Below are 54458 nucleotides of genomic sequence, written 5' to 3' on the forward strand. Positions count from 1 at the left end.
CACGTCAACCTGACGAAGCTTCGTGACAATCTCTTCTGCCTTATGTCTTTTCGCTGCCATTTCAATGTCCTTCTACGGCTCATAAGCCATACTTCATGAAGGATCACTTTTCAGGGGGCAGACCACAAACAGACCCAGGTCCACAAACGGAAGTGTCGTCCGCCTATGGCACGGCTTAAAAATTATCCTCGAGAGGGCCCAAACTGGGCCTCTCAAATAATAATTTTTTAAATCGTTATTTCACTGTAAAAACAATGGAAATATTAAGCGAGTTAAGAAGCTTTCTCCACTTTATTGCCCCATAATTTATTAATCGTTTGACAATTTTTATTTAACCATCTAAAAGACAATTATCGATATTTTCTTGCTGAGCTTTGCTTGCTGCGCGATTAGCACCGTGCGATGAACGAAAACTCCCTTTTAAAAATCGTTTCGTCTCTGCGTTTTTCTAAACGCGGTTTTTAATATACTATGAAAGGGGTTCAAATGAACACCGGCACAGTTAAATGGTTTAATGCAGCAAAAGGCTTTGGCTTTATCCAGCCTGAAAACGGCGGTTTGGATGCGTTTGTTCACATCTCCGCTGTTGAGCGAGCGGGTATGCATACGCTCAATGAAGGCCAGAAACTGACTTATGATCTGGAACAGGATCGCAAGTCGGGGAAAATGTCCGTTTGTAATTTGCAGGCGGCTTGAATGAAGTTTCTTCTTTCTCGTGACCACGGATGTACTGGCACAAAAGAAAGAAGTTGACTTTTGGGGTCGGGCTATTGCCCGACCTTTTTTGGTCGGCAAGGGGGCCAACACGAAAGAGAGATTAAAATGAATAACCATGAAGAGAATATCGGCCTTACCATTCCGAACACTAACTTTAGCGTGGCGAAACATGCTGTTGCTACGCAGCGCGATATTGAAGACGCGCACAAACAGATGTCATCACCCTCAGAGGATTGGTCAAAGCTTTCCAATATACTTAGACGGTCATGCGGAGGCTCATCGCGAAAACGTTCTTTTCGTAGATAGGCAATATTTGAGATAATGGCTTATGATGCCGTCCCTACTTCCGTGCGCGGTTCTCGTATCGGGGCTTTTCTAGACATGTCTCAAATTAATTTCAGCCCACCGCTGATAACGAATACTACAAACGCTGTTCCGATACCACTGATCACAATCCACATGATCCTGGAAAGCGTTGACTGGATGCTTTTGACCGAGCTTTCCAACCCGGAGAATCGCGTATCGATCCGCGCATCCATCGCCACCCACTTTTCATCATGGCGAGCGCTGTCTATGTCTCTCTGGCGCTGCCAAGCTTCCAGTGTCGTCAATCTCTGATTACTCGTTTGCGCCGCATGTTCCAGCCCCACGACGCGGGCGCGAAGATCGGTTTCATTGTCCGGCATGTCCATCACTTCCAGCAGCCCCGCCGTTTTCCGTTTTCATCGTTGCCTTCAACCCGTTCCGCTGCTGGCCGGTCCACTTTGGTCAGCGCGACCAGACCGGCAGGCGATAGGTTATTCTGTCTCCACCCCGCGCAGCTCGTCGCACTGGTCGACTGACAACCCGCGACGACGAAGGGCAAGAACACAAAAATCAAAATCCGTAAGCCCGCGTAATTTTTCATCGTCCTTGCCCCTTTCCTTTTCGGCTTTGACGGTTTCGCGCAATTGCTCAGAAACGGCTTGCTGACGACCTTCACGCTTTCCGGTGAGATATCCAGCCGCCACAAGCAGAAACGCCGCCAGAACGGCAGCGAGCGAGTATTTCAGCCATGACGGGACCAGTTTCCAAAGCGCCCCCATCAGCCGATTTCCGCCTGTAGGTCTTTCACGGCCTTGAACAGATCAGCACGGCGCTTGATGCCGTAGATCGCAAATCCGATGATGGCCGCACTGAAAAGAAGCTGGACGCGCCAATCGAGGCCACCAAGGAACGACCCCGCACCGCTGATTGCCGACATGATGCCAGCACCGGCCCATGTCCAGACTGTCTTGCTCTTGGATGGTTTTGTTCCAAGCTCGCCGGGATCGGCAACGACAGTCTTTTCGACCGTGACGACTTCGGGAACGGCAACGACCGGCTGAACGGCGCCAGCGGTTTTGACCTTATTCAGAACCGCTTCAACCTTGGCCGGGGAAACAAGCGACTTATTCAGCGCATCGCCAGAATAGTAGCTCTGGCCCCGCTTTAGATCGCGGTGAGCGCCCTTTGTCGCGGCAAGTACCGGGAGAGAAGCCCATTCCTGTGCAAGACGCTTGCCGAACTCCGTGCGGGTGATCTTTCCAGCCACATAGTCGTCGTATCCGCGCCGCTTCAACAGATGATAGGCGAGCCGGTCTTGCAAATTGGCGTCGAATATCTGTGTACCACGCAAGCCCAATTCACGAGAAAGGTCTTGCAATGTGTCGCGCATGAACTGGTATCGGCCCGACGCCGACGATTTGAAACGCTTGGTGAAAGACGCCTGCGCATCAACCAGTTCGCCAAGGGTCATCTGTGTGATTGGCTTCGGTAACTTGTCCTGATTGTTACCGTAAATCACGTCATAGCCGCGAGGGGCTTCTACCCCGCCAATAAAGTCGAGCAGAAGCGCCGCACCGGCTGGCACGGTTTTATCCATGGTCTTTCCTTTCGGCATAAAAAAAGCCGCTCGAAGGCGGCGTCTGGGTGGATTCCTACTGGTGATCTACAGTGAGGCGGCAGGTGGCCCGTAATCGCCAAGGTCGCGTTCCGGCGCGCTGCCGGCATCCTTCTTTTTGCGACGGTCCTTTCCGGCATCTCCTGCGGGTTGCTTGATCTGCAGGCTGGTTGTCGAGCCACCGTTGCGGCTGGCGCGGTGGCGTGCCGAACTGATGCGATATTGCCCGTCAACGCCAGCGCGTGCGCCAGACAGCACGAAAGTACATTCCGCCTGCGCTTCGACGGTCAGGTCCATCTCAACGCTGCCTTCGCCGCCTTCACGTTCAGCCTCGCGCTTGCGTGCATCGCCGATCTGTCCGGCCTGATCTTCATCTGCCGCCATTGAGCGCACAACGTTGGTGGATTCCGGCAAATCACGGTCGAGAGAAAATTCCACATCCTTGCTTTTGAAGGATGCGTCCTTGCGGTCGAAATATCGCACCTTGGCCTTGGTGAAGGTTTTCCGGCCCTTAAACGGGGCTATGTCCCACGAAATAATGTTTTGGCCGACAACACCCAGGATGACCGGCAACGCTGCCCCCGTGGCCGCTTTGCCTTCACCGCGGCGCGCCAAGACTGATTGGTCGCCTCTGATCTTGAACGTGCCGCCGAGTTCCCGCGCGATCCGCTCGCCAATGTGGATAAAGCTTTCTCCATCTGCCGCCCAATAATCCCGGTAGATTTTCGCGAATTCGGGGTCCAGTTTGATACTTGCGAGCCCGGCTCGCTTGGCGGCCACATCGAGAAATTCCTGCAAAGTCGCATCATCCTTATGGAAGGTGAGAGGTTGCTTTACCTTGCCACGACTATCGAACCCCTTGGCAGTGACTCTCAGAAGGCGCCCGCCGCCGCGCGAACCGGAGGAGCGCGCGCTGTCGAGCGTGCCGAGGAATTTGGAGACGCCTTGCAGAAACACTTCGATAGATGCCCCGTCGCGCGGTAATGCGATCTGGCCCCCGTTGTCATCGAAAGTGAGAGAGCAAGTGTCCGACGATTTTCCCTCATTGTCGGATATCTCGATATCGATCAGGTATGACTGCATGGCCGACGTCATATCGATGCCGTCGACCACCACTTTCCAGCTAACTTTCCAAGCCATGTTACTATCCGAACAGCGAGACAACTTCGCGGGTCTGGCCCACATTAACTGGGGGAAGGTCGGGCAGAATGATTTCTGTTCCCATCGGAATGACGGTGCCGAGGCGGGCCATACCCACATTCAGCGAAAGAGCCCTTTCAAGAAGGCCGCGTCCTCGCACGCCATATGTGCGCCATAACAGGAGGTCGAGGGTAATACCCTCGCCCTTGATGGTGACTGTTTGCATTTGGTTGCCCTTTAGAAAATGCCGAACAGCGAAAGCAGGCCAGAAATGATTTGCTGTCCAGCCCCGGCATCCGGCTGGACGCGCGTCATGGTGATGGTGTGTTTCACAACGAAGCCGACACCGCTGCGCGTGAGGTCGGAGTGATTTTCAGTCACGTTCGTAATAGCAAACCAGCCAAGCCGGGTGCCGTCACCACGGTGAAGCGGAAAGCGGGTGCCGTTGCGGCGCATTTCATGCACGATTTCCAGTTCTTCCAGACCGCCGATCTTGGCTGGCAAAATCTGCCCGGACAGGGTGATTTCGTCATCGCCCTCGCCGGTAAACTCCTTGCCCGGCGGGGCGTTGATAAGGGCCTTCGATGCGATCTCGGCAGATGCGCTGCGCTGCATTTCGTCAATACTGAAAGGCCGCGTATCGATGGTAAGAGTTCCAAGCATGTATAGCATCAGGACACCGCATATTCCATGTCCGCCTGGATGCCATCGCTTTCCATGCGGAACCGCCTTTCGATTTCAGATATGACTTTCTGGGCTAATGTCTGTTCGTCCATGCCCGGGGCACCATGCACGTGCAGTTGCCCGATCTGGAAGCCGCCGCCACTGCCGGCGATGGATGCGATGCCCTCGTTCGGGATGATCGTTCCGGATCGGTTTGCCGTAAAAAGCTCAGGGCCTTTTTCACCGACGAGATAAGTGCGCCCTCCAACAATCGGCCCGCCCGCTGCTCGCGCTCCTGACAATTTTGGGATTCCCTGCGCCCATGTGGGAAGGTTGGGGTCAGAAGGTAAATTGGCTCCGCCCAAAGCTGTCGTGCGGACTGCATCACTGTTTGTAAAGTTGGCAATTGCGTTCTTCAGCTGCACGGCTTTCTCATAGGCCGACTGGAATAGGCCGATGATAGTGCTCATGCCTGATGCAACGGAATTTACCCCAGACGCAACAGCACCGCCGATTACTTCGCCCCATGCGCGCCAGTCGGCGGTTGAAGCTTGCAAGGGACCGATCAACCCGGAAATGCTATCCCAGAGGCGCTTTGCCAAATCGACAATAGGCTGCAATATCGGCTGGACGGGCGCAAGTCCGGTCTGGAAGCCTTCCCCGATCCCGGTAATCAACTCCTTAATGCCCTGCCAGTTGTTATAAATCCAGGTGCCGGCCATGGCGATGCCCACCACAATTGCGCCGATGCCGCTGCCGATAAGCGCGATTTTCATTGCTCGGAAGGCGACCGAAACAAGACGCAAGGGATTGAGTAACCCCACCAGCGAGCGCCCCATGATCGACAGCGCCGCCCCGTTGCCAGCCATTGATGCGGCAGCGATGTAGCCGATCATTGCCGTGCGAACGGCGCGAAGAGCGGCAATCACTGGCACGAAGATTATCGACAGTCCGGTCAATCCGGCGCGCAGCGCCTTGAGCGACAGGATCGCGCCGGCAAGAAAGCCGCCGCGCATCCACAGCAGGCTGAATTGAGCGGCAATAGCCGCAATTCGCAACCCAACGAGCGCTGCGGATGTTGCAACGATAGCGACGGTCAATTGCGGGTGGGCCTCAGAAAATTCAGCCATCCTGTTCACGATCGGTACAATAATGTCAGCCAAGCTGTTCAGGGCTGGAAGTAGGGCCGAGCCAATAGCAAGAGCGATGTTCTCCATGGACAGTCGGAATCGTCTGGCTGCAATCGCACTGGTTTTGAGACGGCGCTCATAGTCCTGCTGTACAACGCCCTGTGCTTTCATCGCGCTCTCGCGAATGCGGCGGTATTCCTCCATATTCTGGATGAGTGGCCGTAGCCCCTGCTGCACCTGGGCATCCTGAAACAGATCGCCGAGTTTACCAAGGTCGCCCTTCAGGGTTCTGTTGGTGATTTCGGCGATGGCCTCAATTGGCGTAAGGCCGGCCTTAGCCGCTTTCTTCATCTCCTTCTCAAGGTTGACGCCCATTTTCTGGAACGCTTTTCGGGTCAGCGGGGCGTTGATCTTTTGAAGGACGTTCGAGAGGTTTGTTGCGGCAGATGCGCTGTCGCCCGTGCCTTTGCGGACAATCTGAAGTGCGGCTGACAAGTCCGCGACGGCGGGTACGCCCTGTTGTCCCAGCGCCTGATAACCCGCGCCGAGTTGCGGGAAATATTTCGCCATATCTTTCAATTCGAAAGCGCCGTCCTTGCCAGCCTGCGCCATGGCATCCAAAGCGCCGGAAAGCTGACTGGTGGGAACTTTCAGATTGCTTAGAGCGGCGTAGCCAGCCTGCGCAAGATCGGCAATCTCCGCATTATAGGCCGTAGCCGTTCTGCCGATTGATGGGAGCAGGCCGAGCGCATCTTCGCGGTTCGCGCCCATTCCAGCCAGCACATCCATACCGTCCGCCATGGCGGAAGCCGACTGATAGGTATCCCGTGCGACTTGTCTGATTTCCCGTCCGAGTTCGGGAAGGGTGGAAATTGGAGCTTCGATTTTCTGCGCGATATCTTCGAGCTTCGTCTCGAATTCGGTTGCCGCTTCGACAGGAGCTTTGAACGCACGATAAAGCGCATAAGCCACCGCCGTCGCTTCCACCATGCGCCCGCGCATGGCATCGAGGCGTTGATTATTTTGTGCCTGTATTTGCTGAAGCCGGGAAAGAGAGGCGGCGACGGCCTTCGATGGCCCTGAAATGCGATCCATCAGGCTGAGGATCAATGTCGAGGTAACGACAGCCATAGCAACCTCTTATCGTGCGGGAGACTTGTTTTCAGACCGAACGACGCGGGCGAGGCTGCCCGAATAGTCGAGCAGCTTGTCGATGTCCCATTCTTCGATCTGGTCAATCGGGGTGTGCAGGTTCCGGGCGACCGCCGTCAGGACGTCGCGCCAGGCGACGGTTCTGTCCCCGGCTTGGGTTTCCCGGCCCCGGACTTTCCCATGAGAGGGGCAATCCTTTCTCCGATCGTTTCCATATCTTCGATATCAAGTTCCTTGATCAGTTCGACATCAACATCAGCGAGCGCTGCAAAGAGCAGATAGCCGGCAAGGGCTTCGCTTTCGACACCTTCAGCTACCAGAGCATCCTTCGCTTTCATGCGGCGAAACGTTAGTTCCTTCACCTCGCCACTTGCATAGGGCACGGGGTATTCAAGGGGGACAGTTACGGAAGTTACCTTGGTCATTGTTCAATCCAATTCAACGTAGAGGTTACGCGCCAAGCGCGCGGCGAACATCGGAGAAGCGATCGACACCGCCGGTGCGCAGGATGCGCTCCCAGAAGTCGACGTAGAAAAGCTCTTCACCGTTGAGGGTGAATTCGTAGTGGGTCACTTCCTTGAACACGTGGTTGCAGCCCATGAAGTCTTCCGGCGAACCTTCATCAGGAGTCCATTCGGTGATGGCACCCTCAATAATGGCCCGGGACGGGACAAGCTTGCCGGTTTTCTTGTCCTTCACGGCACCTGCAAAGACCCATCGGCTGACTTCGCCAAGATCGCGGAAAATATCCGTGTCGAACCCTTTGACCTCCATGGCCGGTTCCGGCGCTTCAATGCGCGGCTGGGAGAAGTCGACGCTCATGACACCGCCGCCCGGATTGTGGGTCGAGGTAATGAACTTCAGTGACGGGATGGTGAGCTTGGAGACAAGATTGGCGCGTGAGGAACCGGCTTCTTCGGCGCGGCGAACGTCGACCGCCACCATCTGGTAAAGCGTTTGCATGAGATTCCCTTTCGGAATTCGAGACAGGATGAAGGTCAGGCGAGCGAATTGAGGCGGGCGACGATCTCGGCGACGAGACCTTCGACCGCAGGCCGGTAGCGGCTCACCTCATGATTTGCGACCTTGAAGGATGGCGCCGGCTCAATCCCGATATTGACAGTCAGATGACCGAGCCGGATTTTCTCCGGGCTGTTCTTTTCAGCAACGAACTTGACTTCGGAGCCGAGAATGTCGTCGTCAATCTTGTGATCGCGCAGCATGAATTTCAGCGAGTTTAGCCAAGCTTCCGCAGCGTCTGCTGTGATTTTCGGGCCGAGAAACTGCCGGGTGATCTGCGCCATCTTGACGGTCAGATAATCGGCACCGCGAACCTGGTGGATTTGCTTCCAGAGTTCACCCGTATCGGTGTTGTCCGTACCGATGAAAACGAAACCGCCATCGGCAATCGCTCCATCCACGCCGGTTTCGCCACGCGCCACGATGGAGACATTGCTTTCGAGCAGCATCTGCCCTTCTGACGAGCCGTCGAACAGAGAAAATGGGATGTTGCGGGAAAGCCCGGCCAGACCCTGAATAGGCTGGTTTGCAATCGGGTCGAATGGCCGGCCCCTGTGGGCATTGTCGACAGCCGCGAAAAGACCGGCAACGCGCGGCCCCATCGGGCGGGTTACCAGTTCAGTGCCTTCAAACACACGGGCGGCAACGCCGATTGGCATAAGGCGCTGAGAATTCATCGTCTCGCGCGCCGAGATCGCCGCTTCCTTGCTGGTGTCGTCAACATCGACAGGTGCAATAGCCAGCAGCCGTTCACAAGCTGCGGGCAAGGCGGCAACGACAGGGTTCACCGTGCTATCGTCCGGACGCCACGCAGTGCGGCCAGCCCAGACAATGCGCGGGGTTGCGTTCACCGCCGATGGAATATGTCCGACATTGCCGAGAGCTTCGGCAATCGCTGCGGCCGTCACCGCCGGAGTGGCGCCCTCAGTCACGCGGACCACGGTTACGTCGGCACCTGAGTTCAAGCGTGCAACCTGCGCATTGATGGCCTTGACCGCGTCGGCAAGATAACCCGTGCCGAGATCCGCAACCGCAGCGGGATCGCTTGTCGAGATGCGGACCGGGTCGCCGATAGGATACGATGATGCCGAAGCACCTTCGGATGTTTCGATGAGTAGAATTTTCGAGAAGTCCGCGCCGATTACCGGCAACGGCTCATCATTTGGACGCGTGAAAGTCATGCCGAAAGTCGGTGCCGACATCGGTTGTCTCCTGTCTTTGTCGCCCGCTCTTCGGGCAGACTGTTGGAAAAGAAAAAGCCCGGCGCGACGGCCGGGCTTTTGGGGCATAAAAAAAACGCCTCTAGGGCGGTTCTCGAAAACAGAAGCCGCCCGAAGGCGGCTGTTTTTCTACGTGCGGATCAAACCAAGAGCGTATCCCGTCAAAACAAGAGCGGAGGCCAGAACCCCACGCCCTTCCAGACGCAATCTCTCGCGAACATAGACTAGATTACGACGCTTCTTTTTTCCTTTTGCCGTCCAGACTGTCGCGCCGGGCTTGAAAGTCCAGTCGAGCCAACCTGTTTCGGCTATGTCAAAAATCCGTACATCGTCATTAGCCAAGAATGTGTGATAGAGCGCATGCTGATCGATGTAGTATAGCCGTAAATGGTTATCCAAATAGCTCACTACATCATCGAAAAAACTGGCTCCCTTCGGGTCGGCATAAACCATCGCGCCGAGAACCTGCATTCCTTCGCGCTCAAAAGCAGTTCTCCCGTTCTGATTGCCAAGGCGAAGGTACAAACCGACGTCCCCGTCAATGCGGGGCGGTATTGGCTTCATTACTAGGCTGTCAATGTCGAGAACGACCATTGGACGACGATACGACCGAAGCAACGAAGGTAGGTAGAAAAACCTAAGCGACTGATAGAACACTATCGCCTCGCGTCCTCCGATATCTGCCATGGCGCGAGGATCGGCGACAACTTCGACGCGCATTCGCTTTCGTTCTGGCGCGGCAAAGCCATTTAGGAAGGGAGCGACAAGCTCCACTTCCAGTTCTCGGGCACGTTGTGGAAGACCCGGGCCGGGTTTCGGCGAAATAACAATATGGACGTCGTGTCCAGCAGCTAGGGCCGATTTGGCAAACCCGACAGCATGTTTACGAAAGTAGCGCTCGTCTGACGCCGCCATAACAATAGGCAACGCTGTTGCGAAGTTTGACCCGTCCATGAAAGCCCCCAATAAGCAAAGCTTAAATAACTGCGGCCACGTCACATTTCAATCGAAAATAGAACGCATTCGGCTACAGCTTGGAAGCTTCCAGCCAAAAACTATCCCGCTGTTCCTCGGTCCACTGCATTGCCAGACGGACCGTTTCCGCGAGGGCATGCAAACGGTTGAAGGTATCCGCGCCTATAACAAGCATTTCGGCGGCAAACCGGTCTTGTTCGGTTGGCAACGCGTCTATGATCGCTTGCAACGCCTGCGGGACCGTCCCCGATTTCATGGCCGCGAGGGCTTCTGCGTTCGATATAATTCCAGCGACTGCTAGTTGCTGGAAAAATTGACGTCGGCTTATTTCGTCCGGCACGATATCCGAGGCCCCCGGTATGATTTCGGAGCCGGTCCAAATTGCCCCATAAACTGTTCCGCCGGGGCCAAACGTGAAACCGAAGTCGGTATCAATACCCACAAGCGTATAACCGGCAATTTGCGATTGCTGGAAATCGTCAGTCATCGAAACTACACGGCTATCATCATCGACAGCGATGTAATATGGATGGGGAAACAGTTTGACCAAGTCAAACCAATCGACGCCATCTTTGTTGCGAAATATCCGGACAGGGTATTCTTGTTCAGGTCCGAAGATTGGTTCGCCGTCGTCATTTACGCCGATTTGAATAGGTGGAATTTTGACCCGTTCTGGCGTTTCTATCATCTTCCCGAAGATTTTCATTACCAGCCTCCTAGTGCTCGCCATCCCGCATTAGGAATGTAGATTTGCGGCTGTCTGGCACCGAAATAATACTGATCGCCGCCTTTACGGTACGCGTAGGTGAAGACGTAACCGCTTGGTGCATGCCAGCCTGTGTCCCTCTCCATTGCATGTTCCACATAACCGGCGAAACGAGTATCTGTGACCCGCCAGTTGTCTTGATCCGCAATTGTTCCTTGCGACCAGCCGCCCACAGTATTTGCGTTGCCTGCACTTGCAGCGTAGCCAGCGTTGCCGGTGATATGCATCCAATAGGTTTGGCCATCGGCATAAGCAGCCGGAGAACCGCCACGATACACAGCGCCCGGCATTCGGAGGGTGCCATCAGCCCGAAACTCAAATGCGGCGTGTTCGTTGCCGGATGAATTTAGGTGATGGATTGCAAATCCTGCCGCCGCGCCATTGGAGTAGTTAAGAACACCTGCCGACCAGATACCGCCCCATCCGGGATTTCCGTATTTCTCGGCGATTACAGGCGCATATGATGAACCGGAGAGTGTGGCCGAAGAATAGAACGGTGCGCCTCGTGTCCACATTTGCGCGTATCCTCCGCCTTCGGCATTCGCCAAAAACGAAGAACGACTGCCGGAAACTGTAACGCCGCCAAGCGGCCCGGACAACGTGCCACCCACAAGAGGCAGATAGTCCATTGTTGGTAGCTGCGTTACTGGCACCTTGCCGGAACCGTCGAGGCTGGCGACCCCGTTCGCTTTCCCCTTATCGACAGTCCCGAGAGCATCAAGGTTCCCTCGACCCTGCGCCTTTTGCGCGAGCGAAAAGCTTTGTGCAGCATCGACCCGAACTCGCACTCCCAACGCGTTACTAACGGTGGTAGCGAATTGTGGGTCGTTTCCAAGGGCGTCCGCAAGCTCCTTCAACGTGTCAAGGGCAGCGCCAGAACCGTTTACCACCCCGTCGATTGCGGCCTTAATCGCGGCGGCAATTTCTGCGGCCGTCATGCCGTCAGTAATGCCGTAACCTTCAAGCGTCGTCGGCTTGTCCAGCAAATCAGCAAATGAATGCCTATGTGTGGAAAGCGCCGTCTCCGACGCCTTCAGCTTTGCATCAATCGCGATGATGCTATCCGCGACCTTCTGCATTTCGGCGATCTGGATGCCAACAGGGTTCGGCAAAGCGAACTGGTAGTTCGAGGTCTTATCCTGTGCCATCTATCACACCTTTGAAAGCAGCATACGAAGGTTGGAGATTTCGGGCCGGGCCGCAGGCGTCCCGGTCAGAACTATGCGCGTGCGCGCATCAAGGTTGGCCGCTGGATAGTCAGAACGGGTGAAGGACTGCTCGACAAGGCCGTCACCGAGCGGAGTTGCGCCCGACACGCTGACGGTCTCGTAATTGCCCGGAATGCCGATTTGCACCTGTGCCGATGAATTGGCCGGCAGCTTTGCATCGAACGTGACAAGCACCCGGTTGGCGTCCGTGGCATCCACGGCACGGGTGACGTAATCCGCTGTCGTCTGCAATTCGCCGTCAATGATCTGCACGTTCGGAAACACGAACGGCGTCACCCGTTCGGTTCCACGCAGCACCGCCGCAACCTGTATGGTTTCGTTCTGAATATACTGGTCGAAGCTGATGATCTGCCGGGGCGCGGCGTTGATGACCTCGCCATTGGGCCGGGTCAGCCGAATGACAACATCAACGGATGTATCAGGATATTCAACGCCAGCCCGGATAACCACATCTGACATCCGTGCCGGGGTGAATGCGCCAATAGGCACGATTTTTTCCTTTGGCTCAAACTGACAGCCGATCAGTTCAAACCAGAGGTCGGCCTCATTGTGCACGGTCCAGGTCGAGGCGTTCGAAGATGACAGCAGCACACCAACGGTAAAGGGTTGGCCCGTAATGATGGCGTTCGTGTCGAGGTCAATCTTGCCGATTGCGGCCACGAAAAGCTCGTGCTCTCCATCGTCGGTCAGAACGACAAACGCGAATTCGCGGCCACCGGGAATGAATACCGGATACTTGAAATGCGCCGTGAATATCTCGCCTTCGCGCAGAGCCGTGCCCGGCACGAACGCTTCCGCGATCACTTCCGAAGTCGGCAAGCCCACCTCCACCGTCCTGATCTGCACCAGAATGGAGTTTGAGGCCGAGCCGACCTTTGCGCACATCAGCCGAATGCCAGCCAGACACCAGGACTGCGCGAGCGTAAATGTCTGTGCCAGCGGATCATGTCCTTCGCCGCGCCCGCCACCGTCACCGCCACGACTGATCGGGGTCGAGCTATTGGCGTTGGTGACGTTAGTTACATTCGTGACATTGTTGATCACCGTGTTGTTGATGATCGGCTGCGGCATGCTTTCGGTGGAAGTTTCCAGCGAACTCGTCAGCCGATATTCCTCAACCGTAATCTCGCCACGCCCGATATAGGTGCAGCCTGCATCCGTCCCAACGCTGCCTTCAAAGAAGACAGATTTCGAGCCTGCGGGCACATTGGCGGGAATGGTAAATTCGCCGGTCATCACACCATCCGCATCAGCCGGGCCGGAAACGGTAAAGGCGACTTCGATATCGTCAAACCAGACCTTGGACAGCGCTTCGTTCTCAATAAAACCTTCCAGCCGGAACTTGACATTGCGCGGGCGGATGAACTCGGCGGATATGATCGTCTCGCGGACCTTTTCCACCTGCTGTTCAAGCGAAATCCCCGTGATGTATTCCCCGTCCGACGCTTCAAAGGCTTGCGTTTCCGGTGACGTCCACGTTGTGCGTTTTTCCGTCCAGAAGTCGGTTGACGGCTCAACGCTGGCGCGCCCGGGCATCGGCGTGAAGGTCTGGTATGGGTTGATCTTCATCGACCCACTGCGGCGATTCTGGCGGATAACAACCACTTCGCTATAATCCAGATGCTGGATTTCCATGAAGGCCGGGAACTCATGCAGCGTCGGCTTGATAGGCAGGCGAAGCTTGCCGCCAACGATAGCCGCCGTCTGCGCAATGCCCTGATCGCGCAAGTCATCGTCAATGAATGGATCGACAAACAACCCGCGCTTGGCAGCGACCTCGCGCGAAGAAATATCATTCTTCAGCCGCTCCTGCGCCACCAGATCGTAGACGTCGATCAACATCTTCTCCAGACGCGTGATGCGATCATAGGTGAAGTTGCGCACTTGGGTAATCTCGACGCGGGGCGCACGCCCCCAGTCATTATATATGCGCGCCAGCTCCAGCCGGTCGGAGGGCACTTCTGGCGGGCGGGGGCGCGAAACCGCCGAGACGCCAGTGAGGTACACCATGCCGCCTGAAGGATCGACCGCAATCACATCGATGCGCGGCAGCTTGTATCGATAGTCGAACAGGACATTCGTGCCATTGGCGGCACCCGTGACTGTAATGGTGTCGCGCCCCACCTGATCGGGCTGGATATTCTCGTTGTAACGGTACTTGACCGTATAGGAACTGCCAGGTGACGGTTCCTTGCCAGAAGGCGACCAGTCAATCTGCCCCTGCGAAAGCAGCCAGTCGGCAGGCGTCGTGTAGACGGTAGTGCCTGCCTTGATTTCGAGAATGGCCGTTACTGACGAATGCGGTAGCGGATCGGTCACACCGGCATAAGGGCCATGAACAATCGTATCCGTCGTTTCCTTTTCGACGGTGACACGACGCACCTCGGCTATCGGCGATTTGGAAACGGTGAATGTTTGCGTGCCGCCTGTCTCGGCGGTGAAAGGATGCGGCTCGGCATCGACGTCGCGCAGATCGGGTGTTTCTTCCACTTCGAAGCGGAATGACTGTCGGCGCACGACGCGCCGACCGTTCACATAGGCGGTGCCTTCCGAAACAGAAAATGCCTGCTTGCCTTCGCCGTTCGGACCAAGTTCCGTGACAAGAAACCCGTTATTGACGAAAGAGCCGTTGCTTTCGCGCGTGACGGTTTCCATCGCCTTGTAGATTTCAGAATAATCGACGTTTGTCGAAGTCGTCAGGATGACGCCGTCACGCACCTGGAACACGGAAAGCACCGGCTCCGGATCGCCATCGAGCGAATGCCCCCACCTCACTGTGATTTCGATGCGCGCCGGGCCGTCTTCGGCATAGGCTTCCGTGCCGTCGATATCGCCCTTGAGAGTGGCGTCCTCGATATCCGTCACCAACCGGTCGGAATGGCGAACGCCGATGATGATATCGCCTTTGTTCGGCAGGATGAAATCAGCCGCGGCAACATCGTGCACTATCCCGCCGAGATAGATGGCGCAGGCCGGTATCTGCACACGGATATGATCCTCATCGGGGCCTGCATCGCCTGCGGGAACCGTGACGATAGGATCGGTGCCGTCAACGATACGACCGTCCTGAATGATATATTCGGCCACGCGGCGGGTATGGTCGAGCGAAATATCCTGAATTTCGTTCAGGTCTTTCGATTGAAGATAAAGTGTGCGGTCGGGGAAAGCTATCGCATGACGCTTCTGGGAGCGGTCGTAACGGCTTCCAAAGCCATCACGCTTGATGATGCTGTTCATCACGCCTCACAATTCGAGATAGGGATTGATTGCCTGACTGATCGTGCCGTCGCGCACGATGGGCGGAAAACGATGCAACTGGAGCAGGGTGCCAAGGCTCGTGACATCCGCAAGCGGAATGAACATCTGCCCTGCTGGCACGCTTTCGCTGATTTTGGTGTCGAGGTAGACGCCCGTTTCACGCACGGATTCGCCGGTTGCGTCACCAATGTCGAGCTTGGCTTCTAGCCTGATGGTGTTCGTATCGGTTGCCGAAACAGACCAAGCCGATCCGTCACTGAGAATGATATCGCCATTCGGGTCCGCCTTCATGTAGGACCGGGCGCGAACACGGGTAACACCAATACAGTTGGTCAGCGCGCTTTCCTGAGACAGCGCTGCCAGTTGCTGGTATTCTTCTTCTGGCGTGGGGGCTGGCAAACTATCCCACGCCACATCGCCAGAGCCAACCGCGATGAAGAGCGGGGCTTGCATAAGATACCGCGCGAAGGCGATGCGGGACCCCGCGACGAAAACGGATAGAGACATTATGAAAACCCTATATGTGCTCTGGAAGATGGCTTCCCGAAGCGATCATGGACGAAAGGTGCATTCTGGAACGTTTGGATTGCCGGGTTCGAATAGCGCGATAGCACACCCGCCGATGCCACGAAGATCGCAATGCGCTGGCGCAATGGCACATGGTACGTGGTCCGGACAAAGGATTTAACAATCGTATGCGTTCGAACACGAACGAAAGGCACTGGCCAGAACTTTGTGCGGACGTTCTGGTTGACGCGCAGCGACAGCACCGGCTCATCCGAGGCCCGGCGAATGCCAGACCAATCGTTGAGAAAGGCATCGCCATTGAGCCGATGTTTGTTCAACTGGAAAGCGCGGACATCCCAACCGGCGGTGACACGGGCGAACTCTGAGCGCAGCGGCTTCGACGCTTTGACAAGCTGTGTCATCGGCCTGACGAAATCGGTGTTTCTCACCTCAAACGGCAAGTGAACCTGAAACCACCACCATTTGCGCTTCTTGGCCGGGAACTCCTCTATGTCACCATCATGGTTGATCCACCGCAGCGCCTTATGTACGGCGGCAGGCGTACCGATGAGGCGTTGCCAGCTTACCCCTTCACGCAGAACAGCACGAAGGTCGGGCAGATAATCCGCAATTTCATTCAGCCCATACTCAGCGACCAAATAGGGCACGATCTGGTCAGGCGGATTGAACTTGAAACCCCGCAGCGATTCCACGCCCGGCATCAATGACGGGAGCTTGTCGAGGGATTCCGACAGGACGCGCTCCAACGGCGTGGGCGCTGCATCGTCGCCGAGGAGGTGCTGCCGTTCCATTAAAAGTCGCGTCCCATATAGTTGAGCTTGATTGAACCGGGCGTCAGGGCGACCCCTTCGGATGCGATGACTGGCGCCGAAGGGCTGCGAAGGCGAACTCGCTTTACGCCAGCGACATGCAGGCGTGCTTCAATCCATGAAGGCTCAAGATCGAAGCCTATCGCGGCTTCGGCTTGCCAAGCCTGCCTCAAAATTTCCGGCAGAGCATCCATCAAACCAAAAGCCGCATCGGGCAGCAGCCAGATATCGGCTTCAATATCCGTGCCGGATGCGACCGCAGGTTCGATGACAATCGTGTCATTGAGGAGTCGGACCCGGTCACTCATGATTTCGGCAGTTACCGCGTCTAGCATGCGCTGATCCGGGATGCCGCCGTTCTCGCTCGATAACACCGCGATATGGATGATCGGCCAGAACTTTTCCCGATAAGGCTTGACGCTTCGAATGCGCACATCCGCGCGTTTTGCTGCTGCGGCATACCACCATTCCGAACCGCCCGGCGAGCGCGCCTTGATTGACAGCACGGTACGGTCGCGCAGCGCGTCGTCGGTCTCGCCGGCCAGTCTCTCTACATCATAGAAAAATGCGAGATGATCGAGGTCGCCGCCGAGTGCGAAAGCCAGAAGGTTCGCCATGGCGGCGTCATTGATAGCGGCGCGCAACGTTACTTCCCGCATACTGTCGCCAAGGTGCACGACTTTCAGGATATCGGTTTCAAGGTGGCCCACATCATAATCAATGCCAGCCGCCAACAAGCGTTGGCGGAGATCAGCCATCCGATCAGCGAGGATGGCTTCAAAATAGAAAGTCTTGATCACCTCTGGCGGTGGCAAGGTGGAAAAATCGAAAGTGCTCATAACGGTTTCACCACGACAGTGCCGGAGGAAATGCCAAGCCCGAAGGTGAGGACGCGCTCGACGGTCATATCGCCCAGGTGACCACGGGGACGGTAGTCCACCAAAATCCGGAAACCTGCATGCCCCAAACGAATCTGGTCAACGGTGCCGGTTACGATGATGCGACGGACCAGAAAGCGCGGCTCCCAAAGGTCGATCGCCGTGGCAATAAGCGATTGGAAGGCAGCAAACAGGTGCGGGGTCATTTTGCGGCCCAGCAATTCGACAATGCCGGCCCCGAACTCGCGGCGCCCGACAAGCGAACCGATGCGGCGCATCAGGATCACTTCCACAGACTGGTAAGCCGATTCCAGATTGGAGATTGGCAGGCCAGTGAAGCGGCTAATTCCCACCATCGTTTTCGGCCTCGCCGCGTTCTGTCGACCTGGGCTTGGGGGCAACCGGCTCGATCCGCCCATGGTCGAGATCAAACCGGGCTTCCGACGCCGAAAGGGACATCTTGCCGGAACTTGGCACACGTGCGCCATTCACCCAGCCCACGCCGGGCCGGACGCGATAGGTATTCTTGCTCATGATGGGTTCTTTCAGTTCGCAGGTTCGTCGGTTGTCGCGCCGCCACGATCGACGCCGCCATGAATGTGCGTGTCGCCGATATTGGCTTCATTGTGCTTGACGTGGCCGTCCTTGAAGTCGACGTTGCCTTTGACGACAAGATTGCCGTCGATTGTTACAGTTCCGTCCTTGACGGTCACCGTGACGCCGAATGCCTTCAGCACGCTGGCGAGCAGATCAGCACTCGGCGGCTGGTTGACGTCGGAAAAGCCGCCGCGCAGCAAAATGCCCTGCCGTGCATCGCCGGTCGGATTGATCATCCCGACAATCTGGCCCTTCGATAGCGGCGCCCATGTACTGGTTGCGCCGCCCGATTCTGGATGCGGGTACCATGGCGACAGAAACGGCTCGCCATTTTCGTCCTCGCCAAGTTTGATCCGGTAGCCCTTCTTCGCATCGACCTGTTCGATGGGGCCGACTTTCAGGGATTTGCCGAAGGCTGTCTTCAGCATCTCTATGTCGATCTTCATTGCGAGCAGGTCGCGATACATCATGGCACCTCTGCTGTTGGCGACAGGCCATCAATTTCGATTGTGCTGCCGGTCCATTCCGGTGTTACCCGATCCACGTCCGACGCATGCGGACCAAGGCCCAGCGCAAGCAGTTCCTGCGCGGTCATCCCGTGCACCTGCTGCAGTCGTTCCCAAGGCTCGCGGTTTCCGGTGATGATGGCCTCCATGAAGGTGCCCTTCTTTTGCAAGCTTTCATCCTCGCTTGCCAGCGCAAGGGCAATAAAGCGCGCGAATGGCGCTTCGGGATCAAGCGGACATTTGGGTTCCGGGTCATCGATCAGGTCGACGATGATTTTCGTTTGATGGGCCGCAAGGCGAATACCATCGGCAATATTGCCGACACGGGTTCGCTCTGTCGAAACGGTGCGGTAGATGAAACTAAGGAATAGCTGCCCCCAGGCATTGTCCGGATCGGTCAGTGCCTGCACGATTTCCCGTGAAATCAGGTCGAGCGTGAATTCAAAATTCCCGTCGGTGCCGGGAATGCCAATTTCAGGAAGTCTGTTCTCACCAGTTTCCGGATCGGTAACGCCCATACTGGCCGTTACCCCTGTTTCGAACATGATTTCCGTTCGCCCGTTCAACAGCAGGGAGCGCAATTCATTATCGCCCACCTCCGTTTTCCCGGCATCGGTATAGATCGCGATGAAATACTGATCGGATTCTATGGTAACAGTGCCGCCACTATCGCTGTCGATAATGCCGATTTCGCTGTCCAACACATTCTTCAAGGCGCGGGTGCGGCCCTTGAGCGCCTCGACCGCAGTAATGCGCAGTGCGATGCGGGCAAGACTCATGATTAGGCATCCTTTGGTTTCAACGACGCGGATTCGCCCAAAATCGCATAAAAGCGCCGATGTGAGCGGGCATCCACGAATTGCACCTCGAACATCGGCTGGCCTTTGCGAGTAAGTGCGCAGACGCGGAAGCCTTTGGCGAGTTCAAGTTCCGGATACGCGGCGCGGTCAATCGCCAGTGTCGCCTTGCCGGCGGCAAGCTTGATATTCCAATCGGCATTGTTGCCGCCATCGGGTTGGAACGCATCGCGGCCCGCCGTTCGCAGGACGGCATTAATGTCGGCTGGTTTGCGCCCCAAAATCGTCTGTCCCTTTTCGAGGAAGAAGATGCGCAGCGGTTCGGCGAACTCCGCATCCACTTCTTCGTATAGCGCGTCCCGGTGTTCTTCGAAGGGCGACGGGCTCATTTCGATTTGCCGCTGTCGCCGTCCATTTTCAGGGATTCTTGCGTCTGGGCGGGGGGCTTCGTGGCTTCGGCCAGTTGCTCGGTCAGCATGGCGACGTTATTGCGTTCCGCGTCCAGTTCCTTGCCGAGCCTGTCGCGTTCATCCGCAAGGGCCTTGTTTGCATCCGACAAATCGGCCTGCAGGGAGCCGATCTCGCCGGAAAGCTTGACCTTGTCCGATTCCAGTGCGGAAATCTTCTTGTCGGCCTCATCCCGATCGGCAATCAGCTTTTCGTTCTCGGAGGCGAGCCGGGCGATTTTCTCATTGAGCGCTTCCAACGTTTCCGCATCCGCCCGCGCGGTTTCGGCATCCTTTGCTGCCGATGCGGCGTCCGCCTTCTTCCGATTCTCTGCCTCGACAAAATCATAGGCGATGCGGTCGGAAATCAGATGCTCGCCGTAAAATTTCGGCACTTCGATCGGCTCATGAGGGAGAACGGAAACGTTTGCAGGCTTTTCCAGAACCCCGGCAGGTATAATGCCGCCGTGCGGAAATGCGACGACGATAGTGGATTTCTTCGACATGGGTGAACCTCATGCATGAACACTGCGGCCCGCTTCAACGGACGCGGGCCTGTGCTTCTGATGCTGGTTAGAGGGTGATCCTGCGCAGAGCGCCGGGCTTGGTGCAAAGCGAGATTGGATTCGATTGCACTTCGATATCGACACCTTTGTCGTTGCGCATCGGAATCTGTTTCATGTAGCGCGGCAGACCCTTGGTATTGACCGTCTCCATGTAATCGGCCGGAGCAAAGCGGGTGATAAAGAGGCCCGGCGCACCCATCGGTGTGACGCGACCCTCGTTATGGTCGATATAGGATATGCCCAGATTGGCCGTGGCGCGCGAGCCCGTCTTGTACCGTTCGAACACAAACTTGCCGACCGTGAACTTGTCGGGGATTGCTTCGCGAAGCTGACCCGCGCCATTGGTGGCGAGGAAGGTTTCGCGGATGCGCTTATGCCCCCAAAGCTTGAGGTGAAGATTGCGCCCGGTCCAAACATGGAAATGATCGTAGAAACCGTCGAGATCATCTTCGATAGACCAGGCAACGTCCTTTTCCAGAATCTCATCGACCTTGGCAGCTTCGTTCCCGAGATCAAGCGATACGGGAGCCGGAACAGCAATTCCGAAGCGGTTGTACAGATCGTGCAGCACGCGTCCCGATTTCGAGGTTACGATACCCTTGATCGCACCGACGCGCTGATGTTCGAGCGTCATGTCAAGGTCGAGCAGGTGCCTGTCGACCTTGCTCATGACCCGATCGGTGACCTGTTCGACTTCGTTTTCAGTGCCGAAAGCACGAATATTTTGAACTTCGTCCGCCTTAACAGAGTCGTTTCGCTCGTAGTGATCCACATTGAACGGGATCAGATTGCGGTTCTCGCCGGTGGCAGTTTCGCCGGGCCCGCCGCGTTCGGTCGGTTCGACGAGGCTGAGGGAGCCGTCACGCTCCTCGACAGACACGATGGTTGTGGTGACACCATCTTCCTCGAACATACCGGAGGCGCCGATCTGGCCGGGGCGGTAGGGCTGATTGTTGACGGCCGCAGTCAGCGTCTGCACTGAAAATGCGTCATCGTTGAAGATATCAAGGGTTGGCATGTGGGAATCTCCTTAGCGGGCCTTGATATGAACGGCGCGCAACTGTTCGAGTTTTGCCGCCTGCTTGGCAGCGTCGTTGACGGAAGCGTCGAACACCAGCAGCGACGTTTTCACCTCGGCGTGCACATTGATGATGACGGCTTCTTCGTCGTGGTCTGTGGCATCCACGGCATAGCAAAGGATCGCCTTTGCAGTTTCCGCGCCTTCCTTCCCGGCGACTTCGTCGGCAGGGGAGGGAATGAAGCTGCCCTTGGTCGCAGTCAGTTCACCGAGAACGGTGCCGGGCTTGAGCTTGCCGGTGCCAGCGGGGATTTTCGCAACATCGCGCGAGATATGACCGTCGCCTTCATGCAGGATGAATTCGAGCGGGCGCGGACCCATAACCTTGTTTCCCATGGGTGGTTTCTCCTACTTGGCCGCTTGACGCCGGGAGGCGTAAATCTCGCCGGTGTTGATCTTTGCGGTTGGTGTTCCGGGCTTGCGCGGTGGCTGGGGTTGCGATTGACCCGAAGCGCGCATCCGTCGCTGTTCATAATCCTGCGCCGGGTCCGGTTCGGGCTGGCCTGCTGCTTCTACCTTCGGTGCCACGGTCAACGCCTTGATGGCATCTTCTGCCGACATCGTGGTGTCGTAAGCAAAATGGCTGGCCAGTTGTTCGCGCCCCGACGCTTCGGGGCTGGTCATGATGGCCTTGATCCGCTCCTTGGCCGCCTTCTCCGCGCTGGCGGTTGCGGCTGCGATATCGACGGGAGGCTGTCCCGCCGGCTTTTTGTCAGTCATGTCGTCATCCTCTTGACTGGTTGGTGCGGCGGCGGGTGCGGCCGCGGTCATCTCACGGTCGATGGACCATGAATTCATCTGCGCCAGGCGCTTGAGCCTGTCGGGCGCGTTGGCGTAAACCCGGTAATCGAAGGCTGAAAATGCAACGGCCTTGGCTTGTTCAGTTCCCGTGGCAAAACCTCGCTTCACCGCTTCATCGCCGGTCAGCCAGATTTCTTCGCGCATGTCGGCACGGATGGTTTCGGCATCTTCGCCCGTATGGTCGGCGTAAATATCGGCCATCAAATCGCCGAGCTTATCGAGCCGGGCGCGGGCCGCTTCATGCTCGTCCGCATTGCCATAGGTCACGGAAGCCGGATCGTGGATCATCATGAGCGAACCGGTACGCATGATGCGCTCATCCCCGCCCATAGCGATGACCGAAGCGGCGGATGCGGCCAGCGCGTCGATGTAGACGGTGACCTTGCCCTTGTGGGCCTTCAGCGCGTTGTAAATGGCCACGCCGTCGTCGACGTACCCACCTGATGAGTTGATGCGCACGGGAATATCGGTGGTGTGGCCGACCTCGGCGAGGGCGTCGAGCACATCCCGTGCCGTGAAGCCTTCATCCCAAAAGTTATCGCCGACGAACCCATAAAGTATGAGTTCGCCGTTCTGGAGAACGGGCATGTTGGAATCTCCTGTTTGGTCAGCAGAAGCGCATGCGCTTCGCGAACCGCCGGCGAGGACCGCCGCTGATGTTTTGACATTCTGCCGTCAGGCGCTCGATTTCCTGATCGAGCGCCGCGATATTGGTCTTGCCATACCGCACTTCATCATCACCGAAGCGCACAACTTCGGTCTGCCCGCCGGCGGCGATCTGGATGCGGAGACCGCGAAGCTTCTTGGCCGCTGCACACGGATCATCAAGATCGATTTCCGTTTTTCTGATGCGGATCGTGTTCATGCCGCAGCTTTCTTCTTTTGGTTGTCATCCGGCGGCTCATCTACCGGAAGCGGAGGTTGGTTCGGGCGCTCGTAGGGCGAACGCATACCGGCCGCGACATAACGCTGATGCTCGCGTAGCTGCTGATTGAACAGTTCATCGGTATCGATGCCCTTCAGCCCGCCTTCTATCGCAATGCTTGATGTGCCGTTCGCCAGCCGCTCAGAAACGGCCCGCTCACTTTTGTAATCGTCTGCAGTCGGCGCCGCCGGCCCTTGCCACTGTGCCCATGTGAACTTTTCCCGGTTGGCAGCGAAAACCTCGTAAGAGACTTTGAGCTTGATCCGCCCTTCACCGACCATCTCATCAAACCAGCTTTCGTAAACTGCCTGCAACATCGGGGCAGCAAGACGCTCGCGGCGACGCACGGCAATCGGCCATATAGTGGCGTTTTCCATGCGAACGGACGAATAGGTTGCGTCCGAATGGTCCATGGCGTAGCTGCTGTACGTAATACCGATGGCGCGGGCGGTTTCGCGGTCAAGGCTGCTTGCGAAAGGCAGATATTCCTTGCCTGGCGTAGCAGATGTCCGGAACTGCAGATCTTCTCCCGGCCCCAGCTGCGCGACAGTGGGTGTGCCGTTGATGCCAATCGTGCTTTCCCGCGCCTTGTCCATCTTGGCTTGCAAAAAGCCTACGAACTCGTCCCGAAGTTCTCCATCCTCCAGCGCTTCCAGAGCCTCGAATGCGTCCTTCGACGGATTCTCGCTTGTCAGCACAGCCGCAAAGATTGTTTGCAGGATGGCGGTTTGCAGAGTCGCTTCGTCCAGAACCTCTTTCTGGGCGTGCTTTCGGATCGCAGACGAAAGAACGGAAATGCCGCGAACGTCTGTTGCGTCGGTTGGGTCGAACAGATGCAGGACGATCGGTCGCCCTTCCGCGTCAAAAGCTGGATAGCGAACTTTCTGGGTAACGCCGTTGACCTTTTCCTCAAACAGATAACCGATCGGACTTCCGTCCTCGTCATGGTAGACGCCCTGAAACAGGTTTTCGAACTCATTGGTGTCCTGCACCAGCTTGCTCGGCGGGGTCATGCAGACCTTCAGTCCGGTCCTGATCCCCTTCGCCCGGCGCTTGGCGCGAGGCATGTAATCCAGAATGCCGGTGATTTCGCCGTAGGCCATGTACCAACGCAGACCGATATCGACCAGCTGCGGCAGAGTGAACTTGCCCCGCATGTCGCATTCGCGTGGATTCCAAGCATAACGCTTCCATTCCCGCTTTATCTGCGCGACGAGGGCGGCAACTTCATCCGGCGAATAGCCGAGTTCGGCGAGTTCCGGCTGCGGCTGCAAGACAAGTTCGACGCCGACAGTATCGACGAGAACCTGATCACATGCCCCTTTGAGCTTGCCGGAATTCTGGATGAAATCCAGTGCATAGGCGGCGGCACGCCGCCAGCTTCGCCGGATTTCCTCGCGGTTGTCGACAATGGAAACCTGTTGTGCGGCCAGAACACCGCTCTTGGAATCACGCAACATGCGTGCGGTTGGTCGCGTCGAAACGCCCGACAGCACTGTGCCGGAGCGCAGCGCACGGCCTACCCCTTTAATGCGGTCGAGCAACTTCATCGATTTTTCCATGCATTGCGCCGCGCTTCGGTATCGCGTGGCTTTTTCGGTTTCTCAGGCTTGTCGAAGACAGATTGCTCGGCATGGCCGAACAAATCATTCTCGGCTGGCACGCCATGAACCTTGACCAGCAGGTCGGCCCACCGCTCGGCGGTCAGGCGGAGTTTGCGTTCAAGGTGCCAGCCGAGTGCGAAGGCGTAAACGGTGGCGTCAAACCAGTCGTTTTTGCGCCCTGCGATCTTTTTCCAGATGCGGCCCGCCTTTGACGGGATAAGCTTTCGCTTGCCCCGTGACGGCTTGGCCAGAGCTTCTTCATCCGGATCAACGAGACTTTCGGCGGTCAACTCCTTGGCGAAGTCTTCGTCGCAAATGTCGTTGGCGATGTGCAGCGTGTTACGCGGCCATTGCCCGCTCTCATCGGCACCCAGCACCAGATTGGCGAGAGAGGCGACGACAGCGGTTTTCACATCGAACAGGCCAACCGGATAGAGAAGAACCTTTGCAATGATGCGCCGGTGCTTGTCCTTGATGTCCCGCTTGACTGGTGTTCCAAGCCAGGGGAGCCCCTGCGGTGCGCGGCCATCGAGCGCATAAACGTTCGCGCGTGGTGCGCAAAAACGATAAACGCGGTCGGTCGCGAAACCGGAGTCGACGCCGGAAAGGTCAATACCTTTCATACCGCCGCCGGCGGTCGGATATTCTCGCCCGAAAGCATCGGACAATTTGATCCACGGCTCGTCGCTTTGGTCAGGGGCTCCCTCGAAAATCTCCCGGTCGATGATCTGGTATTGGCCGCGCGGTCCAATGGCTATGACCATCCACTTGATGCCATAGCCCTGAACGTCGGCAGCGGAAACTACGAGACCGGCCCACGACGGGATGACCCGTGAAGGCTGGAATTCCTTGCGCACCGCCTCGACGATTTTCTCATGCTCGACGGCCACGCCGGCAGGGTCATAAGGCAAAGCCAAGTCCTGCTGAAAGAAGGTGCGCAGCTTGGTGACGTTGCCTTGTGCGTCCGTCCACCGGGACCAGATATCGGCCCAACGCTCACGTGGGGCATATGCGGCCCATAGATGCCAGGACGGTTGCCAGTCCCTGCAACGACCTTCGCAGGGATTGCAGCGCCAAAGCTCGATATCGGCCTCCGGTATCGCAAGAGGAATAGACTGTTCGCCTTCGCAAACCCGGCGGGCAATCCATTTTCCTTGCGGCAGCATTTCATGTTTGTGCCCGTCAAGGATGACCTCGTTGCAGGAAATGCAGCGGAAGTGCACCGGCAGACCTCTTTCAGGGTCTGCTGGCGACATGTTGTCGAATTCCAGTGCCTGATAGGTGCGGCAGTGCGGGCAGGGCAGGTAATAGTATCGCTGATCCCCAGCCTCGAAATCGTCGGTGATCGCACATGCGCCTGCAATTCCGGGAGTCGATCCCTGCCATTCCTTAGCAGTGTCGCCATGCATTTTTTGGCGGGCGCGGGCCTGATCGCGAGGACTGCCGCGACCGTCAACATCGCTCTGGTAGCCGGTGATCTCGTCCATGGCGAGATACTTGATCGACACCATCTGCAGGCCCTTGGATGAACCTGCATTGACGATCTGGCAGAAGCCGCCGGCGAAACGTTTGAATGCCGTGGTCGAGCCTTGTTCATCGCGGCTGTTGACCGGAAGCACCTTGTGCTTGATGCGAGGTGTCGCCTCAATGGTCGGATGAAGTTTGATGCGGTTGAACTTCGTCGCTTCTTCCAAGGTCGGCAGCACGATCATCATCGAGCCAGGAGCCTGATCGACGATAAAGCAAAACCAGTTCTCGATTGCGGTCGACTTACCAAGCTGCGCGGCCCAGCGGGCAGTGCAACGGCGCGCCGGGTGATCTGGATGCAGGCAATCTTGCGGCTCGCGCAGATACGGCACGCGATCGGTGCGGAAGTCACCCGGCCAAGGCGAGCCGGATTCAGGCGAAACCTTACGATAGCGGTCCGCGTGCTCGGAAATGGTCAGATTCTCAATAGGGCGGCTGGCAGTTTCCAGCCCCCGGAACAACACCAGTTCGCCACGGGGCAATTCCATGAATTGCTCGCGCGGCTGCGGGGCGTTCATATCTGCTCGCTTTCCTCTTTTGGTTCGTCGGTCGTGTCGGCCTCATCCCGCTGGCGCATGGCATCGATCCGTCCGAGAATTGTCTGATTGAAAACTTCCAGTCCCTTGCGGACAAACGCCTTGAGGACCATACGCGTGGCGCGTTCGTCGAACCCGTATTTCACAGAGGCGTTTGCGGCCTCCGTTTCCAGTGCGCGTTCGAACGCACTCTGCATCAGTGCGACTGCATCCCGGCCCGCACGATCCACTTCCGACACTTTGGTCAGTGTCTTGCGGCGTTCCGCCAAGTCCATTTCGCGCAGTTCGGCGTCGGCCTGGGCCTTTCGCGCTGCGCCATCGGACTGACTTCCCGAAAAGCGCGGCGCAGGGTTGAAGTTTCCCTGCGCCGCAATGGTCCGCGTCGTGGGAGGAGCCACGCGGATACGGATATTCTCGTTTCGGTGGGCGACCAGAGTATTGAACTCGACCAGTCGCGCCTTTCCGTCGTCGCGAAGCTCAATCGCTTCCGAATGTTGCTTCAGGTATCGCGACAGGGTCGAGCGCTCGACCAGATCGCCCATCGCGGTCAGCCGCGAGGCGGCTTCCGAAATCGAAATCCAATCACCGTCCGACATGGCGTCCCGTTTTGCGTTGTGTGTATGCACACGTGCAAGCACGTGTATCTGTGTATCGCTTTCAAAACGACCTACTGGCGAAAACCGGCAGTCGAGCCCGCCCGTCCCTTGGGTTAAAGGCGGATACGGTCCCTAAAAGGGGGGGGGTCAGGTGAGGAGCTTGCGGATGACGGACTCGACCCGAGGGGGCATGATCACAGTCGCCTCGCGCTCGAATGCATCGCGGGTCTCGCCGCTCACCATCTCGTCGGGGATGCGAACGTCTGACTTCACCTGCGTAACGCGCCGTTGAGAGGCGCGCCCAATTCGTCGGTAAACATGCCCCTCCAAATTCCAGTGCTTCACGTGGCGGTAGGGGAACTGCCCGCCCATGATGAAGGTGCCGGGGAATACGCGACGCTTCCCAAATGGCTGTGCGGCTACACCCTGGCGGGTTTCCCTTGCCCTGAAATACTTGAGGCGGATGAACCCGCCACGGGATTGCAGCGAATAGAACAGTTTTCCCGGTTTCGCGGTATCAACGTTCTTGACTGCCCGAACGATGACCTGCCGTTCCAGTCCTGTTTGTTTCGTAAGGTTGCGCACCACGCGGGTGCGGGCACGCCGCCCAATCTGATTGACGATACGCGGCAGAACGTTCGGGAATTCTGTTTGCAGCCGCTTGATGCCGCCGGCGTATCGGCGCAGCCCTTCGATGTTTTCCCATCGATAGACAAGCATTTCGTCGCCTCACTTTGTCGGTGTGCATATCGATCTCCTCGGCAGATGAGGGGATTGAAATGGACACCACTGCTGCACCCGACAGGCCAGCAGTGGAATTTCAAGGCTTTCAACGGCAATTCATGCCGCGCTGATATGGGGGTCGATATGAACCCAGGCATCAACCGAAAGGCGGAAAGTCGAGAGAGGCTGGTTTTGGATCACGTAAATCCCGGCATGGGCATCGACTGTGTTGTTTGCGACGTCAACTTCGCCGGGGATAGCCGCGGGCAGAGCGAATATGTCCGGAACGTGCAGTGCAAGTTCGATGCTGGGTCCGGCATAGATTGCAGGATCATAATCATTTGCGACAGCGTGACCGCTGGCAAAGAATGAAGCTGCGAGCACGGCAATGCAGCCGAAGAACAGACTTCGGATCAGTTTCATGGGATCACCCTCTGATTTTGTTTGGAGAACCATAAAGCGGATATGAAAAAACCCCGGTCGCGGTGGCGCCGGGGCTATCCAATCTTTTTTAGCATCCAAGGTGTAAGTCAAGTTATGGTCGCACGTCAATAGACATTTTCGGGTTCTGCTTGCGGATGCCCCTCATGAGCCCGGAAAAGCTGGACGCCGACCATATCTCGATCTTCGATCCACGGCGTCGCCGAGCGATGGGAAAAGGACAACTTCCGGCCTATCAAGCGGTTAATGAGGACTGATTCTAGCTGTGCCAGCGCAGCAACCCAAATCTGGTAGTCAATTCTCCCGAGAATATCTGCCGTGGGGTCGGGAGACAGGACGAATTTATGGTATGCGCCTCGGTGCGGCCTGCGCGAACGGTAGTTGAAGCCGTCAGTTTCGATGGAATATTCACGACCGAATGCGTCAATCGATTGCCGCCGCACAAACCACGCGGGGTAACCACCACGTTCGACTATGACGCATTCCGGTTCTGGCGCAGTGTGGTCAGGCACACGACCCAATACCGCGCTGGAAATAACAAGCGATGCGATGCCGGCGCTGCGCGAGCGTGCCGGGCGCAGCATCAGGCGTTCGGTTGCCCGTGCCACCGCGTCAGCCGTCAACCCGTCGAAATCTTGCCAGTCGGCAACCGGGTTCCAGCCGTCCGGGAAGAAAACATCAAAGCGGGCAAGATCGGCAACCGCCTTACCCACCTCAAGTGCATCCTCGTGCGGCGCACCCTGTTCGACCCACATACCGGGTTCTGGACGGTCGCGGTCTACAAGCGTCATGAGTTCTGCATAGCCCAGAACTTTTCCCCAAGACGAAGCCTCCAGTTGCCGCCATGCAGAGTGAATGCTATCCAGACCATCAACGCCGCCACCTTTTGGCAGTTCGTGGACGAAAGCCCAGACGAGAAGTTCATCAATCGTTACGGTTTTCATATTTTACACCACTTGCGATAGTTTGCACCAGCTTGCACCACTTAGAGAACTGGAAATCGAATAACAAAATCAAATATTTGCACCAGTTTGCACCAGTTTTGGCTTGTGCATATAATAAGCTTTTTCCCCCCATCCCCCTTTTTCCCTTATGTATACACAAGGAAAACTGGTGCAAACTGGTGCAAGTTGTTGAAATCATTTCATTTATCCCGTTGTTTAAACTGGTGCAGAGTGGTGCAAACTGGTGCAAACTACTGCACAGCATAAGTTCAATCATATCAAAGGGTTGCCGGTTTTCAGGAACGAAAGCCGTGCCGAAGGCGGGGTTGCGGGGGCGGAGAGCGAGCATCATCGCATGTGCGCCTCGTAATCATCAGAGCCGGACGTGTGAGCGGGTTTCGGAACCTCAATGAGGCGCAAGCCGTGGTATTTGACGGTGCGTCCATCCTCCTTTCGATACTTCTTTTTCATGATCAGCCCGAATCTGGTCAGCGAGATAGGCTTGCCCCCCCTGATCGACCGTGAAGTCAACATAGGCTTGATAGAAGTCCTTGGCGGTCACCTCGCCATGTTCATCTGCCTGAATACACCGGGCGCAGAAAGCGGACGTGGGGTCCATTTCGTCGCGATATTCCTGTGTTTTCGCCTCGACTGACGCGGGTATGACCAGCCCCTCGCGCAGGAAGATCAGAACGCCCTCTATGAGCCAGTTCAAAATGCCCGGATATTCCGGTTGGAATTCGGAAACGACGTCCTCAAATTCGCGCTGTTCTTCCTTTTTCAGCGTCACGGGCCAGTGGACCACCACCATACGACGCCAGATGCCGTTATCCGTACCCGTGATGCGCGGATAGCCGTTGCCGGACATATGGCCGGTGAAGATGGGCTTGAAGTCGAAATAGCCTTGAAACAGGTCACGGACGGTAAAGTCTTCACCGCCGGTCAAATCCTTCACCAGATTTTCACGCAAGTCCTCGCCTTCGGGCAATTCCTTCACGCGCAGGAAGCGACGGCCATAGAGTCGCGCCATGTCGGGCGAGGCAGCGCCGCCGGAGTTGCCTTCGCCTATGAAGGATTCGGACGGGAGCGTTACGGAGACTTCACCAAGAAGGCGGCAGAGCGTTTCCATATAGACCGACTTGCCGTTCGCACCGAAACCATAATGGAAGAACAGTTTCTGCACCGTGATGCCTACCAAGCCCAACCCAGAGGCAACCTGCACCATTCGACGCACATCATCGCTTGGCAGCATTCGCTTTAGGAAAGCATCCCATTTCGGGCATTTGGCTTTCCGGTCATAGGCAACTGGCACAATCTGGGTAATCAGATCGCCGCGACGATGCCCCTTGATGGCCTGTACGCTCGCCGTTTTCTTTTCAACGGTGGCGGGGATATCCTCCCGGTTGTCATCGGGGTCATCATAGGCAGGGTTCCTCACTTCCTCGATCTTGCGAGAGAAAATCAGCGTATGGTCCAGCAAGGCCACCTTGAGCGGATCGGCGTTGAATTCGTCGGGCGAACGCATCACATGCGGCGCGAGACACGTTAGCATCGCTTCCAGCCGCGCGCGGTTCTTCGACGTGACTGCATGATCCATGCGCCGCTTTTTGCGCTTGGCTAGGTTGGCCTTTGCATTCAACGCGGCGTCGGCCAGTTTCTTTACGGGCCTTGATCGCTCATCTTCCGGTTTCTTCAGGGCTTCCTTGCCAAGTTTGACGGCTTCTTCTTCTGCCGGGGTGTATTGCAGAAATTCCGTCTCCATGGCGATGCGCCCGCCAAGCTGCTGCGCTATCGCAAGCGAGCGAGGGTCGCCCGTGTCGATATCCCAATGCGTGCCGTCCCAGATGGCATAAGTCGCCTTGCGGGCCTTGCTCTGGGCGAGCACCAGCATATCCTCGCCAAAATGACGCTGCAGGCGCTCCGCGTTGTCGGTGTCGGAGTGGTCGAGCGCAGCGCAGGCTCTCACCACTTCGCGGTCAACATGGCGATCTCCTCGCGCCGTGGCCATTGGCTCGCCATCCTCGGGGGAGTGGTGATCCGGCAGACCATCGGTAGCGGGGTTGCGGGGATCGATGTCGGCAGCTTCCGCCTGTCGTGAAGCTTCGGCCATGATTGCACGCACTGCGGCCGGTATATCTTGGGTATTCTTTGTCACGCGGCACCTGCCATCATTTCAGAAAAGTCCATGCCTGCCGGGGGCCATGCAATCGCAACACGCCGTCCCTGCTTGGCAATTCTCGCCTTCGCCCGCGCCATTGCGGCGGACGTCATCACGCGCTCGGAATCCCCATCGCCCAAAAGCACAATCTCGCGCACGTGGTCGCCGACCCAGAAACCATCTTCTGGCCCTTGGTCCGGGCGCGGGACCGGCCCTTGCACCATGACAGTGCGCAGACGGCCCTTGGCGTCCTCTTTCTTCAAGGTCGGGTGCGCGAAACGGGATGCCGGGTCGGCAGGGCCGGACAGATTACCCAGATCGCCTGCTGCGAAATAGAATGTGTCTGGGCGAAGGTTCTCTGCGCGGGCAACAGCCAGCGTGTTTTCAATACCTTCGCCACCGACCCAGCGCGCCCAACTTGGATGACCCACAAGCGGGATCAGTCCGCCTTTCTTGCTGCCGCGCATTTTTTTTGACGGCAGTAGTTCGCCTGTTGCAGGGTCTATGATCTCCGGCCTGCATTTTGGTCGTTTGTCGAGGTCGATCCAGGTGATATGGCAACCAATGACACCAAGATCAGGGCCGATAATAGGCGCGATCATGGCGGGCCCCTCATGCAGCAACTGGTCACCATGCCAATAGGGGACAGGCGCACCGACGCGCAGCCATTCGGATTCCGGGGCACAGGCACCCCGCGCCATTAGATAAAATCGGCCATGCGGTGCCGAGGCTGAATAGAGCGTGGAAGCACGACGATATATACCGCGCGCCTTGTTACGCTCGATCTCGCGATAATTCGCCTGGCTTTTGGCCTGCTCATCCTGCAATTTGGCATTGCGCCTGCGCTGTTCTTCCAGCCGCTCCATGCGCGAAGCCCGGTCTTCATCGGATTCCCGTTCGCCACCTTCTGGGATTGGTTGTCCGAGAAGAATTGAGCAGGCTTCGAGCAGCCCTTCGCGATTGCGAACATTGAGACCGTGCACGTGCGCAGCCATGCCAATGGCGTCATTTCCGCCGGTACCACCCTGCCGGCAGTTCCATTTATTCTTCTGGGTATTGAACGCGAATGTATCCTTGCCGCCGCAGGCGGGGCAGGGCTGCGGGTGTTCGCTTCCACGCGGGTTGCATTTCAGGTTGAGGCGATGCGCAGCATCTGCGATCGTGATGGCGCGTGCGTCCTCGACAAAGAGTTTCAGGGCCGTGCTCATTGAGAACCACCTGTTACCTTCCGGCGAGCGAGCGCATTTCGGCTCGTCACCATGGTGTAGCCATCGGGGAAGCGGACCAGAAAGGAGTTCATAACCTTGGCGCGCACGTCGACAGCGCATGGCTGGCCTTTACGGCCCTGCCGGTCCCAACGGTAAAGATAGGGGAACTGGACTGAGGAGGTCATTCCGCAGCCTCCATCCGTAGTGCCAGATGACTGCAATTGGCGGCAACGAGCGCGGCGGCGACCGGCGGCGAAACACTGTTGCCGCAACAGGAAACCTGCACCGATTTCGAGAATGTCTCGCCATTGACGCCGCGCTCGATCTCATAATCTGCCGGGAAACCTTGCGCGAGATAAAGCTCGCGAGGCACCAGCATGCGCATACCGATGTCCACGATGACATAAACAATGCCGCCTGCCTCAATGGTCACAAACTCGCGTTCATCCCAAAATCCATAGGCGCGCAGGAAGGCGGCAACCTCACGTGCCCGAGCGATCTGCGCAGAGGTGAATGGCGGTACATTAAGTGCGGCTTCGACATGCCCGTGCCGGTCTTTCGTCGTGACAGTCCTGACAGGCTGGTTTTCTTCTCCGCCATCGCCGGTGCCGTAATAGGCTTGCAGATATGGCGCCACGACGCTTTGCTGCGAGCCGGTTTGCGTGACGGTCGAAACCGGCTCGCCCATGGAACGGCCCGGATTGACACCGCCGTCTCGGCGGCTGTCATTGTTATGCTGTGCCATATAAGCGGTAATCAGGCGGGACTTGCCTTGGCCGTCAGGCATGACCGTGTGCGCCGGCTCATCAAGGCCGTGGCCGGTTGAAGTTCCGAAATCGCGTGCAATCAGTGCAGTAGCGAGCGCGTGTTTTGTGCCGCCCGCGACTACAGTGCCGAGTGGCCTATCGATATCCAATGACCTCGGTGCCTGAGCCGACCGCTCACCATAACCAACCTGAACGAGTGCCGGGGCGATAACGCTGTTCTGATCTTTCGTGCTGGCAGTGATGGTATGCGAGGGGCTTTCAATCGAGCGGGTCGAGCCGCCATGCTGCGCTGCTGTCAGCACCGGGGCGACGACAGTCAGGCCGACCCCGCCCGCCGTGATGGTATGTGTCGGCTCGTCGGCTCCATTGAAGGGCTTGCCCGCATTGCGCATTGTCATGAGGTGAGGGGCGATAACGCCTAATGGCGCAGCGCCGCCGGGCCGCTTGATATCACTGTTGGCCGTTACAGTAGAAAGCGGTTCGCGCGCATCCTGCCCTGTGGCTCCGGTGTTGAAACGGATAACGGACGGCGCAATCAGCGCATTGGAGATTCCGCCAGCGGTGACGACGCCATGCGGCTCTGACAGAGGATATTCCCTGCGCCCGCCACTATCGCCATGCGCAACAGATGCCAGATGCGGTGACACGACAGCCTTTTCCCCGCGATGCGCGCCGGTGATGGTCTTGAAGGGTTCGTCAACCGCTTCGACGCGCCCGCCGTGGGTCAAGTTGACAAGGAATGGGCGCTCTGCGTCGAGCACATAGCGTTTCATGCCGCGCGCGACACGGGCCATGGTGTTATTGGCAAGAGGTCGAACGGCACGAAGCCCATGTTGTTCCATGATCTGTTCGGACGTATCGAAGATGGAAGGGCAGGGCAAAGACCAGTCGATGATTTCCGCTGCGGTGCGCCACGCAAGCTTGCGATCGGCAATAACGTCCGGATCGCTTGGCGCACCGTGCGTTGGCTTTGGCCAGACGATGGGTTGACCGTCGAAGCGTATAACGGCGAAAAAGCGTTTGCGGATTGTCGGCGCACCGTAATCGCAGGCCCGCAATTCGCGCCATTCGATCTTGCCGCCGAGCGAGCGGATCTTGCGGCACCATTTTTTGAAGTATTCGCCCTTGCGCTCCGGGTCGGGCAGCAGGCCGCGCGCTGTTTCGATCAGCGGGCCGTAATCCTGAAATTCCTCGACGTTTTCGAGTATGACGACATCAACCTTGCCGCCGCTCTTCTGGATGCGCTCAATCCAGCCGGGGATGATCCAGGCGAGGTCGCGGATATTGCGCTCGACCGGCTTGCCGCCCTTGGCTTTCGAGAAGTGCTTGCAGTCCGGGGAAAACCAGCCCAGCCCGACATGCGCGCCGCGCAAATAGTCCAGCGGGTCGATCTTGTAGACGTTTTCGGAAAGGTGCAGCGTTTGCGGATGGTTCGCCCCATGCAGTGCGAGCGCGGCCGCATTGTGGTTTATGGCGATATCGGGCGAACGCCCCAACGCCATTTCGATGCCCGTTGAGGCACCGCCGCCGCCTGCAAAAGAGTCCACGATCAAGGGCAGGCTCATAGCGCACCCCCGATTTCTTCGCGGCCTCGCACGCCCCAGCACTGGTCGATGCTCCATGTGCGGCAAATGGTGTTGAGGTAGGAGCGGACCTTGTAAAGCGACATGCCCGACGCCTTGGCCATTTCGCTCTGGGTCATCCCCATTTCGCGAAGGAGCGTCAGCCCTTCGACAATCATGACTGTCGGCAGGTCAGGCGTGAAACTTTGAGGCGTGATGCTGCCGGGCTGGCCGAATGTGATCATGGATAAACCTCTCGTCTGGTGGCGAGTTCGTTGCTGTTAAAAAATGAAGGAGAGCGCTCCAGCCATTCGCAGAGCGCGAGAAAGGATTCCGTCGGTATGCTCTTGCCGTGGATCGCGCGGCGAACATCGTCCCTTGGGATATCGCAGAGCCGAGCAACGTCGATCTCCCGCAGATGCGAGCAGATGCGCTTGCGGTCGACGTACATGCCGAAAATCGTGAAGTCGGTGGAGAAGGCGGCGGTCATCGGCCCGCCCTGTCGATTATGAAATTCGGACAAAAATATCCGAACACTGTTGACATTCGGACAAAAATATCCGATATTGCTTTTGTCAGTACGGAGAACCCGATGGACAAGAGAGACCGCTTCATAGCCGAGCTAAGGGATGAAGCAAAAGCGCAAGGGCTGGCCTTCCGGGTTAGCAAGAGCAAAGGAAAAGGCGGGCACGCAACAGTATGGGTAGGAGATCGCTTCACCACACTGCCGAGCCGGGAAATCGATCCCAAGACCGCCGCAAAGATCAAGAAAGGGCTGGGGCTCATTTGAGCCCCTCCCGCCACACAAAGGAGCAAAGGACTGGACGAATGAGAACATACGCTTACGCAGCCGTGTTCGAGCCTACCGAGCGGGAAGGCGGCTTCGTTGTTACATTTCCGGACGTGCCGGAAGCCATCACCGAGGGTGATGATATGGCGGATGCCCGCGAACAGGCTGCTGACGCGCTTGGTGTGGCGCTGCTCACCTATCTGGAGATGGGACGAAGCCTGCCCGAAGCGAAGGCAAAGGGAGAATTGGTCTGGCCGGATGCGGAAGTCGCAACCAAGATTGCAGTGATCGAGACTTTCCGCGCTTCGGGCCTTTCCAGAACCGAACTCGCCCGCAGGCTTGGCAAGGACGAGAAGGAGGCGCGCCGCCTGCTTGATCCGGATACAGCGACCAAGCTTCCACTCATGACGGCAGCACTCGCGGCCATGGGGCAGAAGCTGGTTATCGGATTGGAGGCGGCTGAATAGACCAATCGTCATCATAACACCTCTGTACTGAACAAAGGGCCGTGATCGGTCGTTGTGGATGGCGCGTCATTGACGCGCCATTCTTTTTCTATGCGGCGCCTGGCAATCTCCGCATATTCGGGATTGAGTTCGATCAGGAGTGCGCGGCGGTTATGGCGCGCAGCCACAAGCCCCGTGGTTCCGGCCCCGCCGAATGGATCGAGGACAACGCCATCTTTCGGGCATCCGGCAAGAATGCAGCGTTCCGCCAATTCCGGCGGGAATGTCGCAAAATGCGCTTCGGAAAACGGCTTGGTGGCAATCGGCCAGACGGAAAGCGGCGCAGGCTCAAAATTGCGCAAATATCGCCGTGTCGGCGGAATAATCATGGCGTCGTTGAAACTAGTATTGTTTCGCGTTCCCGATCCTGCGGCTGCTTCCTTTTTTCCACCTCGGACAACGGCCTTCATCGGCCCGTTGGTTTTCGTGCCGCCGTTCGCACGATAACTTCCCACTTGATTGATAATGTCCTGCGATACCCGCGCGTTGGTGCTGGGGCTTGCCACGATGTTGACCGCTTCGGCGTCATAATAAGCGCCGATGCGTATCCAACGCGCACCTTCGCGTGACGGGTCAGTGATGAATGGGCAGCGTTGCGTCAGATCGGGAGCGAACGAAATTTCGCCCGTATCGCGCGCACGCCATACGTCGCCGTCGTCAGACTTGGTCAGCATGAAGATTTTTTCATGTGCTGCGGAAGGGCGATAGGCACCGGAGGAGTCCGGCATGGGATTGGATTTGCCCCAGATGATTTCCGAGCGCACCCACCAGCCTGCATCCTGCAGGGCGATGGCAAGCCGGTTTGGAATCATCAGCAAGTCTTTGGGTTTAATGCCGCCGCCGATGGTCGAGAAAGGCTTGTCGCGGAATGTCCGGTCATCTGTGCCGTCCGCCTTGTAATCGGCAGCGGACTTGCCGTTCGGCGTGGTGGCGTAACAGTCGCCGTAATTGATCCAGCACGTGCCGGTCGGCTTCAGCACACGGCGCACCTGCTCGAACACGGCTACCATCGTTTCCAGATGCGAAGCGAGCGTCGGTTCAAGGCCGATTTCCAGCGGCTTCAACGGGTCACCGTCAGCGATATAAGACCTCAAGCCCCAATATGGGGGCGAGGTCACAACGCAATCCACGCTGTCGGATGGCATTTGCGCGAGTGCGGCCATCACGTCGTCGACGATGATTTCCACGCGTCCGTCGAGCAGGCTGATAGTCATCGCGTCACCGCCCAATAGAGAAACGCAGCATAAGCGCCGCCGATGGTCACCCCGACGCAAAGTGAGGCGAGAAGAAGAACGATGTGACGAGGACGCTGTGCGGGAGAGGATCGGCGCACCATGATCAGTCATCCCCGATGACGCGCAAGGCAGGATCGCCGCGACGCGCATTGGCAATGTGGCCGGAAAGCTCGCGACGCAGGCCGGAAATATTGCGTTCGGCCTCGCTCGCCACCTTGTCGAGCTGCATGGCTTCGGTGCCGGTAACCTTGCCGTCTGCGAAAACACGGGCGCCGATGCTCATCACCTCGCCAACGCTGGCCACGACTTCGGAGTGGGCGGCGAGCAGGTTGCCCGCTGCGCGCACATCCTCATCCGGCTCGGCCAGTCTGCGGTTGTTGAGCGATGCCATCACCGACGTGACGCAAAGCACGCCGCATTCGTTTTCAAGCTTGTAGACCACATTGAGCGGCATCAGGTCGGTTTCGGTCGACAGGTTCCACCGTCCGACATGACTTTTGGAGAAGCCGGATAGCTCGACCACGCGCTCGATACCGCCGCAATATTTGATGAGGTCGCGCTGTGCCGACTTGATCCTTTGGAACCATGCGTCTGTCAGTTGCGTCATGGGGAAATCCTCAAAAGGCAAAGTTTTCCCGTGGCGGGAAAAGCCGCTGTTTTTTCCCGTTAAGGGAAAGGGTTTTTGGTGTCAGTTTGCCGGGGTCAGATCACTACGGCGGGCCGCTAACCTTCACACGCTGTAGGGGACGCACCAGCCACCGGAAAAACGGAGTAACAGCGCGATGCCAATGCCGAATGCGGAAACCGCCCTTGTCATGGAACGGATCAAAAATGCGGCGGTCACCAAGGCCCTCGAAGAGCTTGCCGTATTGTTGGCTGGCAGGATCGATTATCGGCATTACCGGGCAGTGAATGCGCGCCTTGTTGAAGTCGTCGAGCGAATGCCAGTAATCCCACTGAAATTTGCGGCGGGCGTGCAGGTTGACGCGCTCGATATGGAGATGATCCAGCAGAACTCGATAGGCATCACCATCAACGCGATTGACGACGCCTTCAAGGCGGCTCGCAAGCGACTGCGCTAGAGACCGGCAGAAGGTGGCACGAAATGAGAAATATTCATGTTCTCGCGCTTCACGCTCAAGCCGGACAATTTCCCGGCGGACAAGGATTTTCAGGCGGCGCAGGCGCACCCGGTCCAGATCGCGGCGCGAATGGCCGGTCAGCAGTGCACAGGCAGCATCATCGAGGCGGCGGAAGAAGTTCTGCATCATGCGGCCTCATCGCTCCTGTTTTGGCGGAGCCAGTCGAGGCGGGTGCGATGCATATCGAGAGGCGAAACTTCACCGTTTGTCAGAATCTCGATCCTGTCGATGATATCGGCGTCAGCGCGTGCTCGTCCGGTTTCCCAATTCCACACGCTGGAACCGCCGCGCGCTGCGGCGATTTCAAGTCTGCGCGCGACCTCGTCGCAGGAAAGCCCCTCTCGTTTACGCCAATCTGCAAGTTTCATAGCGTGCTCCTTTTTGTCTTTATATCGCACAAAATGCGATATGAATGTCAAGGGCTTTATCGCATATTTTTCGATAACGCAGATTTAGCGATACTGATAAGATGTGCGCCATGAAGAACAGGATCAGGGAAATTAGGGAAGCTAAGGGACTTTCGCAGGGAGCACTCGGCGAAAAGTTGGGCGTGCATTGGCAAACGGTTCATCGCGCGGAAAGCTCCAAAAGTGCGTTGTCCGAGCAGAAGCTGCAAGCCTATGCAAAGGCGTTGGGTGTATCGACAGCCGAACTCGTTGGCAGCGAGGGCGGTCGAACCGTAACCGTTAAAGGACAGATACAAGCTGGGGCTTGGGCGGAAACTTGGGAATGGCCGATCGAAGATCAGTACGAAGTTCCTGTGCCGGATGACCCGGCGCTGTCGAATTTCTCGCTGCATGCGGCCGAAACCAGGGGGCCATCAATGAATAAACGCTATCCGGATGGCACGGTTCTTGTGTTTACCGACGCACTGGAACGCCCGGAAGACCTGATTGCGGGCAAGCGTTATATCGTTGAACGTGAAAGAGCCGACGGGCTGCGCGAGGCAACTGTCAAAAAGCTTTGGCAAGACGAATACGGGGCAATGTGGCTTTTGCCTGAGTCTGACGATCCAAGATTTCAGGAAGCAATCCCGATTAGCGGCGAGGACGGCGACATAATCCGCATCCTTGGACGCGTGAGATTCTCGGTGACACGCGAATAGCCTTTTGGGATCAATAGTGAAATCAGCCCGGCCTTGTGCCGGGCTATTTGTTTGGTGATTCGCATATTTTGCGATGTTAAGTGTTTCATATTATTGCATATCGCAAAAAATGCGATAATCCCGATTGACAGAGTATCGCAAATTATTCGATATTAGCTCCATCCTAACCGATGGAGGCATCCATGAATTTCCCGAATGCACAATGCGCTCGGCCTATTTCCCGCCCGACTACGCCGATCCGCAACACCGACTCACGCGCACTGGAACGCACTCCGCATCTTCGCGCCATCGAAATGGCGAAGACGATGCAGGACATTGCAGCGTCATCAGGTGCGGCGACCTTCAAAGACCTGGTCCGGGCCGGGTTTACCTCTGCCGAAATCATCGAGTTTGGGACACAGGCCCAGCAGATGGCTGCGGAATGGAAATCGGAAAGCCGGAAAGCGGGTCACGATAACCTTGCTGACATGGTCATGAAGGTGAAACAGCCGGTTCCCAACCGTCCGCCCATGACTGTCGATCTGATCGCCTCAACGCCGTTTTTTGAGGCTTGGGGTCGGTATTGCGCCAGCCGCGCAGCCTTGATGTTGGACCCGTGGACACCGCAGCGCGAGCGCTGCATCTGTGTGCTGCAGGAGTTCTTGAACCTGCTACCCTTGCTGCCAGTCGAGCGCGCGAAGCTCACCATAGCAGCCGAGCAGACTTTGCCGAAAATCCCGGTGCGTAACGGGCGGACGCTGTCATGACCGCGACAGAGGCCATCGCCGCAAGCATCATCGCTTTTGCGCTCCCGTTTTTCTCGCTCGTAATCGGTATTCCGCTATGACATCCGTGATCCCATCTTTTCGCCCGGACGGTTCGGTCATGAACCTTGCTCAGCCACTGGATAGCGATATCCACTGGCCAACCATCGCCGGCGCCCTTTCGAAGCTTGCCCGCTTCAACGGCATCAATCGAGGTCCGATGCTTTCGGTTGCGCAGCATAGCGTCATGGGTGCCGACGCGCTGGCGAACGAAACAGGCAATATGACCTTTTCAGCCTTTTTCCTTCTGCACGACGCACATGAAGCCCTGATTGGTGAATGGCCGCGTCCGGCAGTTCTGTTTCTCGCCAATACGCTCCATAGCACGCACAATATTCCCATGCAGTGCGTCCGCGACGGAGTCAAAGAGGTCAAGGCGCGGCTTGACGAGGTGATATTTCGAAAGGCTGGCCTGCCACAAACTTTGCCGTTTGCGGTGAAGCAGATGGATGAACGCATGCTGCGCGCCGAGACGCTGGCACTGTTTGGCAAGAAAGCCCTCAAGAATCTGGCAGTTCCAGAATTACCGATGCCTAAGCTGACCGGTGCAATCAAGCCTTGGGCGCCGATGAAGGCCGAAGAAGCATGGCTTGACCGGCTGTCCCGCTATCTAGGCATCGACTGGAGGGCGGCGGCATGACGTATAATCGTCATGAAATTATCGGCCGTCTTGGTGCCGACCCGGAGGTTCGCCGTTCCAGCAGCGATGACCTCATTGTCACAATGCGCGTGGCCACATCAGACTTCTGGCGTGACAAGCAGACCGGCGAGCGGAAAGAAAAGACTGAGTGGCATACAGTTGTCATCTTCAATCAGGCGCTTGCCAAAACCGCGGAACAATATCTGTCCAAGGGAAACATCGTTTTCATCGCAGGTAAAAGTCGCACGCGAAAGTGGGAAGATCAGCAGGGTATCACTCGCTATTCCACGGAACTCGTGCTCGAAAGCTTTGGCGGCGAGTTGAAGCTCATGCCGCAGGGCAATGGCGGTGGGCGCGGCCCTTCCAGCCCGGACGATTACGGCGAGCAACGCTCCCGCGACCAGTCGAGCCAGACCGCGAACCAACAGGGCGGTGGCTACAACCCAGCTTTGGATGACGAAATCCCCTTCGCGCCCGAATGGCGCGGATAACGGGCGAATTGCGCCCATCAACCAGCAGAGGAAACCATGCAACGCATCCGCGATTCCAACACCATCATTGGCCTTCTGGAAAACGGCGAACTGGCGCAGCGCCTGACCAACGAAATGATGGACACACTTGCCGCCTTGCAGGAACACACCGGCGGACGCCCAAAGGTCAAGGCCAAAGGTTCCGTTACGCTGAAGCTCAATATCGAAGTGGTTGACGGCACCGTCACCATTGAAGCGGAAACCAGTTCCAAGCGTCCGAAACCGGTTCACGGTTCATCGTTCTACTGGCTTCTGGATGACGGCTCTCTTTCCACCCAGCACCCCAAGCAAATCGACATGTTCGGCGGTCCTCGCGATGCATCGCGCGGATTCACCGACGTGATCCACGGCTAAATCACTCCAACCAACAGGATCTATTATGTCCGAGAATACCGCAACTTCCGAACTTCTGCCGATTACTCCCAAGGGCTTCGATATTCGAGCCGCAGCCGAACTTGGCGCGCGCGCAGAAGGTGCCGAACTGGTCACTATCCAGACCAACGAGCAGATGGTCGGCCTGCCGAAATCAGTCCCGGCTTTATTGACGCGGGGTGAAGAGCCCGGCATCGAAAGCGTTTCCAAGCTGCTCGAAGAGCACCGTTTGCACCCGGTGCGCAAAAAGGGCACGGCCCACGCGCAGACGCTGGAATCGCTGATTGGTCTCTCCAATCGCCATAAGACCGAAAATTCCGTCGTGTTTGTCGATCTCAATTGGAAGAAGCCATCCATGACGACTGTCATCGACTATCACGAAGCCAAAAACGGCGGCATTGCTGACTTTCTATCCCATCGCATCCATTACGAGTTCCCGCTGTCCGAAGAGTGGAAAATCTGGCTCAGCAAGGATGGCGAGTTCATGGAGCAGGAGAAATTCGCCTACTTCCTTGAAGATCGTATTCCCGATCTGGCATCACCGTCCGACGCTGACGTTGCCAGTATCCAACGTGATTTCTCCTGCACCGTCGCCAACCCCAACCAGTTGGTCGAACTCTCGCGCAAGATGCAGATCAATGTGGAGTCCAAGGTCAAGGTCAACCACACCTTGCAATCTGGTGAGCGCCAGCTGCAATGGGAAGAAAACCACGTCGGTTCGGACGGTAAGGCCGTCACCGTGCCGGGCATGTTTATCCTGTCGATCCCCGTGTTCTTCATGGGCGATAAGGTGCGCATCCCGGTGCGCCTGCGTTATCGAGTCAGCGGCGGTAGCGTCTATTGGTGTTACCAGATTTACCGCCCAGACCAGATCATCACCGAGCACCTGGAGCAGTCGGTCACCGACATTAAAAAGGCAACCGAACTGCCGTGCTTTGCGGGCAAGCCGGAGGGTTCGGCGTGACGGCAGTTTCGTTCACCATAGAAAGGGGAGCTTTGCTCCCCGCACTGGCGGCGGTGAACCGCGCCGTCGAAAAGCGCAACACGATCCCGATTCTCGGCAACGTGTTGCTGAAGGTCGAGGACGGCCACCTGTGCGTCACCGGCACGAACCTTGATATCGAGGTCCAGGCGGTCGCAAAGCAGGAAGGCTTGCCCAACATCGCGCCATTCACCGTACAATCGGGCTTACTGCACGATGCGGTCAAGAAATTCCCTGATGGCAGCAAGGTCGAATTTGAAGGCGACCAGACCCATGTAAATATCAAGTCCGGACGCTCGCGCTTTCGTTTGCAGGTGCTGCCGGCTTCGGACTTCCCAGAAATGGCAGTGGACGATTTCACCCACGAGTTTTCCATCGCAGGCAGCACGCTCGCACGTGTCCTTGCCACGGTCGGCTTCGCAATCTCGACCGAGGAAACACGCTATTATCTCAACGGCGTGTTCATGCACCGCGACGGGCAACATCTGGCGTTCGTTGCGACGGATGGCCACCGGCTCGCGCTCATGAAACTGGAGGCCCCGGCGGGCAGCGATGGCATTCCCGGCATCATCATCCCGCGCCGCACCGTTGCCTTGCTTCAGCACTTCGCGGAAGGCGACGAGGAAATTGTCCTTAAACTATCCGATCGCAAGATGCGCCTCGTCCTGCCGGACGGCACCGCCATCACATCAAAGCTGATTGACGGCACCTATCCGGATTATCAGCGCGTGATTCCGGTCGACAATGACAAATCCTATACCGTCGATCGCGCTGGGCTTGCGGACGCAATCAATCGCGTCAGCACGGTTTCGAGCGAGCGCGGACGCGCCGTGAAATGCAGTTTCGGTCAGTCCGAGTTAAAGATGGAAGTCAACAATCCCGACAGCGGGCAGGCCGAAGACAGCGTCGTCGTGAACGACGGTCACGAGGATGAAGTGACCATCGGCTTCAATCACAAATACTGCCTCGACGTATTGGGCGCGGTTTCTGCCAAGGAAATGCGATTTGAACTTAGCGACCCCGGCGCACCCTGCAAGGTTTCGCCTGTTGGGTCCGAGGATGGCACAGCGCCACCGCTCTTCGTCATCATGCCGATGCGGGTTTAGGAGTGTTAGCCATGCAGGATGGTCGTTCCGTAACCACACGCGTCAACGAAATAGAAGATGCGCTCGCTAATGCACTCAGACGGGGAGACTTCGAAGTCATCGCAATCGACGGTGAGCGGTTCCTGCAACCGGTTATGCAGGAAAACGGAATCTACATCGGAGGGCGGAGTTACCCAATTTTGTCGCTGTACGATGTCGCTCGCGAAATGGAAAGGCTGCTTCATGGCTGATAAAACCCATATCGAATGGACCGATGCGACCTGGAATCCGATTACAGGCTGCAGCGTCGTCTCGCCGGGCTGCACGAATTGCTATGCGATGAAACTCGCCGGCACGCGCCTACAGCATCATCCTTCCCGTGCGGGGCTTACGGTTGCCTCGAAGGCGGGGCCGGTCTGGAATGGCAAGGTTCGGCTCAATCGCGAGTGGCTCACCCAGCCGCTTGAATGGAAAAAACCGCGCATGGTGTTCGTCTGCGCGCATGGCGACCTTTTCCACGAGGACGTGCCGGACGAATGGATTCTTGATGTTTTCACCATCATGGCGATCGCCAAACAGCACACATTCCAGGTGCTGACCAAGCGCGCCGACAGGATGCGCGAATTTCTATCGCGCCCCGATGAGGGCCTCCTTGAGGCAATTTATGCTAATTGGTACAGCTTCGATGGCGGCGCACGCGAGGTCTGGTCGTGGCCGTTGCCGAATGTATGGCTTGGCGTGTCGGTTGAGGATCAGAAGCGGGCCGACGAGCGAATTCCAGTACTGCTCGAAACGCCGGCAGCAATTCGCTGGGTTAGTGCTGAGCCATTACTCGGGCCACTCAACTTGAATTCAATGCGGGGTGGAACCCAATGGATCGGTGGTCAGCGTGGTTGCGGCGGCACGCATAAACATGGCGGTCGCGCGGGGGAAATCATTCACGGTGTGGTGCACAGGTTTGACCCGTCAGTCGCTCACCATCACCACGACGAACGTTGTGCGCCTGGACTGGATTGGGTTGTGGTTGGTGGAGAGAGTGGCAAGGACGCGCGTCCTATACATCCAGATTGGGCTCGCTCGTTGCGCGATCAATGCGCTGCGGCCGGCATTCCGTTTTTCTTTAAACAATGGGGCAACTGGAATCAGGTCTACGACCGCGATGCTGATGATCCGGACTGGCGCCGCTGTGGCAGTGTTGAGCAGAAGCATCCCAAAGGGCGCTGGCTAAACCTTGAAGGGGGCACGGGCTTTCACGGTGAGCGCGTGATCTATGTCAATAGTACGACAAAGGGCGCGTCAGGCCGAAGGCTGGATGATGTTGAGCACAACGCTATGCCTGGAGGGCCGGGGCATGGCTGATCGATCCCGTAAAATCAGACCCGGCAGTCGGCTGCAAAACCGTGAAACGAAACACCCTGCACGTGTGATGACGATAGCCGAGGGCTGGGCAATGGTGCGCCCAACGAGCGCACAGCCCATCCTTGTCAACATGCGTGAGATACTTCTGAAATATGAGGTGACGAAATGGTAGCGAACAACGCTCTCACCCGCTTTGAGGAACTGCTAACTGAAGGTGAAATTTGCAAACGGTTTTCTGCGCTGCTCGGTCTGCGAGAACTTCGTCGAGCCCGCCAGAACGGCGAAATCGCCTACGTTTCCGGCAAGAAGGGGGCCGTGCTTTATCATCCGTCCGCCGTTGCCGCCTATTTATCTCGTAAGGAAAAAGTATGTCAGAACGTCTCTGGGAGTATGGAGATTATTGGATCGGCACCGAGGGCAATTCCGACAACCTCTATGCCTACTGGTACAACAAGCGAAAGCGAAAAGTTGCTCGCCGATCACTTGGCACGAAAGTTCTCAGCGAAGCCCAAGACAAGCTCATCGAACTCGTCGGAACGCTCCAGGCAGATTCGGGACGCGCGCCCGAGCGCGTGATGATGCTGGCTGCGCTTGACCACTATTACGAAAATGACGTTAAGGCCAAGCCGTCCGGGGAACAAGCGTTTCGCGCTATTTCAATTATTCGGGAGTTCCTGTCAGAGAAAATGCTTCCGACCGCCAATGTCGCTTCTTTCGGGCCAATTCGTCAGCGAGAGTTCATGCAATGGAGTCAGGAGAAATTCGGCCACAGCCCTGCCTACATCGCTCGAAATCTGTCCGTGGTTTCCGCTGCATTTCAGATTGGGAAAAAGTTGCTCGTTGTCCGTGATGGCCTCGGCAACGAACACGAGGTTCAATTGCTCGACAGCGCGCCGGAGGTGATCACCCAGGCAAAACAGGTTGCCGAGCTTCTTAACGTGCCGGAACCGAAGCCGCGAGACTGGCTGCCTACCTTTGATGAGTTCGGCCACTTTATCGATATGATCGGCAAACGGCAGGAGAACCTCTTCCGGTTTGTCATCCTCTCGCTTAATACGTGGGCCCGTCCTGATACCATCATCGACTTTCGAGACACCAAAGATCAGGTTAATCGGAGATTTGGCGTCCTCGATCTAAATCCGACAGGTCGTCGACAGACGAATAAGTATAGGCCGAAAATCCGGCTGACCGAGAACCTGCTCGGGTGGTTGGATAGATGGAAAGCAGAGGAAGAGGCGGAAGAAGCCAAGAGAGCGGTCGATGCAATCGGCGCGCCGATGCTTTGGAATGGTCAGCCGGTCACCACTATGAAACGGACATTCAAACGCCATGCCGAGGAATGCGGGCTTCCGCAATTCACCCAAGGCACGATACGGCATTTCATGGCCACGATGGTCCGACGTGAAAAGCCTCGCGTCGATAAAGAGCAGCGCGACGTTTGGCTGGGGCACGATGAAGCCCGAACCGCAGACGCTTATGAAGCGTTTGATCCTGAGTATCTCTCTGACGCGATGCACGCCACCGATTCAGTTATCGAGAAACTGCAAAAATGCACCCGCAGACCACTTTTTGCACCCAAAGTGCACCCAAGCGAACAAACAGAAAAGGAAGCGGATCGGGGAGGATTTGCTGAAAGCCCTTGATGCTCAAGGGTTCGAATGGTGGGCGTGACAGGGATTGAACCTGTGACCCCTACGATGTCAACGTAGTGCTCTCCCGCTGAGCTACACGCCCATTCGATGTGGCGCATACACCATATCGCGTTGCGCCCGTCAATGCCCTTTTATGAAGTTTTTTCGTCTTTTTGTTGATGACAAAACAAAGGGCCGCAAATCCGCCGGATCGCCTCAGGCGGCGATCAGCATTTTTTCGATTTCATTCACCAGATCGCGCAGGTGGAACGGCTTGGAGAGCACCTTTGCGTCACGCGGTGCGTCCGAATCGGGATTGAGCGCGACAGCGGCAAAGCCTGTAATGAACATGATCTTCAGGTCAGGATCGATTTCTGTCGCGCGACGCGCCAGTTCGATACCATCCATTTCCGGCATGACGATGTCGGTCAGCAGAAGCGAGAAGGGCTCTTCCTGCAATCTTTCATAGGCGCTCGCACCATTGTCGAAGTGCGTCACGTGATAACCGGCTTTTTCCAGCGCCTTGACGAGGAAGCGGCGCATATCATTGTCATCTTCAGCTAGAAGGATTCTCTTCATTGTTCCGTCCGAATTCTGTGTCGTGTTCATCGCTCAAAAGCTGACCCTTAACGACTCAATATCCACCGTAGAAAACGCTTCTTTGGTAAATATGGAATGAATGCTCGCACGAATGTTAATTGTTATGGCGCGTATTTGGCAACAAGCTGTTCAGTGTGACAGGATTGTCGCATATGGACACCGGGAAGGGTTCGAAAGATTCGTCTTCCGGCCATTTGCGCGCATGGGCTGTCTGACGTAATTTGTTACGTTATTAACGTGGATCGTTGGCGAATGGCCTGACTATTGCGGTCGAGAACGGGTGAAGAATGAGTTTGGAGCGCGATTTTAGTCTGATACCGCCCTTCGAGATATGCGCTCCGGCGGAACAGCGCATTCCGTTCGTCTTTAATTCCCCGCATAGCGGACGCTATTACCCGCATTCCTTCATCGAAGCGTCGCGTCTGGATGCCTTGAGCATTCGCCATTCGGAAGACTGTTACGTCGATGACTTGTTTGCTTCGGCGGTGCGGCTCGGGGCGCCCCTGCTCAAGGCGCATTTCCCGCGGGCTTTTCTGGATGTGAATCGTGAAGCCTACGAGCTCGATCCGCGCATGTTCGCCGAGCCGCTGCCGCCTTTCGTGAACAGCCAGTCGGCGCGCGTCGCTGGTGGGCTTGGCACGGTGCCCCGTCTGGTCGGCGAGGGCCAGTTGATTTATCCGGGCCGAATTTCCCTCGCGGAAGCATTTTACCGCATTGAAGATCTCTACAAGCCTTATCATCAGACGCTTGATGCTTTGCTTCAATCCACGCGCCAGCGTTTTGGCTATGCGGTGCTGATAGACTGCCACTCCATGCCGGGCGGCACACGTCCCGGTGAAGTCGGGTCACGGCCGGATTTTATCGTCGGCGACCGTTTCGGCCGTTCTTGCAGCGAAAGGCTGACGCAGGCTGCCATCGATCTCCTCCAGGACCTGGGTTACACGGTTGCGCACAACAAGCCCTATGCAGGTGGCTTTATCACCGAGCATTATGGACGACCAGCTACCGCTTGCCATGCTCTCCAGATCGAGATCAACAGAAGCCTCTATGTGAATGAACAGAGCCTGCATAAGCTTGCCGGTTTTGAAACGCTCTGCGCCGATCTCTATGGATTTCTGAGCGACCTGACATCCCTGCCGGATGATCTCTTTGTCGCGCCTCCTCTGGCGGCGGAATAAGCCGTTCCTTTAAGCTCCTCTCGCAGATAAAAAGAACCGCGCCCGAACGATACGAGCGCGGCCAAAGACTAGGGAGGAAATGCCCCGAAAGGCATAGACAGGAAAACCTGTCAGGAATTTAAGTTACGTCTGAATGGCGCTAACGTCAAGAAAACAAGCATATTTTTTGAGCTGATTTTGTCATGCTCATTATATAGGCAAAATTAGCAAGGTTTGCACAAGCGCGCGCCATGCATTGGAAACAGGAGTTCGAGGTTGCTGATCGACAAGGCATTTTTTTCCGAAGTGGCTGCTGCTGCGGCTGCTGAAACGCTTCCGCGTTTTCGTCAGCTGACGGAAATAGACAACAAATATAGCGTTGGTTTCGATCCGGTGACCGAAGCAGACCGCGCGGCGGAGCGTGCGATTCGGGCGGTGATTGGCGAGGCTTTTCCCGACCATGGCATTCTGGGTGAGGAATACGGACCAGAGAATATCGACCGCAGCCATGTCTGGGTTATCGATCCCATCGATGGAACCCGCGCCTTCATTTCCGGCCTGCCGGTGTGGGGCACGCTTCTGGGCCTCACCGTCGACGGCGATGCCAGGGCGGGAATGATGTCGCAGCCGTTTACCGGCGAACTTTTCTACAGCGACGGCAATGGGGCCTATCTCGCCCGCCACAGCGGTGAAGATGTGCCGCGCCGTTTGTCGGTGCGCAAGAACGCCGCCCTGGCCGATGCGACGATGTTCACGACGACGCCTGCTCTCTTCAAGGGAGACAACCGCAGAGGTTTCGACCGGCTGGAAAATGCTGTCCGTCTGTCGCGTTACGGGGTCGATTGTTATGCCTTCGCCATGCTGGCAAGCGGCTTTGCCGATATTGTGGTCGAGGCCGGTTTGCAGCCCTATGACATCGTTGCCCTCATCCCGCTGATTGAACAGGCGGGCGGTGTGGTGACGCAACGCGATGGTGGCCCGGCGGAAAAGGGCGGTGACATTGTCGCCGCCGCTTCTCCCGAACTGCACAGGGCAGCGCTCGATCTGCTCAACAGCTAGCTAAATACCGGAGGCTACGGATTCAATGGTCTCCGGCATGGTCTCGACTTCCGACGATCCGGGAATGAAGGCATCGAAGGCAGCCCAGAGCTGCTCCCGATAAAAATCGGCTTCCTGCAGCATTTCATGACGTGCGCCGGCAATCGTCGTCAGTGAGACATTGCGCGTTCGCGCCACAAAACGTTCGATCACCGGCGTGGAAACCACACGATCCGCGCCGGCGGCGACGATAAGAACCGGCACCGTTGGTCCTTCGTAGAAATCCGGCTGGTTGATCCGCCGCGATGTTTCGAGCGCGCTCCAGAGCCAGCGGGCTGTGGGACCGCCAAGCGCAAGGTCGGGGTGAAGACGTGGAATTTCCATATTCCGCATGAAGCGCTCCGGGTCGCTGGTCAGCGGATTGCCTGCAAAGGGGCGGGAAGCAAGCCTGCGTCCGCCGGAGGCATAAACCCGCCCGAGGCCGAGCCATCGAAAGGCGGAGGCGATGCGGCGTACGTTGTCGTCGCTGAGTTTTTGACCATCGAGCCCCATGAAGGGCGCACAGAGCACCATGCGGCTGACACGGGATGTCAGCCTGCCCATTGAAGCGAGCGCCACGAGCGCGCCTGCGGAGTGACCGAGGACGTAGAAGGGCGGCGGACAGTCAGGCAAAGCGATCTGGCTCAAGATTAGATCGAGATCGTCGGAATAGTCATCGAAACTGCGGACATAGCCACGCTGGCGATCCTTCAGCAGTCGGGTCGAGCCGCCTTGTCCGCGCCAGTCGAAAGTCAGGACCGTGAAACCGCGAGCACTCAGGTCGGCCATGGTTTCAAAGTATTTTTCAATGAACTCGTTGCGCCCCTGCAGCAGGACCACCGTTCCCCGCATCGGCCTTGTCTCGGCTTTCAGGATGGCATAGCGCAACGTCCTGCCCCCATGTGCTTCAAGCAGTCCGGCTCTTATCCCATGCGGGACGGGGTTCGCATCGGTTTCGAAAAGCAGTTCCGACATCCGATTGCGAGCCTTTCTGTTCGGTTGGGATATGCGCTGCCAGCATAATGGAGCAATTGATGACAAAAAGTAACCGGAAGTTCGAGAGCGAACTTCCGGTTCAAAGAACAGCCGGTGCAAGGGACGTTACGCCAGCCGATGTGTTCAGAAACATGAAGAGAGATCAGTAACCGCCCGGACGACGTTCGCCGACGATGCGGCCTGAATAGGCGTCGACCATAACGATGACACGACGGCCATTTGGCCGTGTGGCGCGGACGAAATAAGTGTCGCGATTAAGGCGCATATCGCCGACATCATAGCCGCGGCGTTCCAGCGAGCGCGCGATACGGCGCGGGCTCATGATGTCGCGGCGACCGTAGTCATCGCCCCAGCCCGGGCGGCGGTCCGGGCCACCATCCCAACCGGGACGGGGACCCGGATAAGGACGCGGCGGGCGATAGCCGTCATCATCGTAATACTGAACCTGAACGCGCAGGCCGCTGTCGGCTGCGAGTGTGGGCGTCGCAAAACCGGTCGCGACGGTGGCAAGTGCGGCAAAAGCAAGAACAGCTTTTTTCATAACCGTGATCCTTTGATGAACCCGCTTTGCAGCAGGCATGGTGGGACATTAGCCCCAAGCGGCTGAACGCTCGCCAAAGATGATGTTCATTTTGGGTTCATTGTGCGGCGAATCCTCAAGAATGTAGCCCCCTATCGATCAGGAGTTATTACGCAGCGTGACAGCCCGTGTTTCATGAATCTTCGCGCGCTACTGGTCTTGAAATGAAAAAGAACCGTTCCCAAATGAGTTTTGCGGTCGCCTGGAAGGGGCCGCCGGCAACAAGGAATTCGCCATAAGGGAATTTCGCCGCCCTGCATGATCCCGGACAAGCCCCGGCGCTGTTTGGAAAAGATCATGCTGAACAAGCATCTTGTCGCTCTAAAGGAGGGCTAATACATGCGTCACGTAGATTTTTCCCCGCTTTATCGTTCCACGGTCGGTTTCGATCGCCTTTTCACCATGCTTGATACGCTCGCTTCGCCGGAAGGTAACCAGTCCTATCCGCCGTATAATATCGAGCGCACGGGTGAAAACACCTATCGCATCACCATGGCGGTTGCGGGCTTTTCCGAAAGCGAACTCGAAATCGAAGCACATCGCAACCAGTTGACCGTGAAGGGTCAGAAGGCCGACGAGAATGCTTCCGATATCGGTGAAGTTCTCTATCGCGGTATTGCTTCACGTGCTTTCGAGCGCCGTTTCCAGCTTGCCGACTTCGTGGAAGTCGCCGGTGCGAGCCTCAAGAATGGCCTCCTGCACATTGATCTCAAGCGCGAAATCCCGGAGCAGATGAAGCCGCGCAAGATCGAAGTCACCAAGGCTGGCTCGGAAAGCGCCCAGCAGATCGAGGCGAAAACCGCGCATTAAAGCATTCCCTGCAAAGTACGAAGAAGGCGGCGCTCAAAGCGCCGCCTTTTTTAGTTTCCATGCTTATTGAAAGGCGTCAGGCAATCAATTCGGCGAAGCGGTCCACGTCTTCTTCCGTATTGGCGAAGCTCGTGACGAAACGGGCGAAAATCTCGCCGTCGCTGATGCGGTTTACTTCCGAATGCGGCGGGTTCCAGTCGTAGAAAATCGCTCCGGCATTGCGCAGGCGGTCATAGACCGACTGTTTCATGATGGCGAACACCTCGTTGGCTTCCGGTTTCCAGGCAAGGCGCATCTGGCTCGACGCATTGATATGGCCGGCAAGGCGCGTTGCGAGCGCGTTTGAATGACGCGCCAGTTCCAGCCAGAGATTGTCTTGCAGATAAGCATCGAATTGGGCGGCCACGAAACGGGTCTTGGAAAAGAGCTGCGCTGCGCGCTTGCGGATGAACGGCAGGTCCCTGGCGCGTGCAGGGTCCATGAAGACCAGAGCTTCGGCGCACCAGCAACCGTTTTTCGTGCCGCCGAAGGAAACAATGTCTACACCCTGTTTCCAGGTCATTTCGGCAGGCGTCATGTCCAGGGAAACGAGTGCATTGGCAAAGCGTGCACCGTCCATGTGCAGCGGCAGGCCTGCATCGCGGCAGATCTTGGAGATGGCGGCGATATGCTCGGGCTGGTAGAGTGTGCCGACTTCGGTCGCCTGCGTGATGCTGACAGCCATGGGCTGCCCGGCGTGAACGAAGGCCGGATTGAACCGCTTCAGTTCGCGCTTGAGAAGCTCGGGGTCGATGCGGCCATGTGCGCCGTCAATCGGATGCAGACGGGCCCCGCCGGTGAAATATTCCGGCGCGCCGCATTCATCCTCGATCACATGCGCCTCGCGGTGTACCAGCGAAACACCCCCGGGCCGGTTGACGCTGGCAAGCGCCAGCGAGTTGGCGGCGGTCCCGGTTCCGACAAAGAATACGGCAACTTCACGCTCGAACAGTTCGTTGAACCGTTGCTCGACGCGCTTGTCGATTTCACTTGCGCCATAGGCTGCCGCAAAACCCGCAGCATGCAATGAAAGGCTCTCGGCGATTTTCGGATGGGCACCTGCCCAGTTGTCTGACGCAAAATGCACGTGTTCCTCCGGATGCGTTCAATCAGGCTGTCGCCAGCCCTCGTGTCTATGGCTGTCTACAGCATCGTTTGGAGAATCGGAATCACTTTTCGGAAAGCACGACGCGCCGATTTCACTGGGTTCCTGCGCTCGAGCGTATCCGTTAGCGCGCAACCTTCTGCAAAAGCGGTTGGGGCTGCTTGTGATAAAAATGCCGCCACGCTGCCTATTTTTTAGGCATCAAAGACGAAAACGGCGTGAGACCAAACTGACGCATTGGCCGCCAAACGCAATTTAAAGCCCACAAAATCACCGCTTTTGATATTTTATTACGGAAGTTGCCGAGAAAAATTGCGTTTCCATCTTGTGAGGCAATTTGAATTCTGTCATACGTAATTAGGACAGCAATGCTGTCCAATTAGAAGCTGATGCGAACGGAAGCGACGCAACGCTCTCCGAAAGTTTCAGAAAGAGGCGCCGGAACCCGCAGGCAGATCGCCTGGCGGTAACAGGCGCCCCGACCGCGACAGGAGGAATTCGAGTGCGCCGTTCCGGCGGGCTGGGTGTCGTCTGTCCAAGCCTGATGAGAATAAGGCGCTAAACATCGTTCCTCGCATCGGCTTTGCCGCTCGTCCGGAACCTCGTCCAACGCCTTGTCGATAAGGCTTCCTTTATATGCAAAGCAACGGCGGGATGGTTGTCACACCATCTCGGTATATACTGATCGCGCACCTCATGATGAGGGCCAAACGGAGGGAATGACGA

General features: G+C 57.1%; 67 protein-coding genes and 1 tRNA gene (1 of these 68 running past the window's edge). 18 read left to right on the forward strand and 50 right to left on the reverse strand.

What is annotated here, in order from left to right:
- Window positions 1-486: 486 nt before the first annotated feature.
- The gene (locus tag ABWW28_RS18150; protein WP_025089587.1) at window positions 487-696 is read left to right on the forward strand and encodes a cold-shock protein; all 210 of its coding nucleotides are present in this window, start codon (window positions 487-489) and stop codon (window positions 694-696) included.
- Window positions 697-1103: 407 nt separating this feature from the next.
- On the opposite strand, the gene ABWW28_RS18155 is transcribed toward ABWW28_RS18150, so the two are convergent.
- The 40 genes from ABWW28_RS18155 to ABWW28_RS18350 all read right to left on the reverse strand — a co-directional run bounded on the left by ABWW28_RS18155 (window position 1104) and on the right by ABWW28_RS18350 (window position 35678).
- Window positions 1104-1403 (reverse strand): hypothetical protein, encoded by a 300-nt coding sequence (locus ABWW28_RS18155; protein ID WP_043714452.1) that lies wholly within the window; start codon window positions 1401-1403, stop codon window positions 1104-1106.
- 111 nt (window positions 1404-1514) lie between these two features.
- Window positions 1515-1802: a hypothetical protein gene (locus tag ABWW28_RS18160; RefSeq protein ID WP_119040749.1), complete on the reverse strand. Its 288-nt coding sequence runs from the start codon at window positions 1800-1802 to the stop codon at window positions 1515-1517.
- On the reverse strand, window positions 1802-2620 hold the full coding sequence (locus ABWW28_RS18165; RefSeq protein WP_119040747.1) for a lysozyme family protein: 819 nt from the start codon (window positions 2618-2620) through the stop codon (window positions 1802-1804). The genes ABWW28_RS18160 and ABWW28_RS18165 overlap by 1 nt, the downstream gene beginning before the upstream one ends.
- Before the next feature lie 66 nt (window positions 2621-2686).
- Window positions 2687-3778, reverse strand: a complete 1092-nt coding sequence (locus ABWW28_RS18170; protein WP_209439093.1) for a phage late control D family protein — start codon at window positions 3776-3778, stop codon at window positions 2687-2689.
- Between the two features lie 4 nt (window positions 3779-3782).
- Window positions 3783-4004, reverse strand: coding sequence for a tail protein X (locus ABWW28_RS18175; protein ID WP_119040745.1), 222 nt, complete (start codon window positions 4002-4004; stop codon window positions 3783-3785).
- A gap of 11 nt (window positions 4005-4015) precedes the next feature.
- The gene (locus ABWW28_RS18180) at window positions 4016-4441 is read right to left on the reverse strand and encodes a phage tail protein (RefSeq protein WP_353391668.1); all 426 of its coding nucleotides are present in this window, start codon (window positions 4439-4441) and stop codon (window positions 4016-4018) included.
- A gap of 8 nt (window positions 4442-4449) precedes the next feature.
- Window positions 4450-6702: a phage tail tape measure protein gene (locus ABWW28_RS18185; RefSeq protein ID WP_353391670.1), complete on the reverse strand. Its 2253-nt coding sequence runs from the start codon at window positions 6700-6702 to the stop codon at window positions 4450-4452.
- A gap of 137 nt (window positions 6703-6839) precedes the next feature.
- Entirely contained in the window at window positions 6840-7148 is a 309-nt protein-coding gene (locus ABWW28_RS18190; RefSeq protein ID WP_119040741.1) for a phage tail assembly protein, read from the reverse strand.
- Window positions 7149-7173: 25 nt separating this feature from the next.
- Window positions 7174-7686, reverse strand: coding sequence for a phage major tail tube protein (locus ABWW28_RS18195; RefSeq protein ID WP_113475147.1), 513 nt, complete (start codon window positions 7684-7686; stop codon window positions 7174-7176).
- Between the two features lie 35 nt (window positions 7687-7721).
- Window positions 7722-8945, reverse strand: a complete 1224-nt coding sequence (locus ABWW28_RS18200) for a phage tail protein (RefSeq protein ID WP_119040739.1) — start codon at window positions 8943-8945, stop codon at window positions 7722-7724.
- A 147-nt stretch (window positions 8946-9092) separates the two neighbouring features.
- Window positions 9093-9917 (reverse strand): hypothetical protein, encoded by an 825-nt coding sequence (locus tag ABWW28_RS18205; protein WP_119041001.1) that lies wholly within the window; start codon window positions 9915-9917, stop codon window positions 9093-9095.
- 73 nt (window positions 9918-9990) lie between these two features.
- Entirely contained in the window at window positions 9991-10644 is a 654-nt protein-coding gene (locus ABWW28_RS18210) for a hypothetical protein (RefSeq protein WP_209439092.1), read from the reverse strand.
- Window positions 10644-11852 carry a hypothetical protein gene (locus tag ABWW28_RS18215; RefSeq protein ID WP_353391673.1) on the reverse strand — a complete coding sequence of 403 codons (1209 nt, stop codon included), beginning with the start codon at window positions 11850-11852 and terminating at the stop codon, window positions 10644-10646. Before ABWW28_RS18215 ends, ABWW28_RS18210 begins: the two co-directional genes overlap by 1 nt.
- A 3-nt stretch (window positions 11853-11855) precedes the next feature.
- The gene (locus ABWW28_RS18220; protein WP_353391675.1) at window positions 11856-15170 is read right to left on the reverse strand and encodes a DUF4815 domain-containing protein; all 3315 of its coding nucleotides are present in this window, start codon (window positions 15168-15170) and stop codon (window positions 11856-11858) included.
- A 6-nt stretch (window positions 15171-15176) separates the two neighbouring features.
- A complete protein-coding gene (locus ABWW28_RS18225; RefSeq protein WP_353391677.1) occupies window positions 15177-15698 on the reverse strand; it encodes a BW3TFN family phage tail fiber component in 522 nt (173 codons plus the stop codon).
- Window positions 15698-16510 carry a phage tail protein gene (locus tag ABWW28_RS18230; protein ID WP_353391679.1) on the reverse strand — a complete coding sequence of 271 codons (813 nt, stop codon included), beginning with the start codon at window positions 16508-16510 and terminating at the stop codon, window positions 15698-15700. The genes ABWW28_RS18225 and ABWW28_RS18230 overlap by 1 nt, the downstream gene beginning before the upstream one ends.
- Window positions 16510-17367 (reverse strand): baseplate J/gp47 family protein, encoded by an 858-nt coding sequence (locus tag ABWW28_RS18235; protein ID WP_353391680.1) that lies wholly within the window; start codon window positions 17365-17367, stop codon window positions 16510-16512. Before ABWW28_RS18235 ends, ABWW28_RS18230 begins: the two co-directional genes overlap by 1 nt.
- Window positions 17364-17762 (reverse strand): GPW/gp25 family protein, encoded by a 399-nt coding sequence (locus ABWW28_RS18240; RefSeq protein ID WP_151599127.1) that lies wholly within the window; start codon window positions 17760-17762, stop codon window positions 17364-17366. Before ABWW28_RS18240 ends, ABWW28_RS18235 begins: the two co-directional genes overlap by 4 nt.
- On the reverse strand, window positions 17749-17940 hold the full coding sequence (locus ABWW28_RS18245; RefSeq protein WP_353391683.1) for a hypothetical protein: 192 nt from the start codon (window positions 17938-17940) through the stop codon (window positions 17749-17751). The genes ABWW28_RS18240 and ABWW28_RS18245 overlap by 14 nt, the downstream gene beginning before the upstream one ends.
- Window positions 17941-17951: 11 nt before the next feature.
- The gene (locus ABWW28_RS18250) at window positions 17952-18473 is read right to left on the reverse strand and encodes a baseplate assembly protein (RefSeq protein ID WP_353391685.1); all 522 of its coding nucleotides are present in this window, start codon (window positions 18471-18473) and stop codon (window positions 17952-17954) included.
- Complete coding sequence (locus tag ABWW28_RS18255; RefSeq protein WP_353391687.1) at window positions 18470-19288, reverse strand: hypothetical protein; 819 nt, start codon at window positions 19286-19288, stop codon at window positions 18470-18472. The genes ABWW28_RS18250 and ABWW28_RS18255 overlap by 4 nt, the downstream gene beginning before the upstream one ends.
- Before the next feature lie 2 nt (window positions 19289-19290).
- Complete coding sequence (locus ABWW28_RS18260; RefSeq protein ID WP_353391688.1) at window positions 19291-19695, reverse strand: hypothetical protein; 405 nt, start codon at window positions 19693-19695, stop codon at window positions 19291-19293.
- Complete coding sequence (locus ABWW28_RS18265) at window positions 19692-20258, reverse strand: hypothetical protein (RefSeq protein ID WP_353391690.1); 567 nt, start codon at window positions 20256-20258, stop codon at window positions 19692-19694. The genes ABWW28_RS18260 and ABWW28_RS18265 overlap by 4 nt, the downstream gene beginning before the upstream one ends.
- Window positions 20259-20325: 67 nt before the next feature.
- Entirely contained in the window at window positions 20326-21336 is a 1011-nt protein-coding gene (locus ABWW28_RS18270; protein ID WP_100652592.1) for a major capsid protein, read from the reverse strand.
- Between the two features lie 12 nt (window positions 21337-21348).
- Window positions 21349-21732, reverse strand: coding sequence for a head decoration protein (locus ABWW28_RS18275; RefSeq protein ID WP_353391692.1), 384 nt, complete (start codon window positions 21730-21732; stop codon window positions 21349-21351).
- 12 nt (window positions 21733-21744) lie between these two features.
- Window positions 21745-22785: a head maturation protease, ClpP-related gene (locus tag ABWW28_RS18280; protein WP_353391694.1), complete on the reverse strand. Its 1041-nt coding sequence runs from the start codon at window positions 22783-22785 to the stop codon at window positions 21745-21747.
- Between the two features lie 19 nt (window positions 22786-22804).
- Entirely contained in the window at window positions 22805-23062 is a 258-nt protein-coding gene (locus tag ABWW28_RS18285) for a hypothetical protein (protein WP_100652596.1), read from the reverse strand.
- On the reverse strand, window positions 23059-24672 hold the full coding sequence (locus ABWW28_RS18290) for a phage portal protein (RefSeq protein ID WP_353391696.1): 1614 nt from the start codon (window positions 24670-24672) through the stop codon (window positions 23059-23061). Before ABWW28_RS18290 ends, ABWW28_RS18285 begins: the two co-directional genes overlap by 4 nt.
- Window positions 24669-26771, reverse strand: a complete 2103-nt coding sequence (locus ABWW28_RS18295; protein WP_119040711.1) for a terminase gpA endonuclease subunit — start codon at window positions 26769-26771, stop codon at window positions 24669-24671. Before ABWW28_RS18295 ends, ABWW28_RS18290 begins: the two co-directional genes overlap by 4 nt.
- On the reverse strand, window positions 26768-27385 hold the full coding sequence (locus ABWW28_RS18300; protein ID WP_025089756.1) for a hypothetical protein: 618 nt from the start codon (window positions 27383-27385) through the stop codon (window positions 26768-26770). The genes ABWW28_RS18295 and ABWW28_RS18300 overlap by 4 nt, the downstream gene beginning before the upstream one ends.
- A 147-nt stretch (window positions 27386-27532) precedes the next feature.
- Window positions 27533-28105: a hypothetical protein gene (locus ABWW28_RS18305; protein WP_353391700.1), complete on the reverse strand. Its 573-nt coding sequence runs from the start codon at window positions 28103-28105 to the stop codon at window positions 27533-27535.
- Between the two features lie 120 nt (window positions 28106-28225).
- Entirely contained in the window at window positions 28226-28642 is a 417-nt protein-coding gene (locus ABWW28_RS18310) for a hypothetical protein (RefSeq protein ID WP_353391702.1), read from the reverse strand.
- A 14-nt stretch (window positions 28643-28656) separates the two neighbouring features.
- A complete protein-coding gene (locus ABWW28_RS18315) occupies window positions 28657-29493 on the reverse strand; it encodes a hypothetical protein (protein ID WP_353391704.1) in 837 nt (278 codons plus the stop codon).
- Complete coding sequence (locus ABWW28_RS18320) at window positions 29474-29845, reverse strand: hypothetical protein (RefSeq protein WP_353391706.1); 372 nt, start codon at window positions 29843-29845, stop codon at window positions 29474-29476. Before ABWW28_RS18320 ends, ABWW28_RS18315 begins: the two co-directional genes overlap by 20 nt.
- Window positions 29846-29899: 54 nt before the next feature.
- Window positions 29900-31648 (reverse strand): DNA primase family protein, encoded by a 1749-nt coding sequence (locus ABWW28_RS18325; protein ID WP_353391708.1) that lies wholly within the window; start codon window positions 31646-31648, stop codon window positions 29900-29902.
- Complete coding sequence (locus ABWW28_RS18330; RefSeq protein WP_353391709.1) at window positions 31645-32859, reverse strand: DUF7146 domain-containing protein; 1215 nt, start codon at window positions 32857-32859, stop codon at window positions 31645-31647. The genes ABWW28_RS18325 and ABWW28_RS18330 overlap by 4 nt, the downstream gene beginning before the upstream one ends.
- Window positions 32856-33044, reverse strand: coding sequence for a hypothetical protein (locus ABWW28_RS18335; RefSeq protein ID WP_353391711.1), 189 nt, complete (start codon window positions 33042-33044; stop codon window positions 32856-32858). Before ABWW28_RS18335 ends, ABWW28_RS18330 begins: the two co-directional genes overlap by 4 nt.
- Window positions 33041-35191, reverse strand: a complete 2151-nt coding sequence (locus ABWW28_RS18340) for a DNA cytosine methyltransferase (RefSeq protein ID WP_353391712.1) — start codon at window positions 35189-35191, stop codon at window positions 33041-33043. The genes ABWW28_RS18335 and ABWW28_RS18340 overlap by 4 nt, the downstream gene beginning before the upstream one ends.
- Window positions 35188-35433, reverse strand: coding sequence for a FaeA/PapI family transcriptional regulator (locus ABWW28_RS18345; protein ID WP_353391714.1), 246 nt, complete (start codon window positions 35431-35433; stop codon window positions 35188-35190). The genes ABWW28_RS18340 and ABWW28_RS18345 overlap by 4 nt, the downstream gene beginning before the upstream one ends.
- Window positions 35430-35678, reverse strand: a complete 249-nt coding sequence (locus ABWW28_RS18350) for a hypothetical protein (RefSeq protein WP_353391716.1) — start codon at window positions 35676-35678, stop codon at window positions 35430-35432. The genes ABWW28_RS18345 and ABWW28_RS18350 overlap by 4 nt, the downstream gene beginning before the upstream one ends.
- 102 nt (window positions 35679-35780) lie before the next feature.
- Here ABWW28_RS18350 and ABWW28_RS18355 point away from each other — a divergent pair, with 102 nt between their 5' ends.
- Both ABWW28_RS18355 and ABWW28_RS18360 read left to right on the forward strand, forming a co-directional pair.
- Window positions 35781-35978, forward strand: a complete 198-nt coding sequence (locus ABWW28_RS18355; RefSeq protein ID WP_036586157.1) for a hypothetical protein — start codon at window positions 35781-35783, stop codon at window positions 35976-35978.
- Between the two features lie 38 nt (window positions 35979-36016).
- Window positions 36017-36445 carry a type II toxin-antitoxin system HicB family antitoxin gene (locus tag ABWW28_RS18360; protein WP_119040699.1) on the forward strand — a complete coding sequence of 143 codons (429 nt, stop codon included), beginning with the start codon at window positions 36017-36019 and terminating at the stop codon, window positions 36443-36445.
- An 11-nt stretch (window positions 36446-36456) separates the two neighbouring features.
- On the opposite strand, the gene ABWW28_RS18365 is transcribed toward ABWW28_RS18360, so the two are convergent.
- The 5 genes from ABWW28_RS18365 to ABWW28_RS18385 form a co-directional block, all read right to left on the reverse strand.
- Window positions 36457-37698: a DNA-methyltransferase gene (locus tag ABWW28_RS18365; protein WP_119040697.1), complete on the reverse strand. Its 1242-nt coding sequence runs from the start codon at window positions 37696-37698 to the stop codon at window positions 36457-36459.
- Complete coding sequence (locus tag ABWW28_RS18370) at window positions 37695-37820, reverse strand: hypothetical protein (RefSeq protein ID WP_290446130.1); 126 nt, start codon at window positions 37818-37820, stop codon at window positions 37695-37697. The genes ABWW28_RS18365 and ABWW28_RS18370 overlap by 4 nt, the downstream gene beginning before the upstream one ends.
- Before the next feature lie 2 nt (window positions 37821-37822).
- Window positions 37823-38326, reverse strand: a complete 504-nt coding sequence (locus ABWW28_RS18375) for a phage regulatory CII family protein (protein ID WP_006470839.1) — start codon at window positions 38324-38326, stop codon at window positions 37823-37825.
- A gap of 103 nt (window positions 38327-38429) precedes the next feature.
- Window positions 38430-38990, reverse strand: coding sequence for a hypothetical protein (locus ABWW28_RS18380; protein ID WP_119040695.1), 561 nt, complete (start codon window positions 38988-38990; stop codon window positions 38430-38432).
- Window positions 38987-39229 carry a helix-turn-helix domain-containing protein gene (locus ABWW28_RS18385; RefSeq protein ID WP_119040693.1) on the reverse strand — a complete coding sequence of 81 codons (243 nt, stop codon included), beginning with the start codon at window positions 39227-39229 and terminating at the stop codon, window positions 38987-38989. The genes ABWW28_RS18380 and ABWW28_RS18385 overlap by 4 nt, the downstream gene beginning before the upstream one ends.
- A 110-nt stretch (window positions 39230-39339) precedes the next feature.
- Between ABWW28_RS18385 and ABWW28_RS18390 the strand changes: the two genes are divergently transcribed.
- From ABWW28_RS18390 to ABWW28_RS18440, 11 genes are all read left to right on the forward strand, one after another.
- Window positions 39340-39966, forward strand: a complete 627-nt coding sequence (locus ABWW28_RS18390; protein WP_025089740.1) for a helix-turn-helix domain-containing protein — start codon at window positions 39340-39342, stop codon at window positions 39964-39966.
- Between the two features lie 182 nt (window positions 39967-40148).
- On the forward strand, window positions 40149-40712 hold the full coding sequence (locus ABWW28_RS18395; RefSeq protein ID WP_353391720.1) for a hypothetical protein: 564 nt from the start codon (window positions 40149-40151) through the stop codon (window positions 40710-40712).
- A gap of 244 nt (window positions 40713-40956) precedes the next feature.
- Window positions 40957-41409, forward strand: coding sequence for a hypothetical protein (locus tag ABWW28_RS18400; protein ID WP_353391722.1), 453 nt, complete (start codon window positions 40957-40959; stop codon window positions 41407-41409).
- On the forward strand, window positions 41406-41900 hold the full coding sequence (gene ssb / locus ABWW28_RS18405) for a single-stranded DNA-binding protein (RefSeq protein WP_353391724.1): 495 nt from the start codon (window positions 41406-41408) through the stop codon (window positions 41898-41900). Before ABWW28_RS18400 ends, ssb begins: the two co-directional genes overlap by 4 nt.
- A gap of 36 nt (window positions 41901-41936) precedes the next feature.
- Window positions 41937-42293 (forward strand): YfdP family phage-associated protein, encoded by a 357-nt coding sequence (locus tag ABWW28_RS18410; protein WP_006470832.1) that lies wholly within the window; start codon window positions 41937-41939, stop codon window positions 42291-42293.
- A gap of 25 nt (window positions 42294-42318) precedes the next feature.
- Window positions 42319-43275 carry a DUF2303 family protein gene (locus ABWW28_RS18415; RefSeq protein WP_006470831.1) on the forward strand — a complete coding sequence of 319 codons (957 nt, stop codon included), beginning with the start codon at window positions 42319-42321 and terminating at the stop codon, window positions 43273-43275.
- Window positions 43272-44399 (forward strand): DNA polymerase III subunit beta, encoded by a 1128-nt coding sequence (gene dnaN, locus ABWW28_RS18420; protein WP_353391726.1) that lies wholly within the window; start codon window positions 43272-43274, stop codon window positions 44397-44399. The genes ABWW28_RS18415 and dnaN overlap by 4 nt, the downstream gene beginning before the upstream one ends.
- 11 nt (window positions 44400-44410) lie before the next feature.
- Window positions 44411-44629, forward strand: coding sequence for a hypothetical protein (locus ABWW28_RS18425; RefSeq protein ID WP_353391728.1), 219 nt, complete (start codon window positions 44411-44413; stop codon window positions 44627-44629).
- On the forward strand, window positions 44622-45737 hold the full coding sequence (locus tag ABWW28_RS18430; protein WP_353391730.1) for a DUF5131 family protein: 1116 nt from the start codon (window positions 44622-44624) through the stop codon (window positions 45735-45737). Before ABWW28_RS18425 ends, ABWW28_RS18430 begins: the two co-directional genes overlap by 8 nt.
- Entirely contained in the window at window positions 45730-45909 is a 180-nt protein-coding gene (locus tag ABWW28_RS18435; RefSeq protein ID WP_151599173.1) for a hypothetical protein, read from the forward strand. The genes ABWW28_RS18430 and ABWW28_RS18435 overlap by 8 nt, the downstream gene beginning before the upstream one ends.
- 196 nt (window positions 45910-46105) lie before the next feature.
- On the forward strand, window positions 46106-47380 hold the full coding sequence (locus ABWW28_RS18440; protein ID WP_353391732.1) for a site-specific integrase: 1275 nt from the start codon (window positions 46106-46108) through the stop codon (window positions 47378-47380).
- Between the two features lie 16 nt (window positions 47381-47396).
- Here ABWW28_RS18440 and ABWW28_RS18445 read toward each other — a convergent pair.
- Window positions 47397-47471: transfer RNA gene (locus tag ABWW28_RS18445), tRNA-Val, on the reverse strand.
- A gap of 113 nt (window positions 47472-47584) precedes the next feature.
- Entirely contained in the window at window positions 47585-47947 is a 363-nt protein-coding gene (gene cpdR, locus ABWW28_RS18450) for a cell cycle two-component system response regulator CpdR (protein WP_002966536.1), read from the reverse strand.
- A 308-nt stretch (window positions 47948-48255) separates the two neighbouring features.
- Here cpdR and ABWW28_RS18455 point away from each other — a divergent pair, with 308 nt between their 5' ends.
- Together ABWW28_RS18455 and hisN are read left to right on the forward strand one after the other, a co-directional pair.
- The gene (locus ABWW28_RS18455) at window positions 48256-49146 is read left to right on the forward strand and encodes an N-formylglutamate amidohydrolase (protein WP_006469494.1); all 891 of its coding nucleotides are present in this window, start codon (window positions 48256-48258) and stop codon (window positions 49144-49146) included.
- 255 nt (window positions 49147-49401) lie between these two features.
- Window positions 49402-50184: a histidinol-phosphatase gene (gene hisN / locus ABWW28_RS18460; RefSeq protein WP_006473195.1), complete on the forward strand. Its 783-nt coding sequence runs from the start codon at window positions 49402-49404 to the stop codon at window positions 50182-50184.
- On the opposite strand, the gene ABWW28_RS18465 is transcribed toward hisN, so the two are convergent.
- Both ABWW28_RS18465 and ABWW28_RS18470 read right to left on the reverse strand, forming a co-directional pair.
- Window positions 50185-51177, reverse strand: coding sequence for an alpha/beta fold hydrolase (locus ABWW28_RS18465; RefSeq protein ID WP_176588262.1), 993 nt, complete (start codon window positions 51175-51177; stop codon window positions 50185-50187). It lies immediately after the preceding gene.
- A 163-nt stretch (window positions 51178-51340) separates the two neighbouring features.
- Window positions 51341-51739, reverse strand: coding sequence for a hypothetical protein (locus tag ABWW28_RS18470; protein WP_006473193.1), 399 nt, complete (start codon window positions 51737-51739; stop codon window positions 51341-51343).
- Between the two features lie 378 nt (window positions 51740-52117).
- On the opposite strand from ABWW28_RS18470, the gene ABWW28_RS18475 reads away from it, so the two are divergent.
- Entirely contained in the window at window positions 52118-52588 is a 471-nt protein-coding gene (locus tag ABWW28_RS18475) for an Hsp20 family protein (protein WP_006469490.1), read from the forward strand.
- A 76-nt stretch (window positions 52589-52664) separates the two neighbouring features.
- Here the strand turns inward: ABWW28_RS18475 and ABWW28_RS18480 are convergent, their stop codons facing one another.
- Complete coding sequence (locus ABWW28_RS18480) at window positions 52665-53714, reverse strand: threonine aldolase family protein (RefSeq protein ID WP_006469488.1); 1050 nt, start codon at window positions 53712-53714, stop codon at window positions 52665-52667.
- Between the two features lie 743 nt (window positions 53715-54457).
- Between ABWW28_RS18480 and gltB the strand changes: the two genes are divergently transcribed.
- Window position 54458 carries a 1-nt sliver of a glutamate synthase large subunit gene (gene gltB / locus ABWW28_RS18485; RefSeq protein ID WP_006473192.1) on the forward strand. The gene runs 4751 nt beyond the window's last position, so just 1 of its 4752 coding nucleotides falls inside the window; the start codon is cut by the window's right edge — 1 of its three bases falls inside, at window position 54458; its stop codon lies beyond the right edge, outside the window.

It is taken from the genome of Brucella sp. NBRC 14130, from assembly GCF_040371715.1.
Lineage (GTDB): Bacteria > Pseudomonadota > Alphaproteobacteria > Rhizobiales > Rhizobiaceae > Brucella > Brucella intermedia.

Excerpts from the sequence above, each read along its gene's own strand:
- ABWW28_RS18380 (WP_119040695.1), bottom strand. The coding sequence starts at position 38,990 with ATGATGCAGAACTTCTTCCGCCGCCTCGATGATGCTGCCTGTGCACTG.
- ABWW28_RS18465 (WP_176588262.1), bottom strand. The coding sequence starts at position 51,177 with ATGTCGGAACTGCTTTTCGAAACCGATGCGAACCCCGTCCCGCATGGG.
- ABWW28_RS18245 (WP_353391683.1), bottom strand. The coding sequence starts at position 17,940 with ATGAGCAAGAATACCTATCGCGTCCGGCCCGGCGTGGGCTGGGTGAAT.
- ABWW28_RS18345 (WP_353391714.1), bottom strand. The coding sequence starts at position 35,433 with ATGATCACATTCGGCCAGCCCGGCAGCATCACGCCTCAAAGTTTCACG.
- ABWW28_RS18175 (WP_119040745.1), bottom strand. The coding sequence starts at position 4,004 with ATGCAAACAGTCACCATCAAGGGCGAGGGTATTACCCTCGACCTCCTG.
- ABWW28_RS18355 (WP_036586157.1), top strand. The coding sequence starts at position 35,781 with ATGGACAAGAGAGACCGCTTCATAGCCGAGCTAAGGGATGAAGCAAAA.
- ABWW28_RS18470 (WP_006473193.1), bottom strand. The coding sequence starts at position 51,739 with ATGAAAAAAGCTGTTCTTGCTTTTGCCGCACTTGCCACCGTCGCGACC.
- ABWW28_RS18385 (WP_119040693.1), bottom strand. The coding sequence starts at position 39,229 with ATGAAACTTGCAGATTGGCGTAAACGAGAGGGGCTTTCCTGCGACGAG.
- ABWW28_RS18155 (WP_043714452.1), bottom strand. The coding sequence starts at position 1,403 with ATGCCGGACAATGAAACCGATCTTCGCGCCCGCGTCGTGGGGCTGGAA.
- ABWW28_RS18195 (WP_113475147.1), bottom strand. The coding sequence starts at position 7,686 with ATGCAAACGCTTTACCAGATGGTGGCGGTCGACGTTCGCCGCGCCGAA.
- ABWW28_RS18215 (WP_353391673.1), bottom strand. The coding sequence starts at position 11,852 with ATGGCACAGGATAAGACCTCGAACTACCAGTTCGCTTTGCCGAACCCT.
- ABWW28_RS18410 (WP_006470832.1), top strand. The coding sequence starts at position 41,937 with ATGCAACGCATCCGCGATTCCAACACCATCATTGGCCTTCTGGAAAAC.
- ABWW28_RS18395 (WP_353391720.1), top strand. The coding sequence starts at position 40,149 with ATGAATTTCCCGAATGCACAATGCGCTCGGCCTATTTCCCGCCCGACT.
- ABWW28_RS18280 (WP_353391694.1), bottom strand. The coding sequence starts at position 22,785 with ATGCCCGTTCTCCAGAACGGCGAACTCATACTTTATGGGTTCGTCGGC.
- ABWW28_RS18220 (WP_353391675.1), bottom strand. The coding sequence starts at position 15,170 with ATGAACAGCATCATCAAGCGTGATGGCTTTGGAAGCCGTTACGACCGC.
- ABWW28_RS18440 (WP_353391732.1), top strand. The coding sequence starts at position 46,106 with ATGTCAGAACGTCTCTGGGAGTATGGAGATTATTGGATCGGCACCGAG.
- ABWW28_RS18415 (WP_006470831.1), top strand. The coding sequence starts at position 42,319 with ATGTCCGAGAATACCGCAACTTCCGAACTTCTGCCGATTACTCCCAAG.
- ABWW28_RS18200 (WP_119040739.1), bottom strand. The coding sequence starts at position 8,945 with ATGTCGGCACCGACTTTCGGCATGACTTTCACGCGTCCAAATGATGAG.
- ABWW28_RS18285 (WP_100652596.1), bottom strand. The coding sequence starts at position 23,062 with ATGAACACGATCCGCATCAGAAAAACGGAAATCGATCTTGATGATCCG.
- ABWW28_RS18190 (WP_119040741.1), bottom strand. The coding sequence starts at position 7,148 with ATGACCAAGGTAACTTCCGTAACTGTCCCCCTTGAATACCCCGTGCCC.
- ABWW28_RS18270 (WP_100652592.1), bottom strand. The coding sequence starts at position 21,336 with ATGCCAACCCTTGATATCTTCAACGATGACGCATTTTCAGTGCAGACG.
- ABWW28_RS18390 (WP_025089740.1), top strand. The coding sequence starts at position 39,340 with ATGAAGAACAGGATCAGGGAAATTAGGGAAGCTAAGGGACTTTCGCAG.
- ABWW28_RS18400 (WP_353391722.1), top strand. The coding sequence starts at position 40,957 with ATGGGTGCCGACGCGCTGGCGAACGAAACAGGCAATATGACCTTTTCA.
- ABWW28_RS18320 (WP_353391706.1), bottom strand. The coding sequence starts at position 29,845 with ATGATGCTCGCTCTCCGCCCCCGCAACCCCGCCTTCGGCACGGCTTTC.
- ABWW28_RS18375 (WP_006470839.1), bottom strand. The coding sequence starts at position 38,326 with ATGACGCAACTGACAGACGCATGGTTCCAAAGGATCAAGTCGGCACAG.
- ABWW28_RS18370 (WP_290446130.1), bottom strand. The coding sequence starts at position 37,820 with ATGGTGCGCCGATCCTCTCCCGCACAGCGTCCTCGTCACATCGTTCTT.
- ABWW28_RS18300 (WP_025089756.1), bottom strand. The coding sequence starts at position 27,385 with ATGTCGGACGGTGATTGGATTTCGATTTCGGAAGCCGCCTCGCGGCTG.
- ABWW28_RS18425 (WP_353391728.1), top strand. The coding sequence starts at position 44,411 with ATGCAGGATGGTCGTTCCGTAACCACACGCGTCAACGAAATAGAAGAT.
- ABWW28_RS18475 (WP_006469490.1), top strand. The coding sequence starts at position 52,118 with ATGCGTCACGTAGATTTTTCCCCGCTTTATCGTTCCACGGTCGGTTTC.
- ABWW28_RS18350 (WP_353391716.1), bottom strand. The coding sequence starts at position 35,678 with ATGACCGCCGCCTTCTCCACCGACTTCACGATTTTCGGCATGTACGTC.
- ABWW28_RS18150 (WP_025089587.1), top strand. The coding sequence starts at position 487 with ATGAACACCGGCACAGTTAAATGGTTTAATGCAGCAAAAGGCTTTGGC.
- ABWW28_RS18205 (WP_119041001.1), bottom strand. The coding sequence starts at position 9,917 with ATGGACGGGTCAAACTTCGCAACAGCGTTGCCTATTGTTATGGCGGCG.
- ABWW28_RS18250 (WP_353391685.1), bottom strand. The coding sequence starts at position 18,473 with ATGATGTATCGCGACCTGCTCGCAATGAAGATCGACATAGAGATGCTG.
- ABWW28_RS18290 (WP_353391696.1), bottom strand. The coding sequence starts at position 24,672 with ATGAAGTTGCTCGACCGCATTAAAGGGGTAGGCCGTGCGCTGCGCTCC.
- ABWW28_RS18235 (WP_353391680.1), bottom strand. The coding sequence starts at position 17,367 with ATGAGCACTTTCGATTTTTCCACCTTGCCACCGCCAGAGGTGATCAAG.
- ABWW28_RS18330 (WP_353391709.1), bottom strand. The coding sequence starts at position 32,859 with ATGAGCACGGCCCTGAAACTCTTTGTCGAGGACGCACGCGCCATCACG.
- ABWW28_RS18340 (WP_353391712.1), bottom strand. The coding sequence starts at position 35,191 with ATGAGCCTGCCCTTGATCGTGGACTCTTTTGCAGGCGGCGGCGGTGCC.
- ABWW28_RS18210 (WP_209439092.1), bottom strand. The coding sequence starts at position 10,644 with ATGAAAATCTTCGGGAAGATGATAGAAACGCCAGAACGGGTCAAAATT.
- ABWW28_RS18165 (WP_119040747.1), bottom strand. The coding sequence starts at position 2,620 with ATGGATAAAACCGTGCCAGCCGGTGCGGCGCTTCTGCTCGACTTTATT.
- ssb (WP_353391724.1), top strand. The coding sequence starts at position 41,406 with ATGACGTATAATCGTCATGAAATTATCGGCCGTCTTGGTGCCGACCCG.
- ABWW28_RS18455 (WP_006469494.1), top strand. The coding sequence starts at position 48,256 with ATGAGTTTGGAGCGCGATTTTAGTCTGATACCGCCCTTCGAGATATGC.
- ABWW28_RS18365 (WP_119040697.1), bottom strand. The coding sequence starts at position 37,698 with ATGACTATCAGCCTGCTCGACGGACGCGTGGAAATCATCGTCGACGAC.
- ABWW28_RS18255 (WP_353391687.1), bottom strand. The coding sequence starts at position 19,288 with ATGAGTCTTGCCCGCATCGCACTGCGCATTACTGCGGTCGAGGCGCTC.
- ABWW28_RS18275 (WP_353391692.1), bottom strand. The coding sequence starts at position 21,732 with ATGGGAAACAAGGTTATGGGTCCGCGCCCGCTCGAATTCATCCTGCAT.
- ABWW28_RS18315 (WP_353391704.1), bottom strand. The coding sequence starts at position 29,493 with ATGAAAACCGTAACGATTGATGAACTTCTCGTCTGGGCTTTCGTCCAC.
- ABWW28_RS18295 (WP_119040711.1), bottom strand. The coding sequence starts at position 26,771 with ATGAACGCCCCGCAGCCGCGCGAGCAATTCATGGAATTGCCCCGTGGC.
- ABWW28_RS18305 (WP_353391700.1), bottom strand. The coding sequence starts at position 28,105 with ATGCTTGTCTATCGATGGGAAAACATCGAAGGGCTGCGCCGATACGCC.
- ABWW28_RS18360 (WP_119040699.1), top strand. The coding sequence starts at position 36,017 with ATGAGAACATACGCTTACGCAGCCGTGTTCGAGCCTACCGAGCGGGAA.
- ABWW28_RS18430 (WP_353391730.1), top strand. The coding sequence starts at position 44,622 with ATGGCTGATAAAACCCATATCGAATGGACCGATGCGACCTGGAATCCG.
- ABWW28_RS18260 (WP_353391688.1), bottom strand. The coding sequence starts at position 19,695 with ATGAGCCCGTCGCCCTTCGAAGAACACCGGGACGCGCTATACGAAGAA.
- ABWW28_RS18335 (WP_353391711.1), bottom strand. The coding sequence starts at position 33,044 with ATGACCTCCTCAGTCCAGTTCCCCTATCTTTACCGTTGGGACCGGCAG.
- ABWW28_RS18230 (WP_353391679.1), bottom strand. The coding sequence starts at position 16,510 with ATGGAACGGCAGCACCTCCTCGGCGACGATGCAGCGCCCACGCCGTTG.
- cpdR (WP_002966536.1), bottom strand. The coding sequence starts at position 47,947 with ATGAAGAGAATCCTTCTAGCTGAAGATGACAATGATATGCGCCGCTTC.
- ABWW28_RS18170 (WP_209439093.1), bottom strand. The coding sequence starts at position 3,778 with ATGGCTTGGAAAGTTAGCTGGAAAGTGGTGGTCGACGGCATCGATATG.
- ABWW28_RS18240 (WP_151599127.1), bottom strand. The coding sequence starts at position 17,762 with ATGGTGGGAATTAGCCGCTTCACTGGCCTGCCAATCTCCAATCTGGAA.
- ABWW28_RS18185 (WP_353391670.1), bottom strand. The coding sequence starts at position 6,702 with ATGGCTGTCGTTACCTCGACATTGATCCTCAGCCTGATGGATCGCATT.
- ABWW28_RS18225 (WP_353391677.1), bottom strand. The coding sequence starts at position 15,698 with ATGTCTCTATCCGTTTTCGTCGCGGGGTCCCGCATCGCCTTCGCGCGG.
- ABWW28_RS18435 (WP_151599173.1), top strand. The coding sequence starts at position 45,730 with ATGGCTGATCGATCCCGTAAAATCAGACCCGGCAGTCGGCTGCAAAAC.
- ABWW28_RS18180 (WP_353391668.1), bottom strand. The coding sequence starts at position 4,441 with ATGCTTGGAACTCTTACCATCGATACGCGGCCTTTCAGTATTGACGAA.
- ABWW28_RS18265 (WP_353391690.1), bottom strand. The coding sequence starts at position 20,258 with ATGTCGAAGAAATCCACTATCGTCGTCGCATTTCCGCACGGCGGCATT.
- ABWW28_RS18160 (WP_119040749.1), bottom strand. The coding sequence starts at position 1,802 with ATGGGGGCGCTTTGGAAACTGGTCCCGTCATGGCTGAAATACTCGCTC.